Raw genomic sequence first — 57369 nt, 5'->3', positions numbered from 1 at the left:
CTGAATTATTCGATGTTCATCTATTAGATACACAAATTATTGCGGCTTCTGTTAGACACCCAGATCATGTCACTCGTGTAGCGATGGCAGGTGCTCACATTGCAACAATTCCTTATAAAGTAATTGAACAACTTGCTATGCACCCATTAACAGATCAAGGTATAGAAAAGTTCGCTGCGGATTGGGCGAAAGCGCCTAAGTTATAAGGAAGTAAAGCTTTCACAAATTGCTTTTTTACGAGAGGACTAATCTTTATGTAACTTCATCCTGTAAAATAAATCCCGAGTTTGGTACCTTATTACGTGAAAGCAGCAATATGAAAAGACACCATGCAGTTTCAAAACAGCACAATGGTTATAAAAAGGCCCCATTATGAGAGTGAAGTTTATGAAAACGTAGCTCTCATAATGAAGTGTCTTTTTTGTTATCGGAATAATTTGAAAGGGGTTACATAGTGAGTTCGAAATATATGATTGGTGTAGATATTGGAACAACTAGTACAAAAGCAGTTTTGTTTTCGGTTGATGGATCTGTTATTGCAAGTCATGGGATTGAATATCCTTTATATTCTCCCGCACCAGAAACAGCGGAACAAGATCCAGAAGAGATTTTTCAAGCGGTCATACATACGATTAAGGAAACTATACAATCAAGTAATGTGCAGCCAGTTGATATTCTTTGTGTTTCTTTTAGTTCGGCCATGCATAGTGTCATTGCTGTAGACGAAGTAGGGAAGCCGTTAACGAGATGTATTACTTGGGCAGATAATAGAAGCGCAAGCTGGGCAGAAAAAATAAAGAATGATATGAATGGTCATGAAATTTACCTTCGTACCGGAACACCAATCCACACTATGTCACCACTTTCAAAATTAGTTTGGCTTAAAAATGAACATGCTGAGTTATTTGCAAAAAGCTATAAATTCATCTCTATTAAAGAGTATGTTTTCTATAAGTTATTTAAGGAATATGTAATTGATCATTCTATTGCATCAGCGACAGGAATGTTCAATTTGAAATCTTTAAAATGGGATGAAGAAGCCTTGCGTATTGCAGGAATTACAGAGGAAAAGCTATCTACCGTTGTTCCAACGACGCACAGTTTAATCGGGATAAATGAAGAACTTGCAAGAGAGATGAATGTACGTGTTACTACTCCTTTTATAGTCGGTGCGAGTGATGGGGTACTATCGAATTTAGGTGTAAATGCAATAGAACCTGGAGTAGTTGCTATTACAATTGGTACGAGCGGTGCAGTGCGAGTTGTGACGAATCAGCCAGTAACGGATCCGAAGGGTAGGACTTTTTGTTATGCGTTAACTGAGGACCTATGGGTAATTGGTGGACCAGTTAATAATGGTGGTATGATTTTTAGGTGGGTTCGCGACCAATTATGTACGTTAGAAGTTGAGCATGGTAAACGTTTAGGGAAAGATCCATATGAAGTGCTTACGGAAATAGCAGCGAAAGTGAATCCTGGATCGGATGGTTTATTGTTTCATCCATATTTAGCAGGCGAAAGAGCTCCTTTATGGCATGCGAATGCGCGGGGATCTTTCTTTGGGCTTGGACTACACCATAAGAAGGAGCATCTTATCCGTGCTGTTTTAGAAGGAATCATTTATAACTTGTATACAGTTCTTCTTTCGTTAAAAGAATTAATTGGCGAACCGAAAAAAATTCAAGCGACAGGTGGTTTTGCAAGGTCAGAACTTTGGAGACAGATGATGGCAGATATTTTTCATCAAGACGTATACGTTCCGGAAAGTTTCGAAAGCTCTTGCCTAGGAGCGGCAATCCTCGGTTTATATAGTTTAGGTGAAGTAGGCTCATTACACGTAGTTTCTGAAATGGTAGGTGCCAACTTTTATCATGAGCCAAACATGGAAAGTGTGGAGAAATATAAAGAATTAACACCGATCTATATTCGTTTGGCCCGTCATCTGGAAGAAGAATATGAGAGTATAGCTGCTTTTCAGAAAAAGTGGATTTAGAGGCTATTTGGCAGGAAAATATGGTAACTTATAAATAGATACTCAAGTTTTTTTAGATGTTCTTTCAAAAAATAGTTTAAGGTTTTTCTGTAAAAAATATGATGAACAGAAACTATAGGGAGAGGGTTATGAAAATGGCGGATAACAAAGAGTTTATTGGATATGTTGGAACGTACACGAAAGAAAAAAGTGAAGGAATATATAAATTTATTTTAGACACGAAAGCAAATAAAATTAGTAATGTAACGCTTGCGGCTAAGGTGGATAACCCTACATATGTAACGATTAGCAAAAATAATAAATATCTCTATTCTGTTGTTAAAGACGGAGAAGCTGGTGGTGTAGCTGCTTATTCAATTAATGGTCATACTGGAGAGTTAACGGAACAAAACAGACAAGTAGTAGAAGGCGCTTCTCCTTGTCATATTAGTGTGGATAGTGAAAACGGTACGGTAGTTACAGCGAATTACCATAAAGGAACGATTGAGTCTTTTGTAGTAAATGAGGAAAATGGAACTGTACATGCTGCTTCATCTATTATGACGCATAAAGGTTCAGGTCCGAACAAAGAAAGACAAGAGAAACCACATGCACATTACGCGGGATATACGCCAGATGAAAAATATGTGGTGGGTGTTGATTTAGGAATTGATAAAATACTTACGTATGAAATAAAAGATAGTAAGTTAAAAGAAGTAAATAGCTTGTCTGTGAACCCAGGAAGTGGTCCTAGACATATTGCTTTTCATCCGAACGGAAAGCACGCTTATGTCATGACTGAACTTAGTTCGGAAGTTATTGTGTTAACGTATCATCCGGAAGAAGGGTCCTTTACAGAGTTGCAGTATATTTCTACTGTTCCGAAAGAATTTGATGACAATAGTCAAGGAAGTGCGATTCATATTTCTTCTGACGGCCGTTTTGTATATGCAGCGAACCGCGGCCATAATAGTATTGCTGTTTTCAGTGTGGATCAAAATTCAGGTGAGCTTACATTTGTTGCACATACATCTACAGAAGGAAATTGGCCGAGGGACTTTGTATTAGACCCGACTGAAAAGTTTCTTATTGCTACAAATGAAAAGTCACATAATCTTGTGCTATTTTCAAGAAATGAAACGACAGGGGAGTTAACTCTGTTAGAATCTGATGTTATTGTACCAGAGCCTGTTTGTGTGAAGTTTTTGAACATTTGATTTGAGTTGAAATTCTGTTCGATATATTTGAAAAATCGTTGATATAATTTCAAATCCCAAAAAACAGTAAAAAAAGCAAAGCGATATCGCTTTGCTTTTTTTACTGTTTTTTCTTAGGTCTACGAACTAATTCGCCGCCGCAGTTTGGGCAAACGTTTTGTCTCTCTTCTGTACATGGTGCACAAAATGTACATTCATATACGCAAATGTAAGCTTCTGAAGTTGGTTCGAGAGATTGATCGCAAATTTGACAGTTTGTTTTCATTTCGAGTGCCATAGTAAGTCTCCTTTTAATTTGAATATTTGTAATTTAATTATAATTCATTTGATAGAAACTGTCTTTTTCAATTGAAAGGAAATTAGATGATAAAGTTATGATTTGAAATGAAAGAGGCTCTTTTATTTTAAAATTGATTATTTCATGCAGTTGGAATATTATGAAATAGTCAAAAGACAACAGGGGGTATATATTTTGACTAATCATAATGATCATTTAAAAGCAAACTGCGAAAAATGTTTCGGTTTATGTTGTGTAGCATTACCATTCGCAGCATCGATAGATTTTGCGGTGAATAAAGATGGCGGGAAACCATGTTCTAATTTGCAGTCAGATTATAAATGTAGCATACATAAAAATCTTAGAGAAGAAGGTTATAAAGGTTGTACAGTATTTGAGTGTTTCGGTGCTGGGCAGAAGATTTCGCAAGTCACATTTAACGGGATTGATTGGCAGAAAGATGCTAAGCATGCGAGAAAAATGTATGATGCTTTCCCGATTATGCATCAGCTTCATGAAATGCTTTGGTATTTGAATGAGGCTATTTTTTTACAGGCGACACAACCGATTCATAAAGAACTAAGTAAAGCAATTGAAGAGACGGAGCGTCTTTCAAATTTAAATGCGGACGAGTTAATGAAAGTAAATATTCCGTTACACCGTGCAGAAGTAAATGTGTTACTTTTAGAAACGAGTGAGCTCGTTTGGAAGGAAATGAATGCAATGAATAAGAAACGAATGAGTCACCGCGGGGCAGACCTTATGGGGGCAAATTTAAAGAAGAAAGATTTGCAAGGAGCGAATTTAAGAGGAGCATACTTAATTGCGGCTAACTTAAATGGAGCAAATTTAAGGGGAGCAGATCTTATTGGAGCAGATTTGCGAGATGCAGATATTCGCGGGGCGGATTTTACAAATAGTATTTTTCTGACGCAAGTTCAAATTAACGCGGCGAAAGGGGATACACATACGAAATTACCGAAAATGTTGTCCCGTCCATCGCATTGGAGTGCGTAAAGAATGTGGAGTGAAATAGCTTAGATATGTTTCAATATTTAGAAGAAATGCAAGAAGATATATTTTCGTTATCAATAGAGAGAATAGAATTGAAGTATTTTGAAATTTGTAGCATGTTATCGTCTACAGAATATGCAGAACGAATTAAAGCAATTAATTTAGAGTCATATAAGGAAAGTATGCGAGTAGGTTTGGATGCAGCTGTAGAAATGGCTACTAATGAAGAAGCAAAAGCGATTTATTTTGAGTATGATCTTGATTACGAGTGGAATAGCCAGTTTTATATTTGTGAGGAGTATGTTCCACTTGAAGAAGAGGATGATGATTGGGCTTCTGAATGGACATATGATGTTGAGGGACCGAAGTCTATACAATTAGCAGATGTGTATGCTAAAAATGGTTTTGATACAAATGAAAAGGCAATTGGGATAACTGTATATTTAATTGCCAGAACGGTATGTAATTTTATAAGTGCATGTAGTAATGTACAAAGTAATATACCAGTTTGTATTGGTTTTCATGATCAAGACCCAATTATACGAACAGGCAGAGATTAAAAATCTCTGCCTGTTTTTTCATTTCTTTTCAAAAGTAGTAATGAAAACACTACATACAATAAGAATACCACCGATAAAAAAGTTACTATTTAATGTCTCATTTAAGAGCAGCCAACCAAGCAATGATCCGACGATAGGTTGGAAGAAGAAAAATAATGATCCGATGCTTGCGTCCATTAATTCTAATCCTTTATTCCAAAGGAAAAAGGCACCTGCTGTTGAGACGACTCCTAAGTAAACTACGCCTAATATTACGTACGTATTTACTGTTTCGATAGAGGTTGATTGTAGTTCCCATATCATAAAAGGTGTAATGAAAAAGAGTGAAAAGAATATGGCGTACGTTGTAATAATTAAAGATGAAAATTGAGCTGAAGCAATTTTCACATAAATGGATAGTAAAGCCCATGTAATTGCGGCCCCGACTAATATGATTGTACCGATAAAATAGGAGCCAATTTCAATATCCCATCCAATGACGATAATGACACCGATTGTCGCTATTATAGTAGATAGCAGTCTGCGAGCGGTTAGTTTTTCTTTTAAAATAATCGCTGCAAATATAACCATAAATGCAGGTGTAGCTGATGTTACTAACGAGCCTGTATGAGCGTCAGATAATTTTGTTCCGATAAATTGACATGTAATCGAAATGAAATATCCGATAAATCCAATCCAAGCGAATAAAAGCCAATCTTTTTTGTGAATGGTTACTTTCTTCTTTTGCGTTTTCTCAGCTATTTTCAAAATTTCATATAAAACAACAAAAGCAATGATAAAGCGTAGCCAAACGAGTGTCAGTGGTGGGATAAAGTCGAGTACGTATTTACTAACAACATACATACCACCCCATATACTAGCTGCTAGTGATAAACATATAGCTCCTAAAATTGTTTGTTTCATGTAAAGTACCTCCGTCTATTTTTAGGGTATTATGAGTTCCCTAAGACGAGGCATAGTGTACGTGTTATTTGAATGCCCGCCTTAGTTTATAGACGGCCTACAGGTTGATCGTTTTCGAATGAAGTGTTGTAGTACATGAGTGCATTCCTCCTTCATAATTTTATAATGATATTATAACTTAATTTTCAGTTTATTGTCGGTGTTTCTTTAGAAAATGGAAATGGTGGTTGTCTAAGAAAGCATAGTATATGGTAGAAAAACATATTTTTAAAATAACAGAAACCAATTACATAACTGATAAGTATAGTAACAGTAGGATGAAAAAGTAGATTAATAGAGAACGAGGAGGAGATTTACATTACTACAACCGTTATTTCTCATTTTTATAACGAAGAGTATTTATTGCCGTGGTGGCTTGCTCATCATACGAAACTGTTTGATCATGGTATTTTAATTAATAAAGGTTCAACTGATCGTTCGGTTGAAATTTGTAAAAAGTTCGCGCCGCACTGGGAGGTACGAGATTCTACAAATCCAGAATTTGATGCGCTAGCGACAGATAATGAAGTAATGAGGGTGGAACAAGAAGTGAAAGGATGGAAAATGATTTTAAATACGACCGAGTTTCTTTGTGTGCAAGATAAAAATCAGTTTTGGAAATCACTGAATGAATTGGGAGGGAGGATGTATTGGCTGGAAGGGCTTATTATGGTCGATGACCTTAACTATAATTATCCGGACCTTAACTTTGGAATACCTTTAATGAAACAGCGATTTCACGGTTATTTACCAGAAGATTGGGCGTTATGGAGAAGAGGTAGATTTATTCATAATCATGAGCATGGAAGTTATACGGTTGGAAGACATTTATCTGCACATGAATCTATGGTTTATCCGCCACTTGCATGTATTGCATGGTTCGGTTTCAGCCCTTGGAACGATGCGATGAGAAAGAGGAAATTACAAATTGGTCCGACTCTTTCCGAAGCTAGTAAACAAGGGGGAATGGGAACGCATCATATTATTACACCTGAAAAATTAGAAGAATGGTATAAGGGTTTAGCAAGAGGGACGAAGGATTTACGTTTTAGTGATGCGTATCGTTATGCTTTTTTATAAATGATTCCCACCATAAAATTGTTTCTTCGATTCCAGTATTTAGATCGTATGTTGGTTTCCAGTTTACTTCATTTTTTAAACGCTCTACATTAACGCCGACAAATAAAGGTTCATCTGTAGAGAAAGGGATTGCCCCTAGTTTCATTAAATGTTCTTTTCCTATCTTTTTAGCAATGATAGAAGCTAATTTTTTAATTTGTACAGATTGACCAGAAGCGATATTGATTGTGCCTGTAACGCCATATTCTAATACTGTTACGAGAGCATCAGCGACGTCGCTCACATGGAGGAAATCTCTTGATTGTTTTCCGTGTGTACATAGTGCTTCCTCATTTTTTAATAAGGAAGTGATAATGTTAGAAACGAGCCGATTACCTTGTTCGTGAGGGCCATACATATGAAAGATGCGGCCCCAACACATGCTGAGGTCGTTTTGCTCAGCGTATGATTGTAGCCAGGAGTGTAGTGCGTTTTTACATAATGAATACGGGGTTTTATAGGAAAGAAGCGGTGAATCTTCAAATAGTACGCCGTTAAACCATTCATATTCTGCGCCAGTACCTGCAACAACAACTCGCTCTCCGCCGCATGTCGTGAAGTGTTGAATTAATGAGATACTGGATGTAAGCCAATAGTAATTATGAATAGATACATAACACGCTGGAGGCACTGCCTCCCAAGCTAAATGAATGAGATGACTAGGCTTCATGTCGTAAATGAGTTTTTTTACTTCTTCATCGCAAAGTAAGTTTACTTTATGCCAATGACAAGAAAGGTGAGAAGGTTTATTTGAATTGTAAGTGGCGTGCACTTCATATCCCTTTTGTATAAGAGAATTTACAACATATTTACCAATCCATCCACTACCGCCTGTTACAAGGACTTTTTTCATGACTCAATTACCTCAACTTCTGGTATCGTTACTAAAAATTTGCCGCCCCATTCACGAATGAAAGAGCATTCTTTCATAATTTCATCTTTTAAATTCCAAGGGAGGATGAGGATATAATCAGGTTTTGTGCGCTTAATTTCTTCTGGAGATTTTATTGGAATGCGGGTGCCTGGTAGAAGGAGATTTTGTTTGTGAGGGTTTTTATCTACTGTATAAGCTAGAAACTCTTTCCCTATCCCGCAATAATTTAAAAGGGTGTTTCCTTTAGCAGGAGCACCGTAGCCGATAATTTGTTTGTTTAAAGCTTTTGCTTCGATAAAAAATTTTAAAATATTTATTTTCAATTGTTCGATGTGTTTAGAGAAAAGGAGATAGCAATCTAATGTATCTAGCCCGTGATCTACTTCTTTTTGGATTAAATTTGTAACATTGGAATGGATAGTGGATGAGTCATGATGATGGTTTATAAAAATACGCAATGAACCACCGTGCGTTGCAAGTTCTTCTACATCGACAATTTGTAAATGATGATGAGCTAAAACTTTTTGAAGACTTATAAGTGAGAAATAGGAGAAATGCTCATGGTAGATCGTATCAAACTGTTTACATGATATGAGATTTAATAAGTGTGGGAATTCAATTGTTATCGTGCCATCTTGTTTTAATAACGTTTTTAAACCGGCGACAAAATCATGTAAGTTCGGAACGTGTGCCAATACGTTATTTGCGACGATTAAATCTGCTTGCGGTAATTTTTTTGCTAAGTCATTGTTGAAAAAATTTACTTCAGTAGGGATTCCTTTTTGGATAGCGATTTCTGCTACATTTTTTGCTGGCTCAATTCCTAACGTCTCGATATTTTCTTTTTGAAAGTATTGTAATAAGTATCCATCGTTACTCGCGATTTCAATTACTTTCGAATGGTTTGTTAAGTTAAAACGCTTAATTGCCATTTCTACGTATTGCTTAGCGTGTAGTAGCCAGCTTGATGAGTAAGAACTGAAGTATAGATAGTCATGAAAAATACTGTGCGGAGATTCAAATTCATCTAATTGTACAAGCAAACAAGAGTGACAAACAAATGTGTGTAGCGGATAAAATGGTTCCATCTTATATGAATTTTCAGGAGCTACAAATGAGTTAGCCAGAGGGGAAACTCCTAAATCTAAAAAAGTATTTGTTAGTAATGAGTGGCAAAAACGGCATTTTTTTTGTTCCATTTTATAGCCTCCTTATAAATTTTTGAATGCATCGATTTGTTGTCGCGTGAAAGATTCCATATTTTCACCAGATGCATATTTTTTGTACCAATCAACAGTCCACGCGATAGAATGGTCTGTTGATAACTTAGGTGTCCAACCGAGTTTATTTACTGCTTTTGTACTGTCGAGTGTTAAGATAGGGGATTCATAAGGAGTGTTTGTATGAGGAGAAAGTATTTTTAGTGGTTGATTCCATAATTGCATTATAGCCTGAATGACATCATGAACGGTTCTGTTAGGTTCATTCATCGGACCGAAATTCCACGCTGCTGCATATTCAGCGTCTTTCCATAGCTTCTCAGCTAAAAGGGTATAGCCATGTAAAGGATCTAATACGTGTTGCCATGGGCGAATAGCGTGTTTGTTTCTAATATTTAATGTACCATCTTGTAAATATGCACGAATGACATCTGGGAATAATCGGTCTTCTGCCCAATCACCACCGCCGATAACGTTACCTGCTCTTACTGAGGCAATTTTCTGAGTATGAGTGCGGAAGAATGATTTTTGATAGGATGTTGCAACTAGTTCAGCACACGCTTTACTAGCGCTATAAGGGTCGAAACCACCTAACCGGTCACTTTCTACGAATGCCTGGTTGCCGCTCCCATCATTTTCATAGCATTTATCACTTGTAACATTAATGATACTACGTATACTTTCTATATGTTTTGCGGCTTCTAATACGTGAACAGTACCTAAAACATTCGTTTTAAATGTTTCGATAGGATTTTTGTATGAAATGGTGACAATCGGCTGGGCTGCTAAATGAAAAAGTATGTCTGGGTTATGTTGCTTTAGGGCCCGGAATAAAGAATCGAAATCTGTAATGTCGCCATTAATGGATGTGCACTCTTTTGCTACGTTACCTTGTTCAAAAAGGTTAGGGATGGATGGAGGATGAGAAGAGTAGCCGATTACTTCTGCACCTAATGAAGTTAAAAAGAGGGTGAACCATGAGCCTTTAAAGCCCGTATGTCCTGTAATAAATACTTTTTTCTTATTCCAAAAAGATGATGAAGCCATATTACCAAACCTTCCATGGAGCGTTATGATTTTCCCATAGCTCGACTAATTTATTTTTATCGCGCAATGTATCCATCGGATGCCAAAAACCAGTATGCTGATATGCGGCTAATTCGTTTTTGTTTACTAACTGAACTAAAGTGTCTGTTTCAAAAACTGACTTATCTCCATTAATGTAATTGAAAACATCAGGATTTAAAACGAAAAATCCACCGTTAACCCATCCACCATCTCCGAGTGGTTTCTCTTGAAAAGATGTGACAGACTGTTTATCTAAGATGAGAGAACCGAATCTACCAGGAGGTTGTACGGCTGTAACAGTAGCTGTTTTTCCTTGTTTTTTATGAAATGCAATGAGTTCTTTTATATTTACATTGCTTAATCCATCACCATAAGTAAGGCAGAAAGGTTCGTTCCCGATGTAATGTTGTATTTTTTTAACCCGTCCACCCGTTTCAGTATTTAGACCGGTATCAATCAGTGTAACTTTCCACGGTTCAATACGATGAGAATGGCTAGTAATTGTATTGTCGCTTAAATGTATTGTGAAATCTGACATGTGTAAGTTGTAATTTAGAAAAAATTCTTTAATTGCATATCCTTTATAGCCTAAGCAAATAATAAACTCAGTAATGCCGTAATGACTATACAAACTCATAATGTGCCATAAAATAGGCTTTGTTCCAATTTCAATCATAGGTTTTGGTTTTAAATGTGTTTCTTCTCCAATCCGAGTCCCGTATCCACCTGCAAGAATAACAGCTTTCATTTTTTCCTCCTACTTATAAAAAAGAATTTGATATCGATGTTGTTATGATATGTACTTAAAATTAGAAAGGAACGGGAAATATCATGGTTACATTCTGTTCGTTTTAGTTTATTGAATTTCGGTATTTTATTATATAGTTAATTTAATAGAATAGATCGTATAAGGTGAGACGATACATTTTGTATAAATTGTGAAAAAGAAACCGTCACGTTTGACTGTACAGTTTATGTATTGTATGATGGTAGTAATATAAACAAGGGGGGAAGATCGTTGGGAAGGTGTATCGAATCGGACAGTTGGCTCTCATGGCTCACGTGTCGAAACGAACGATTGATTATTATACGAATCTAGGAATCTTAAAAGCGGAGCGATCTCAATCTAATTATCGCTATTACGATGAAACAGCATTTGAGACATTACAATTTATTGAGAAGTGCAAAGAAATGCATATGCCGCTTTGTGAGATTAAAGAGAAAATCGAGGAGAAGAAGAAGCTGCTCGGTATCAATGAACACGTTTCGAAACAAGTGAATGAAGTGACAGACCATATTCATCGATTAGAAGCAGAGTTAACGGAGTTAAAGCCGCTTTTAGATGGATTGACTGATTCACAACGTGAAAAAATATCGAAATCTTTATCTGGTCAAACGACAGCTTTAATACAGACACTTGCTCTATTATTATAGAAAAAAGTGAAATCCGACCTCTTTAATTTTTGTATCGGGCTATGTTTTCTAATGAACAAATAAGAAAACATTATAGTATACAGGAGGTGGACACCTTAGTTTTTTAAACTAGGGGGATTCATTGGAAATATTTAATTTAGTCATGGTTGCGATTTTAATCGCATTTACTGGATTTTTCGTAGCAGCAGAGTTTGCGATTGTAAAGGTACGTTCAAGTCGTATCGATCAGCTTGTTGCGGAAGGAAAACGCGGTGCTTTAGCAGCGAAAAAAGTAACAACAAATTTAGATGAATATTTATCTGCTTGTCAATTAGGTATTACAGTTACAGCTATGGGATTAGGTTGGTTAGGTGAACCGACAATTGAAAAGTTACTACACCCGTTATTTGAGAAATGGAACTTAAATCCTTCTGTTTCATCAGTATTAACATTTGGTCTTGCTTTTATGTTAATGACGTATTTACACGTTGTAGTAGGGGAATTAGCTCCGAAAACGATGGCAATTCAAAAGGCTGAAAAAGTAACGTTGTTATTGGCAACACCGTTAATGATGTTCTATAAGATCATGTATCCATTTATTTGGGTATTAAACGGTTCAGCTCGTGTTGTAACTGGCTTGTTCGGTTTAAAACCAGCTTCAGAACATGAAGTAGCTCATACAGAAGAAGAATTACGTCTTATCCTTTCAGAGAGTTATGAAAGTGGCGAAATTAATCAGGCTGAATACAAGTATGTAAATAACATTTTTGAATTTGATAATCGTATTGCAAAAGAGATTATGGTACCGCGAACAGAAATCGTTGGTTTCTACCTGGAAGATTCAGTAGAAGAACACATGAAAGTAATCCAAAATGAGCGATACACACGTTATCCGATTTTTGGAGAAGATAAAGATGATATTATCGGAATGGTCAATGTAAAAGATTTCTTTATTCGATATATGACCGAGGATCAAAAAGATTTATCATCTATTCGCTCGTATATGCGTCCGATTATTGAAGTGATGGAAACGACTCCAATTCACGATTTATTACTTCAAATGCAGAAGAAGCGAATTCCGATGGCTGTTTTATATGATGAGTACGGAGGAACAGCAGGGATTGTAACGCTTGAGGACATCTTGGAGGAAATCGTCGGCGAAATTCGTGACGAATATGATGAAGATGAAGCACCACCAATTCAGCATGTGAATGAGCACCATAAAATCGTTGATGGAAAAGTGCTTATTTCAGAAGTAAAAGATTTGTTTGGATTACACATTGAAGAAGACGATGTGGATACAATTGGTGGCTGGATTATGATGCAAAATCATGAAATTGAAGAAGGACAACATGTTGAGGCGGAAGGTTATGAATTTAAAGTGTTAGAAAAAGACGCTTACCAAATTAAACGTGTTGAAATTCGTAAGATGGAACAAGAGCAAGAAGAAGAGAAAGCAGCAACTGTGTAAGTTGCTGCTTTTCTTCTAAAGTAAAAAATGCGAAATTAGGAGCGGATATTTTGATTCAAGCAGCCTTACGTGTATATCGATTACAATTGTATGCGATCTTTAGTGGTTTACTACTTATGTGGACGATTACTCCGTTTGGAAAACAAGTAACAGGGTTTGGTATCGGATTAGCTGTAAGTGCATATTGTCTTTGGTTATTAGCTCGTAGAGTGGAGAAACTGGGGAAAAGTATCGTAATGAAAGAAAAGGCTCCTGGGTTAGGAGTTTTAAACCGATTTGCAGCAGCCATTTTAGGAGCTATTATCATGTATGAAATTGAGCATGAAATGGAAATGTGGGCATTCGGTACAGGCATTTTAGGTGGTCACTTTTTAATGATTGCAAATTTAGCCTATGCGAATATACAGTTAGTGAAAGAGGAAGAGAAGCAAAGGGAACATGCTTCGAAAAACATAGAGCTATGATAAAAGGGGCCTAATGAGGTTCCTTTTTGTGTTTAAAGCGAGCTAATGAAAGGAATCAAATTTACGACAAATATAATACGCTTCTTTTTTACGTTTTTCAATAGTATGAAAAATATTGTAAAAAAATTTAAAAAGCCATCGATTTCTAAAGGTTATGTATGTTATTATGACAAAAGACTTTTTGAAAGAGGTGGATACCAATGTTACAAGCGTTACTTATTTTTGTGCTTCAAATTATTTACGTTCCAATTTTGACAATCCGTACGATTTTGCTTGTAAAGAATCAAACAAGATCCGCTGCTGGTGTTGGATTGTTAGAAGGGGCTATTTACATTGTCAGTTTAGGTATTGTGTTTCAAGATTTATCAAATTGGATGAACATCGTTGCCTATGTCATTGGCTTTAGTACAGGACTATTATTAGGCGGTTATATAGAGAATAAATTAGCAATTGGTTATATTACGTATCAAGTTAGTTTACTAGACCGTTGTAATGAATTAGTAGATGAATTACGTCACTCTGGATTTGGCGTTACAGTATTTGAAGGTGAAGGTATTAATTCAATCCGCTATCGCTTAGATATCGTTGCAAAGCGTTCTAGAGAAAAAGAACTGTTAGAAATTATTAATGAAATTGCACCGAAAGCGTTTATGTCTTCTTATGAAATTCGCTCATTTAAAGGCGGATATTTAACGAAGGCAATGAAGAAGAGAGCGTTAATGAAGAAGAAAGATGAACATGCATCGTAAAGAAAAGGGAGTAGTGAAGCTTTAAAAGCAAGGCATAATTCCCATATAAAAAGAGAGGAATCTATTTTGAAAAAGATTCCTCTCTTTTTTATAGAAATTACAATTTTTACATATTAAAATAATGATAGGGCATAGAGGAATTTATTCACTTAGGAGGTAGTTATTTGAACATTAACGAGAAGGCAATTGAAACGTTTGAACAAAATAAATGTGAGGAAGCAATGGAACTGTTTCAACGAGCGGTACATGAATCTAGAGATGTACAATCCCTCAATAATCTTGCTTGGATGTACTTTTATGAGGAAGAGAATGATGCTAAAGCTCTTGAATTAATAAGAGAAGTTATTAAGTTGAATCCTTCCTCATACTTTCCTTATAACATTTTAGGGGACATTTACATAAAACAAGAAAGATGGGAAGAAGCGAAAGAAGTATTACAAAAGTCTATTTCGATTCAACCATCGGATGAAGCATTTCACAATGTAGCTGTAGCACATTATAACCTTGGAGAGTTTGAAAAAGCTTCAGAATTTTTCTTGCGAGTTGCAGGGGGTTCGGACTATATCATGTATATCTATGTAAAATGTTTAATTGATTTAGGACGAACGACAGAAGCGAAAGAGAAGTTAGATGCTTTTAACAGGAAATCTGATGATTTTGTAGGAGAAATTAATGTAGCAGATTTATACGTTGAGTTGAAGTGCTATAAAGAAGCCATTCAATGCTTCGAAAAGGGATACAAAGAAGTTTGGAAAAGCCCCGATTGGATTGGTAGATTGGTTTATGCTCTATATAAAGCTAATAATTTCACGCGTATAAATGAAGTGATACGGGAATCTATCGAAGCGAAAACAGCAGAAATAGAAGATGTTAAAAATGAGGAAGTAGAAGAAAACTGGACAGAAGAAGATAAGAAAGAGTTAATTGAGGAATATACAGAAGAGAATCATTGTTATAAAGCAATGATAGCACGTATCAAATCTGGATATGTTCCAGAGTTAGAATTTGAAACTTATCATTTAGGGGGGTGCTATTTATTTGGTTGTAAAAGACATAATCATCTTGAATATGGAGAGTGAAAAGATTCGACTGTCACATATGATGGTCGAATCTTTTTATTATAGGTCGCTTTTTGATTCTGAATAATGATTGCGTGGAAGGAGGAAGAGTGTGCGAGATAATCGCCAAAGTGAAAAATTACCGAGCGAAGAGAAAAGGAAAATCAGGTTATAATGTGTAATTTATAGTAGGGGAAGAAAATGGGATGGGGGAATGTAGAATTATGAAAGGTACACAAATGTTAGCGTTAAACAAAAAGTGCTGGGATACAGTGGCACCTTATTTCTTTCAAGTAGATTGTTTACCGAAATACGGCCCGTATACAGCGTCTGAAGATGAGATTCATTTGTTCGATTCAATTAGAAATAAAAAGGTTCTTGATATTGGGTGTGGAAGTGGGCATTCGTTGCAATATATGGCAGATCATGGGGCAGAGGAATTATGGGGTCTTGATCTTTCAAGTGAACAAATTAAAACAGCAAATGAAACGTTAAAGTGTTGGAATCCAACGTTAATATGCGGAGCAATGGAAGAAGAAGGCGATATTCCGAAAGGGTATTTTGATATTGTATACTCCATTTACGCATTAGGTTGGTCTTCTAATTTAAGAAAAACGTTGGAGCTAATTTATTCATATGTAAAGCCAGGAGGAAGTTTTATTTTTAGTTGGGAGCACCCAGTATATTCAAATTTACAGTATGGTACAGAAGAAATTGCTTTTAAATATTCTTATCATAAGGAAACTCCTATTACGTTTGAAACATTTAAAGGAGAAAATGTACAAGCGACATTATATAAGAGAAAAATAAGTACATACATAAATGAGTTAAATAGAGCGGGGTTTACAATTGAGAGAATAGAAGAACCTGAACCATCGACTTCGTTTGGTGGAGAACGGGCTGAGCCGTCTACGAAATATTATTCATTATATAAAGCGAGGATGGTGCCAACTACTTTTATTATTAAGGCGAGAAAGTAAAGTGTTTTTATAAACAGAAGCCTATCATTTCAAATGGATGAAATGATAGGCTTCTTTATTTTAAAAAAATGAGGTCAGAGGTGTACTTTTCTTATAAAAATGCATTTCATATAAAAGGTGTAATTATTTTTGGGGAAGGGGGATTGTTGTGCGTCGTCATAGAAAGTGCAAAAAATTTGGAGTGGCACTGCCTCTTCCGCTTATAGGAGTAACTGGCCCTACAGGTGATAGTGGCCCAACTGGTCCAACTGGAGGGCATGAAGGTCCGGTCGGGCCTCCGGGAATTACTGGACCTACAGGAGCAACTGGTCCACAAGGCCCTCAAGGTATTGAGGGAATACAAGGTCCACGAGGGACAATAGGAGCTCAAGGAATACAAGGGGCCATTGGTGATACCGGAGAGCAAGGAATTACTGGTTCGGTTGGCTTACAAGGTCCTCAAGGATTAATGGGAGAGCAAGGTCCAGTTGGTGATATAGGATTACAAGGAGTAGAAGGTATACAAGGAATTACAGGCCCTGCTGGTAGCCAAGGTCTACAAGGTCCTCAGGGGATACAAGGGGAAATTGGCGAACAAGGACAAACGGGCGCACAAGGAATGCAGGGAGAAATAGGTGTAAATGGGATATTAGGTGTAACGGGCCCACAAGGTCTCCAAGGAGCGCAAGGAATACAAGGTGAGGACGGAACGACGGGTATACAAGGAGAAGAAGGTCCACAAGGCATACAAGGTCCACAAGGCATACAAGGGATTACTGGAGAGCAAGGACACCAAGGTGATCAAGGAATACAAGGTGTAGTTGGCCCAACTGGTTCTACTGGAATACAAGGACCACAAGGGATAAGCGGAATAAAGGGGATAACAGGTGTAATAGGTCCTCAAGGTCCACAAGGTGTTCAAGGTATACAAGGAATAAACGGATCCATAGGTTTTCAAGGAGCAAAAGGAGCACGTGGTATAACAGGAGCAACTGGAAGTATTGGTATACAAGGACCAGAAGGCCCTCGGGGGGCTCCGACGGGAACAACCGGTCCAATTGGTCCATCTAGTGGAGTGACTGGTCCATCTGGCCCGCCCGGTCCACCTGGGGGGCCAACAGGTCCAACGGGTGTAACTGGTGCGCGGGGTGTAACAGGGGGAACTGGTCTAATAGGAGTGCAAGGAATACAAGGGATAACTGGTCCCACTGGTCCTCAAGGTGTAAGGGGAGCACAAGGTTCTCAAGGTGTAATTGGTGTAGCTGGAATGCAAGGTGCACAAGGAATACAAGGAGTTCAAGGAATAACAGGAGCAACAGGTGCAGAGGGGCCTCAAGGAACTCAAGGTCCACAGGGGGAAATTGGGCCAACAGGTGCAGAAGGTGCTAAAGGTGTGCAAGGAATACAAGGGATAACAGGTCAGGTAGGAGCCCAAGGAATACAAGGGTTACAAGGAATAATCGGTCCCACAGGCACAACAGGAGCGGCAGGAGCACAAGGTCCACAAGGAATACGAGGGGAAACAGGAGCAGCTGGAGCACAAGGGATACAAGGGCCTCAAGGGATACGAGGGGAAACAGGAGCAGCTGGATTGCAAGGGATACAAGGACCTCAAGGAATACAAGGGGGAATTGGATTAACTGGTTCTCAAGGTGTTCAAGGTCTTCAAGGAGTCCAAGGAATAATCGGTCCAACTGGTGCGATTGGTTTGCAAGGTCCTCAAGGAATACAAGGTATAGTAGGTCCAACAGGTGCGCAAGGTTCTCAAGGTATACAAGGAATACAGGGAATAACCGGTCCGACAGGTGCGCAAGGAATTCGAGGTCCTCAAGGGAATATAGGAGAAAACGGGATAACAGGACCACAAGGAGTGCAAGGTGCGCAAGGTAATCAGGGACCTGAAGGAGCACAAGGAAATGTTGGGGTTACGGGGGAAACTGGAGAAACAGGAGCAACCGGAGTACAAGGGATACAAGGCGTTCAAGGGATAATAGGGATACAAGGAAGTACAGGAATGACCGGACCTACTGGTGCAACGGGAGTAACAGGAATACAAGGAGTGCAAGGTCCTCAAGGAATACAAGGCCCAACTGGGGCAAGGGGGATAACAGGGGTTAACGGTAGTGTAGGTCCAGCTGGAGCGCAAGGTAGTCAAGGGCCTATAGGTTTTTTAGGAATTGTAGGTGCAACAGGAGCGACTGGTTTACCTAGCGGTGGCGGTTATTTCTTTTCTACTTCAACGAGTGCAATTGCAGCGAATGCATTAATACCAATTAATTCCGGATCTACAGTTTTTGGTTCTGATGTGAGTTTAACAAATGCAACAACTGTAACGTTAAGTACGCCGGGAATATATTTAGTCAGCTATTATTTTCAAGGTGATCCAAATGGGGGGAATGAAACGATTTCCGTGAGGCTTACTTTAAATGGAACGCAAGTCGCGGGGAGTTTTATTTTTTATGTTACAGGAGGTACTTTTGTATTAGAACCAGCGATTTCTAATACGATGGTCATTAATGTTGCTTCTTCAAATGCTACTTTATCTTTACAAAATGGCCCATTAGCTATTGGGCATGTAACGACATTATCTGGTGTGATAACTGCTAGTTTAAATGTATTAAAAATAGTTTGACACGTTAGTTATAACGGGGGAGATGCTTGTGAGGGATCAAGATAAGTGTAGTAAGTTTCAAGCACCTATTCCTTTTCCGGCGTCAGGTATTACGGGGCCAACTAGTCCAACGGGTCCGACAGGTTCTTTAGGTGGACCGACTGGATCGCAAGGAATACAAGGCGTACAAGGGCCAATTGGTCCAACAGGTCCTACAGGAATTCAAGGAGTGCAAGGGGTGCAGGGAGAAATAGGTCCAACGGGTCCAACTGGTTTAACAGGACCACGGGGTGCTCAAGGTATTCAAGGACCGATGGGGGAACAAGGTCCACAGGGAATTCAAGGTGTTCAAGGTATACAAGGAGAAAGGGGGCCGATTGGCCCAACCGGAATACAAGGGATACAAGGTATACCAGGGCCGATGGGAGAAACAGGTCCAACAGGAATACAAGGTATACAAGGCATACAAGGCGAAATCGGGCAGGCGGGTCCAACAGGAATACAAGGTATACAAGGGGTGCAAGGTGAAATTGGTCCGACTGGTCCAACCGGCTCTCAAGGAATTCAAGGAGTGCAAGGTGTAATAGGGCCAACGGGTGCAACTGGTTTGCAAGGGGATCCAGGTCCAACCGGTTCGACAGGTCAGGCGGGGGTAACAGGTCCAACTGGATCTGCAACGGGTCCAACTGGTCCGCCAGGAGGCCCAACCGGTCCAACTGGTCCAGCAGGATCACCGGGAGGTCCAACAGGAGCAACAGGAGCAACAGGGGCGACCGGAGCAACAGGAGCGACTGGCATTCAAGGGGTGCAAGGAATACAAGGACCTACAGGTGCAACCGGTTTAACAGGTTTGCAAGGCGTACAGGGGCCAATGGGGGTAACAGGTCCAACAGGTGACCAAGGAATTCAAGGTCCACAAGGAGTAATGGGAGTAACAGGTCCAACCGGTTTACAAGGTTTACAAGGAGTGCAGGGACCGATAGGAGCAACGGGGCAGGCAGGTCCTCAAGGGGTGCAAGGGGCACAAGGTCCAATTGGTCCAACAGGCCCGCAAGGAATACAAGGAATACAAGGTGAGCAAGGAGTAATGGGAGCAACGGGCCCAACCGGATTACAAGGTCTTCAAGGAATACAAGGCCCAATCGGTCCAACCGGTCCTCAAGGTTTACAAGGGTTGCAAGGTCCAAGTGGTATAACTGGTCCAACCGGTCCTCAAGGGATACAAGGAATTCAGGGGCCACAAGGAGGTATAGGTCCAACTGGTGCGACTGGAATACAAGGAGTGCAAGGTCCACAGGGTCCAATGGGTCCAACAGGTGCAACAGGCCCGCAAGGAATTCAGGGAATCCAAGGAATCCAGGGTCCAACCGGTCCACAGGGTATTCAAGGTCTGCAAGGAATCCAAGGTCCGATTGGTCCAACAGGCCCAACTGGACCTCAAGGAATACAAGGGATAACCGGATCAACAGGTCCAACCGGTCCAACGGGTGCAACCGGACCGACGGGAGCAACTGGTCCACAAGGCATCCAAGGAATTCAAGGACCACAAGGGGTAACAGGTCAAACGGGTGCAACAGGCGAGACAGGAGTAACCGGTCCACAAGGCGTGCAAGGAATCCAAGGACCACAAGGGATAACTGGTCCGACGGGAGCAACAGGAGCGACGGGAATAACAGGTCCTCAAGGAATCCAAGGAATTCAAGGTCCTCAAGGTGTGACGGGAGCAACCGGATCAACCGGAGCGACGGGAGCGACTGGTGCAACAGGCCCAACAGGAATCCAAGGAATCCAAGGAATAACAGGAGCAACAGGGGGAACGGGAGTAACAGGCCCAACCGGTGCCACGGGCCCAACCGGCTTAACAGGATCAACCGGATCATCTGCTATATCAACAGGTGGCGGCTATTTCTTTTCTACATCAACGAGTGCCATTGCAGCAAATGCCAATATTCCAATTAATAGTGGATCTACAGTATATGGAACAGGTGTATCTTTAACTAGTGCCACAACGGTTACCGTATCTACGCCAGGCATATATTTAGTAAGTTATTATTTTCAAGGAGATGCAAGTGCGGGGAATGAGACAGTATCTGTAAGATTATTATTAAATGGAGCCCAACTAACAGGGAGTTTTATACAAAACGTAACGACATCAACTGTAGTAATTGAACCAGCCATTTCAAATACACTTCTTGTGAATGTAACGAGTGCAAATTCAACATTAATATTACAAAATGGTCCGTTAGGTGTAGGGCATGTGACCACTATAGCAGGTGCGATTACGGCAAGTTTAAATGTAGTGAGAATTTTATAAGAAATATAAAAAACACAAGGAATGTCTATACAGACACACCTTGTGTTTTTCTCTTTATCTTTTCGGTTGAAAAATATGCTGAAAGAAGTATTTGTGATGTAAGTTATCTACAACTTTATTTGCTTGATATGTGCGGTGTTGTTCGAGTCGAAGTCTTTGCTCCATCATTTTTATTGCGTGATCAGATAAACGTAACATTATACATGTCTCCTTTTCTATAAATATAGGTGTCTATTGGTATCGATTCCATATTTATAATTAAGGAGGTACACTGTGTAACATAGGCAAAAAGCACCTTCCTCTCCCATTACGCTTACGAGGTTAGCTGTCGGACTCGGGAAGTGAGAGTTTCCCTACTAAAAAAAGATTCGCCCCAAGTAGCATGGCTACAAAAATGGTTCCCCCGCTCCAAATTTCGGACTCAGCAAAAGGTTTTATAAAGTAAAAGATAACATGAATAAATTAATGAGTCAAACTATTTATTGTTTTCTGATTTTTTCAAGGAGGTTAAAACCACACCATCGGGTAATATGATATCCTTTATTTCAATAAAACCATGTTTTTTATATAAAGACAGAGCAGGGGTATTTTCTTTCCCTGTTTGTACAATATATGTTTGGGAAGGGGAGAACATGTCAAATACATATAGTAGTAGTTTTGTTGCAATTCCTTTATGAAAATGATTAGGGGATACTACTAAACGATGAATATCAACTTCCTCTTCATCCATTTTAAAAGAAATAAACCCGGCAAGTGTATCTTCATAAAAATAGCCGTAAAAAATTTCATCACATAATTGAATATCGGCTACAGTATCATAAAGACGAAGGATAGCCGTACTATTTATATATTTTGCTTCAATTTCATAAGCGGGTATTTGAATGTTTAAAATAGAAGTAGCAGTGTTGTGAGAAGTTGTTACTAATTTTTGAATCATAGGGTAAAACCTCCTTGTAGGCTTTATTTTCATAGATTTGACAAGATTTTTCTTTATTGGATATAATAATTATAATAGTTACATAACAATTTAGTATTAAAAAGAAATACACCATAATAGAAATGGAGGGCTAAAAATGGGATGGATTATCACATTAATAGTTGGTGCTATTATAGGTGCAATTGCAGGTTCTATAACGGGTAAAAATTTTCCAGGTGGTATGTTCGGAAATATTATCGCAGGTTTATTAGGTGCTTCGTTAGGTGGTAGATTATTTGGATCTTTTGGGCCATCATTTGGTGGGATTCATGTCGTGCCAGCATTATTAGGGGCAATCGTGTTAATTCTTATTGTATCATTTGTAGTGAAAGCTGCAAGGAAATAAAGATATAGATCATGATGAAAAGCCCTGAATAAGGGCTTTTCATCATTCGAAGAGGTGGTTTCGTTGGAGAAATTAAATATTAGAAAAAGAGATAAGTTGAAAAAGTTTTTTAGAGAGCAAAATTATTTAGCGGTGTTACTCGGCTTTGCGTTATTGTTTATTAACATATTACTGCTAACGAAGATTTCTTTTGTGTTTACTCCGTTTATCGTCTTTTTAAAAACAATTTTCTTCCCAGTACTATTAGCGGGTGTGCTATTTTATATTTTGCATCCATTCGTTTCGCTTTTAGAAAAGAAAGGTGTTTCAAGAATCGTATCAATCGCTTCTATATATATAATAGTGCTAGGATTATTTGTGTTTTTAGTTGTAACAGTAATCCCGATTATTAAAGATCAAATTGATGCATTAATAGATAACTTACCGTATTTCGGTCATGAAATTGAGCGAGCGGCACGTAGATTCGGGGAAAGTAATTTACTAGGAAAAATTCAGGAGAATTTAAATATTGATGTAGCGAGTATGGTAAAAGACTACACAGTTGATTTTACGAAGTCGTTATCATCAGTAACTGGAAATGTAACTGGATTTTTAAGTACTGTTACAGAGGTCGTTTTAACGTTTGTAATGGTTCCGTTTATATTGTTCTATCTTTTAAAAGATGGTGAGCAATTACCGAATCATTTCTTAAAGTTTATTTCAGAACAAAGACAACCAGCAGCGATGAGAATACTAGATGATATGCATTATGCGATTAGCTCGTATATTAGAGGGCAAATTATCGTTAGCTTGTTTATTGGTATTATGTTATTAATCGGCTACCTGATTATTGGTATTAAATATGCGGTACTACTTGCAATTTTAGCGATGATTGTAAATATCGTTCCGTACGTAGGACCAATCATCGCAATTACACCAGCTTTAATTATCGCATTTATTGACTCGCCAGCAATGGTGTTAAAAGTAATTATCGTTATGATGGTTGTACAATTAGCGGAAGGTAAATTTATTTCTCCGCAAGTTATGGGAAAAAAGCTAGACATTCACCCAATTACTATCATTTTTATTATTTTAACTGCCGGAAATTTATTTGGTATTATGGGGATTATTTTAGCAATTCCAGGATATGCGATATTAAAAGTGTTAGTAACGCATAGTTATAGATTTGTTAAGTTGAATACGTGAAAAAAGCTAGAACAGATATTACTGTTCTAGCTTTTTTACTCTTTCTATAGTAGACAAATTGACCTCATGCGTAGGCTTTTAATTCAACAATAGGTAGATTGCTTTCCTTTAGTTTGTAATCAAATATTAAATCGTCCATGCGAAAAGTAGCATCTACTTCAAGAGAAATGAAAGTACCTCCGATTTCTACTTGATTTCCGTTCTCATTTTCAAAAGTGAGCGCACCGTCAAATGTTTCTATGTACTCATCGCAAGTGTATACATATATAGCGATAGGTGTGAAATGTATAATTACCCCTAAAGTATCATCTTGACTTTTATCATCGTTATTAAACGTATCAATCTTTTCATCATTCTTTTTAGTAAACCAACCCATAACATCACCTCGTTTTTGTATTGCAAATCGATTCTGTATATATTGATTATATATTATTTGGAATAAATCGGTAATAATTATTGCTAAAACTTAACAAAAAAAGAAAATTCAGTTTTAGGTAAACGGGAAATGTGATAAACTGTAAAAAATAACGAAAAGCAATGAAAGAGAAGAGTACATATTCAAAACTTTTTAGAGAGCTGATGCGTGGTGGAAATCAGTAAGGGATGAATATGGAATGGGCTCTGGAGCTTCTAGCTGAAATGAGTAGGCAAAGACGGTTACTTCACGTTAAGAAGTTGAAGCGAGCTATGATGATAGCTAATGAAGGTGGTACCGCGGGAGTCTCTCGTCCTTTTTTAAGGATGAGAGACTCTTTTTATTTTGAGAAAGGAGGGGTTAGGTTGAGCGAAAAAATAATGTTAACTGGAATTAAGCCGACAGGTTATCCGCATTTAGGAAATTATATTGGTGCGATTAAACCTGCACTGCAAATGTCAAAGAGTAATGAAGGAAAAGCATTGTATTTTATAGCGGATTATCATGCGTTAAATGCTGTACATGATCCAAGTCAGTTTAGTAATTATACGAAAGAGGTAGCAGCTACTTGGTTATCACTCGGACTAGGAGAAGATGTTATTTTTTACAGACAAACAGAAGTGCCGGAGATTCTAGAATTAGCTTGGATATTAGCTTGCCTAACTCCGAAAGGGCTTATGAACCGTGCCCATGCATATAAGGCGAAGGTGGAGCAAAATAAAGAAGCGGGGTTAGAGGTCGATGCAGGAGTGAATATGGGGTTATATACGTACCCGATTTTAATGGCAGCTGACATATTACTATTTCAAGCTACTCAAGTACCAGTCGGGAAAGACCAAATTCAACATATTGAAATTGCGCGTGATATTGCGACGTATTTTAATCATACATTCGGTATGACATTTACGCTTCCGGAGTATGTCATACAAGAAGAAGGTGCCATATTACCTGGCCTTGATGGAAGAAAGATGAGTAAAAGTTACGGAAATGTGATCCCGTTATTTGCAGAGCAAAAAAAACTACGAAAGTTAATATTTAAAATCAAAACAGATTCTTCACTTCCAAATGAACCGAAAGAACTAGAAACGTTATTTACGATATATAAAGAATTTGCGACAGAAGCTGAAATGCAGTCGATGCGTGAAAAGTATGAAACTGGCATTGGATGGGGCGATGTGAAAAAAGAGTTGTTTCGCGTTGTAGACCGCGAATTAGCTGGCCCCCGTGAGAAATATGAGATGTATATGAATGAGCCGAATTTATTATACGAAGCGTTAGAAAAAGGTGCTGAGCGTGCAAGAGAAATCGCAAAGGTAAATTTAGCGGAAATTAAAAAACGGATTGGATTTGAGAGGGGACGCTGAGCGTTCCCTTATTTTTTTTATAAAAAAATCGAACGAAATTTGAATTTGTTACCAATATAGAGTGAGGAGGGATAGAAATGGTTACAATTCTCGAGTTAAAAGTGTTGTTATTCCAAATAGGAACAGAAATTGTACCACCTAGTAATTTAAAAGAAAAAGTTTTAATTCAAGTTAATCTGATGGAGGAAATAACATTTAATCATGTTGAGGTGAATAAAGATGAGTGAAACTGTGTTAGCAGTTCAAGGTTTAAGTAAGACGTATGAGAGTGTAGATACAAATGTTAGAGCTTTACAAAATGTATCTTTGGAGCTGAATAAAGGAGAACTCCTTGCCGTAATGGGGATGAGTGGGTCTGGGAAGAGTACATTACTAAACATACTTGGTGCTTTAGACAAGCCTGATGAGGGAGTTGTATATGTAAATGGTGAAGTGCCTAAAAATATGTTTGTTGAACCATATGCCACGGAGTACAGGCGGGATAACATAGGATTTATCTTTCAGTCATTCCACTTATTAAAGGATTTATCTGTAGAAGAAAATATTGCATTACCCCTCATATTATCAGCTGATTCAGAAGAGGAGATACGAGAAAAAACAAATAAAATATTAGATGTTCTTGGTTTAATAAATTGGAGAAATCACCGACCAGTTCAGCTTTCTGGGGGACAACAACAACGTGTTGCAATTGGTAGGGCGTTAATAACATCTCCTCCAATTGTTCTTGCAGATGAACCTACTGGAAATTTGGATTTCAATACGTCTAATGATATTTTACGAGTACTAGTCGATATGAAACAAAGATTTAATCAAAGTATGATTCTTGTTACTCATGATCCCCATATCGCTACGTATGCAGATCGGGTTCTCTTCTTTCATAATGGAGAAGTTGTTGATAATTATACGTGTTCTCATGGAGTAAATGATATGAATATTATTTTAGATAAATTTAAAAAATTAATGGAGATATCAAAATGATAAAATCAGTACGAGGATTAGGTTTACGCTTTTTTAAGAAGAATAAATTTACTGCTATTTCCTCTATAGTTAGTGTTATGTTGGCCGTTTCTCTAATTGTTACGATGATTGTGTTTTCGAGTCATGCGAAACAGTCTGTTATAAATGAAGTGAAAAATGTATATGGAGATATGGATTTATCTGTTGGATATAACCCTGATCAAAATAAATTGATGGATAAATCTTTACTACAAAATATTAAGAAACAAGAAAATATTGAATACATGTCAAAAGTATTAGTAAATCATTTACAAGTGAATAAATTGAATGTAGCTATTTATACAGTAGGTGTTCAAAATGATTCGTTATCTAAAAGTCGATATCACTTCTCTGAAAATTTATCAAATGAGGAAGTAACATTAAATGATGGATTAGCAGAAACTTTACAAGTAAAAGTTGGGGAAAAGATTGAAATAGAAAATAAATCCTATGTAGTAAAAGAAGTGTTACCTGATATAGAAGCTGGAGGTTCAGCTCCAGATATACTCATTTTATCGGAAGATGCGGTGAAACAGCACGTATATGAAAAAACGGGTAAACACAATGAGGCTACTTATGTGTTAATAAAAGCAAAAGAGAATGCGGATGTACTAGCATTGTCTAGTCAAATTCATAAAATAGACGAAGAATTAAGAATCGATATTGCAGAGGAAGACGAGTTTTTTAAAAGTAATTTAGCATCATTACATATTTTTATAATCGTTTTATCTGCATTAATACTTATTATTACATCGTTATTATTAATGTCTAACTTTGAAGTATTTTTATATAAATATAAAAGTCAATTTGCTATTATGCGATCAATGGGAGCAACAACGAAACAAATGTTTAAAGTTATATTTATTCAATGTAGTGTAATTAATTTTTTTGGTGGAATATTCGGTTTGTTACTAGCTGTAATAAGTGACCGTTTTTTACAAAGTTGGCTAGAACAGTTATTTGCTTTTCAAATGAATTCAATGGGTTTCGACTATGAAGTAGCAATTGTAACAATGATTTGTAGTATCTTTTTTATTGAACTGTTTATGTTATATCCTTCGTACAGAAGTTCGAAAATATTGCCAGTAAAGCTTATGCGCGAAAATGAAGAATCAGACTTTTCTAATAAAAAAACACGCAGTATTATGGGGAAATTCCTTTTAATTAGTAGTATATTTTTAACTGTTTTAGGTGGCTTTGTAGCAAATACGGGAGATACGCAGGCGATAGTGATATTAATAGGGTCTATATTTCTTGTTTTAGGGGTGTATATATTATTTCCTATTTATCTTTCTTCGATATTAATAGCATGTCTACCTATAATGAAAAAAATATTTGGAAGGAATACATTTGTTGCTATTAAAAATGTAATTCCGCAAGTAAGGAAAAATACATTTGTTATCTTAATGATAAGTACAATGATGGTAATAGTTGTCTTCGGCTCCACTATATTTAAAACGATGCAAAAAAATAATGAAAGATATTTAAACCGAGAATTTCCAACACATATTGTTGTGGAAAATCGTTTGACTAATGATTCAACCATTACCTTACCTCATATACAAAATATATTTAAAGAAATAAGTAGTGTAAAAGGAGCTAGTACAATTAGTACGAACTCACTGGCAGAATTAAAACAAGGTGAAAATTATATTACTTTTGACTATAATTTAGGTGATTTAAAGGAAATGGAAAAGCAAGGATTACTGCCAGAAGTACCTGCAAATTTGGAGAATAGTATAATTGTTACAAAAGAGTTAGCGGAGCGGTATAAACTTCATGCAGGTGATATCGTTCAATTGGGTCTATTTTCAGAACAGGAACAAAAAGTTAGACCGACTAGTAAGGTAGAAATCGGATTAATTGTTAATGAGCTACCGAATTCTCCTGCGGTACTTATGGATTGGAGTAATGTAACATATAAACAAAATTATACAGTTTTTGAGCGAGCATTTATTAGTTCAAATAATGAGAGAGAGACGTTGGAGCAATTAAAGAAATTGAAAGGTCAATATCCACAATTAAAAATAAGTAGTTATACTCAATCGTTAAAGCGATCTAATTTAATGTTTCAGCAAAGGTGGTCCATCTTCATCGTTGTTATTGTAGTAATTTTATTTAGTGTAACATTAGGGGTATGTAATACACTTATAAATAATATTCAATCTAAAAGAAAAGAGTTTGCTATTTTAAGAGCAATAACAGTTAAGAAAAAGGGGATTGTACAAGTTATTTTGACGCAAGTTAATTTATATGTACTTATTGGAATCGTACTAGGGGCTGTTATAGGAATATTATTAACCTATATGGTAAGTATAATAGATCGTACACCTTTATTTTTTGATTTCCAACTTATCGTAACGGTAATAGCGGGGATGTTCGGAATAGTCCATATTATTTTTATTCCTTTTGCTAATAGAATAGGGAAAAGGGACATTGTTCAAGAGTTAAATAGGGATAATAAATAAAAATATAGTCAAGATGAATTCCATCTTGACTATATTAATAGTTCAATTCGAATTCTGAAAGTCAGTAACAATCCTCTCAATAACAGAAGGAAGATTACTAGGTAACTCATCAAGCGGAAAGAAGCGTAGTTCTTTCGATTCCGTTTGGTCGCATACAAGTTCACCATTGAATTCGCGGCAAATATAAACAACGAGTACACCGTGTACTTGATCGCCGTTTGGGTAGATTTGAAAGAAATCAGGTCCTGAGTATGTACGGAATAGTTCTGGATTTTTAATGATAAGTCCCGTTTCTTCATATACTTCTCGCTTTAAAGTCTCTTCTAACGTTTCGTTATATTCTAAGGCACCACCAATAATACCCCAGCGGTTAAAATCTGTACGGAGCTGCAGTAATATTTCATTTTTCTCATTTAATATAATGGCGTGTGAACCGATTAAAATAAGTGGTTGATTACCTACTAGATTTCTCATGTCTTCAATATATCCCATAGTTGTTCTCCTTATATTTTAATAATAGTTAGGAAGTTCTTTTAACATTCTTTCTGTTTTACGTGCTGTAAATGCTAAGTTATGATCATCTTTCGTTCTGAAAAATAATGTGCGTAAAAAGGTTTTAATGTTGGCACATAAAATACAATACTCATTAAGCGAAAGGCGTTTTCTAATTTGAGGAAGCCTTTTTATTTTTTTATGAATAATAGAGACTAACTCGTCTTGTGGAAAGTCATGATACAGCATTGCTAGTAACGGTGTAATAATGCGTTCGTCTTCGTTATTGTGAAAAAGATCAGATGGGATAAAAATTTTATTTAATAAGCAATGAATTAATTCTTCATACCATTCAAAGGTCGTATAGGAATTGTGAACAATTTCAGTAAAGGCATCTGATACGTGAGCAAGACAATGAGCCCATCCTTTATTTTCAATATAGCCTCGAAAATCCGTTTCTAAGTTTGTATATGAAATGAGTTTGTTTTTTATTTCTTCAATATCTTCCTCTGTGAAAAAGTAGTGCGAGTTAGCGAATTGGAGTATTAGCGCAATTAACGAAACAGTGTAAGAACGTGTGAAAACCCCATCTGTATGTGGGGAGTGAATATCACAATATAAATACTCATCGCTTAAACAAGTTTGCAGAAGTAATTTCAGCTGATCATCCATAAGGAATTCATGATGAATGAAATAGGAAAAGCATTTATATATAAGTTGGTAACGAACGTAACTATCAGTCGTTCCGACATACTGAAGCATATTGAGCGTTAACTCATTTATATCTATATGTTGCAGTTGCGTATAGTCATTTTGTTGTATAAGCTCTAACTGTTGTTGTAACGTTGTAATATCCAATGGAGAACCTCCTCCGCACTTTAAAGATGCGATGTTTTCTAGTATTCTATATATTCAAGGACAATCCTGCTCATGCAAGGAGAACAAGTAGAAATTCGAGTATGACATAGATGAGGGAAGTATATGATGACTATAGAACAGTTAGAAAAACATTTTAAAATAAGAAGAAATGCTTCTTCTATTATGATAAAAGAAAATAATGCAGAGCCTTTTACAGAAGAGCTATTAAAGGAAATGATGCAGTATTGCGTTACTGAGGCTGAAAAAGAGGGAATAGAAGATTTACATTTTGAGATTTCTTCAAAAAGCCCAAATTATGATGTGTATAAAAAATGCTTCGGAACGTATTTATTTGAATATATTACTGAAAATATGATTGTGTTTAAGGATATATATGAAGTAGAAGATATAGAAAGTGAGATTGATTTTAAGCTTATTGAAGAGATTGGCGAAGACGTTTTTTACTCACTGTGGAATGAAGTGACGGGAGAACAAATCGATTATGATCAATTTGTAAATATGATGTTGCAAGAAATTGGTGAGCAATGGAAAGAACATTGTTTAACAGCAAGTATCAATGAAGAGCCAATAGGAATTGTAATCCCGCATATTGAGAGAGATACGTTAGAAGAGGGGAAACTCATGTATTTCGCAGTCGCTCCAAATATGCGAAATAAAGGGTATGAAGCAGCATTCTTTACAGGAGCAATGTTTGTTTTAAAAGAAATAGGTGCATCTTATTATATTGGCGAGACAAATGTACAAAATGAGTGGATGAAGGATGTTTTTGAAAAGAACGGATGTCAGTTGCTGAGTTGTACTGAGCGATATGTGAGGAAGTTTTAGGAGGGGGAATGGTGTATACTCTCGAACTCGTATAGCGGGAGGGGACTATATATGTTAAAGCAATCCATGCATTCATTCGTTTTACTGTATCCACATGTATTGTTAGAGAATTGGAAAGTTGAAAAGGTTTCAGAACGTTATGAAGGTGAAAAGTGGGAAACTTTTTGGTTTCAGGTTGTTACTCCAACTGGAATGTTTCGGGTAAAAGAGTTTTTTCTAGATATAATGGAGCCGGTATTTCCGGATAGTTGTATTTCTCAAGCAAAAGGAGATTGTTTTCAATATAAATGGCTTGTGTATTGGAAAGGTGTAAATTATAAAGGAAAAGAAAGTTACGTTACATCTAGATGGAAAACACAAATTGAAGTTTCTGTTGATCACGGATATATAAATCAAGATGAAATGGAACGATTTCTAATTGAATTACAACCGGTAAATATGGAACTTGCGAAAAGAATATTACATACACCATTTCACTTATTAAGCTTTCAAGCGAAGAAAGGTGAAATGGGTGAGATAGGAAGATGTCGTGAGTGGAATGCTCCCGAAGACGTATCCTATGTTAAATTATCAATTCATGAAAAGTTAAGTTGGAAACTTGAATCAGTTGGTTTCGGAAATGATGAAATACAGTATGTATACTGGGACGAAGATAGTAAACTATACGCACTTTGGGTTTGTCGGCATAAAAACAAAGCGTACTATCCTGTTTCTTCTTGGACAATGAATTATGGCCCAAAACAAATTATAAATGGATTAGAGTTTTATTCGCACCCTGATCGCGGGACAGTTGTATATGAAGATTTGGGTGATGAACAAATTACATACGTATTTCGAGGGAATCCGTGTACAACTTATGAACAAGTAAAAGAACTTCTTGCCTATTTGTAAGATAAAAAGAAAAATGAGAACGACAAAATAGATATTTCTATAATACAATAAAGAAAGATTCGATTATATAAGAAAGCGTTGGTGAAAGAATGGAGCAGCAAAGAAAGTGGTTACAAGCAACTGTAGAAAGAAATGAAGACAATACGCTATATATAAAGTGGGAAAATAATATAGAAGAAGTTCGTATTTATTGGAGTACTTCACCAGAGCATATTGAAGAAAATGGAGAATTACTTGCAACGGTAAATGGAGAGTCATCATGTACAATTGAAAACCCTAGTGAAAATGAGCGTCCATATTTTAGACTAGTTGGAAGTAATGGACAAGCAGTGACAGTAGCTGAGCGTAGATTGCCATTACAAGGCGCGTTTAACTTCCGTGATATGGGAGGATATGAAACGACTGAAGGCCGTAAAGTAAAATGGGGTAAGTTGTACCGTTCTGAAGAATTAGCAGGACTAACAGAGTGGGATATCGACTATTTACAAAAGTCTGGCTTAAAGTTAATTTGTGACTACCGTACAGACTTTGAAGTGAAGCATAAGCCGAATCCAGAGATTACAGGTGCTCGTCAAGTGTGCTTACCAGTTATGCAAGACTTAGCGAAAGATTTAAATATAAACGAGTTTTTCCAAGTTGGTGACCTTTCTATGTTAGGGAAGCCAGGTGAGTATCTTGTGAAAATGAATCAAGATTTCGTAAGTGGTAATGAAGCATTCGTGAGCTTCTTAAACTTAGCGCAAAACCCGGAAAACTTACCGTTAGTAAACCACTGTACAGCTGGAAAAGACCGTACTGGATTTGGATCAGCATTATTATTGCTTTTACTAGGTGTACCAGAAAAAACAGTAATGGAAGATTACTTACTAAGTAACGGCTTCCGTGAAAAGTTAAATGAAAAAATGATGGCCTTTTTAGGTGCAAAACTTCAAAACGATGAAAGTAGAGCGATATTAGGTGCGATGTTTGAAGCTCGTGCTGAGTATTTACAAGCTGCGATTGATGAAGTGAAAAAGCAATTCGGTTCAGTTGAAGCGTATGCTGAAAAAGCACTTGGCTTTACGAAAGAGTCGTTAGAAGAAATGAAAGTTTTATTGCTAGAGGATAAATAAGAAAGAGGGAGGCTAATTGGATTAGCCTCCTGTTTTTATTATGAAATTTTTCGTTGTCTTATTATTCCTATGACAATTGGAATAACTGTCCCAATTAACAATATCGGTAAAAATAATTTTCCGAAACCGCCGCTCCAATCTAGAGCGATTGAAATTGTTTCAAATTGGATGAAAGCGAAAATAAGTAAACAGACATTTTTTAATTGATTTAGCATTTTTCTGCTGTTTAAATAAAACTGTTTAGCATTTGATTCATTCAGTCTTTGTGGATAGTTATGTACTTCTGGAAACTTTTCTAAAGTTTGCATTAAAAGGAGTATGAATAGCCCTATTCCTGGCAGAAGTAAAAGTTCCCACTTTGATCCCCAGCGATCTACAGCTCCATATGCATTATAATGTGCGGGCACTTCCTCGGGTAATCTTCCCCAAATGATGATCAAAAAAATGATTGATCCAAAGAACAATGAATATCCAATGATATCTCCAACCCATTCACTTTTTGTTTTTGGGATTTGTACTTTAGGTCTTTCCCATGAATTTACTATGTTTTTCCGCCCCTTTCTATTCCTGTATTTCCTTTTTGAAATTTGGATTCATTATCCAAATTATCTCAAATGTATAGTATTTTCACAATTAATTATTTTTGAATAACATGACTCGTGTGCCATAAACAACTGTAAGATTTCTATACAGTTACTATTCATAAAGGGAAAAAGTTCGACTTAAGAGACAATTAATGAGAAAATACAAGTTGTAAATAACGTACTAGTTGAGGAGAGCATAATGAAATATAAAGTTATATTATTCGACGTAGATGATACATTATTAGATTTTCCTGAAACGGAAAGAAACGCTTTGCATAACGCGTTTGTACAGTTCGGGATGCCTACAGGGTATAACGATTATCTTGCAAGTTATAAAGAGATTAGTAATGGATTATGGAGAGATTTAGAAAATAAAATGATTACATTAAGTGAATTAGCGGTAGATCGATTTAGACAATTATTTGCCCTTCATAATATAGAAGTAGATGCACAGCAATTTAGTGATATATACCTTGAAAACTTAGGGGAAGAAGTACACCTTATAGAAGGTGCAGTGCAATTATGTGAGAATCTACAAGATTGTAAGTTAGGTATTATTACGAATGGATATACGAAGGTGCAACAATCTAGAATTGGGAATTCGCCTTTATGTCATTTCTTTGATCATATTATTATTTCAGAAGAGGTTGGTCATCAAAAACCAGCGCGTGAGATTTTTGATTATGCATTTGAGAAGTTTGGGATTACTGATAAATCAAGTGTATTAATGGTTGGAGATTCGCTAACTTCTGATATGAAAGGCGGAGAAGATTACGGCATTGATACGTGTTGGTATAATCCAAGTTTGAAAGAAAATAAGACAGATGTTAAGCCGACTTATGAAGTGGAGAGCCTGCTACAAATTTTAGAAATTGTGGAAGTGGCGGAAGAAAAGGTAGCTTCATTTTAATTGTTTTGATATTTTTCGATAAGTCGATATTCTTTATCGAATTGTCGATATATCGAAAAAATCGTTGATATAATTTGAGTTGCGGCCAATATATAGGTAGGATAGGTGTAACAATTAGAGGTGAGTAAAGAATGTTAACGTTTTTATTTGAGTTAGACAAGGCTATTCCGCAGAAGGATGAGCCAAAGTATGATGCATATACAAAGGGTTTTATTGAAGGGGATTTAACGATCCGCGTTAGTGACAGCGTACTTTTTCAGAAGTCATGTATGAAGGTCGCAGAGCTCGGCATTTATTTAGGACAGTGGATGGAACAAGTGCAACACGGTCAAAACGTACATATGAATTATGAAACGAGTGACCGTGAGGAAGTTATTCTCGGATTCGTATATGAAGAGGAAGATCAGTGGAGAGTTACTTCTAGTTGGCAACAATTTGACCTTCAGGAATGCATATCCACGACAGCATTAGTAGAGAGCGTCGGGCGTTATTTATATGAGCTAAATAAGGAACTGCGTGCGATAGAATATCCTGTGACATTTGATCAGTATTTAAGAGGCGAGCGAATGATGAAGCTTTCTTACAAACGACTGTGTGATAGTAAAGCGGATACGACGTCGATAGAGGTTTACAATGAAAGCGAAAGAGTAGGCGCAGTACGGGGCTATTATAAAAATACGTTGATGAAAGTGCTAGACTTTATTCCGAAAGTCGGTAGTAATATCATTTACGAAATAAAGGATAGTAAAGACAACATTCGCGTCATTGCAAAGGATGTAAGTAGGCAGCGTCAAAGAAGGATTTTAGTAACGTACATCGATCATAATGATGTAGAGCATGAAATACTTGTATGTGATGGAAAGTTATTAGATGCAAATTTCTTATTTACCTTTACATATAAGAGAGAAGAATATGTTGTTCACAAAACTACAATTGGGCTTGGCAAGTTATTACGAAACGGCTATGTAATTGCAGATTGGAATATTCGTCTTGAGGAAGATATGTATGATATCGAGATGGATGTATATGATGAAGATTATATAGAGGATCAATATTTATTATTAGGTGTATTTCATGCTGTTTTGTATGGGTGATAAATGAGAAATACCGGCATTCCTCATGGGAAGGATGCCGGTATTTTTTATTAATCCTCAAAAATAAAAATCTCATCAATTGTACTATGAAGTGCCTTGGCTATATCGTGAGCGAGCTGTAAGGAAGGATTATATTTTCCTTTTTCGAGATGGCTAATTGTTTCACGGCGTACACCAACTGTTTTCGCTAAATCTTCTTGTGTCATATGTAATTTGGCACGGTATTCTTTTATTCTCGTTACGAACGCCATGGCGCATCTTCCATTTCATCAACAGGTTTATCGTAAAAGAACATAGAGAAGCCGAACGTAAGAATGAGTGTGCTGAAAATAAGAGCGATATCAATCTCTTGTAGTGCCGGGTTTGGAAATAACATTTCAATAAACATAATGATAGCGGTAGTTAGTAATGTAACGATAAATGCGTTGCGGCACGATTTATTGACGATTTGTTCAAATAATTCATCGTGTTGAACCGTTCTATAAGTCGTGAAAAAGGAGAAGAAACAGAACATAGTAAACAATCCTTTTTCATAAAAAAAGCCGAGGAAACCGAAGAAACCGAGAAATCCTAAATATTTAATCCAAGTTGTTTTCACGATAGATTCTCCTTTCAATGTTAGAAATAAATCACGTTATGTTATAAATATATCACATATGGAAATGTGTGATAATAATAGTTTTCCAATTCTTTTCATAATAATAGTAAAAAGAGGAAATATACTGCGAAATAAAGAGGATAATATTGTAAAATGGTTGTAAGGAGGGGGAGGAAGGAATGCTAACTTGGATCATGATCGTTGTATTACTTGTAGTGATTACTGTAGTGGCAACGGTGTTAATTGGGAGGAATGGTGATGCGAATTATAGTAAAGCGACAAAAGGTAATATTAAACGGCTGACGATAATCTATATTTTACTAGCTGTCGTTTTAATCGTTGGATTAGGCGTGTATATTTATTTTAAAGGTTAAAAAAACTGAAAAAATATAAAAATCTAAAAATAGAAGTATGCTATAATATCAATATAGTTATTTGGTAATTAAGGAAAGGATTGGATGGAATGATTGAAATTACGAATGTGTCGAAAAGTTATAATGGGTCTACCTATGCAGTAAAAGATTTAAGTTTATCTGTGCCTAGCGGAGAAATCTTTGGATTTTTAGGACCGAATGGTGCGGGTAAATCAACGACAATTAAGATGATTACTGGTATTCATGGGGTGGACAAAGGAACGATTACGATTAACGGTAAAGATATTATGAAAAATCCGATGGAAGCGAAAAAGACGTTTGGTTATGTTCCAGATAGCCCAGATATGTTTTTACGATTAAAGGGAATTGAATATTTAAACTTTATGGCAGATATGTATGAAGTGCCGAAAGAAGTAAGACAAGAGCGAATTGAGTCTTTAGCGAAGAAATTTGATCTTTACAATGCGTTATCGGATCAAATTCAAAGTTACTCGCACGGTATGAGACAAAAAATCGTTATTATTGGTGTGCTCGTGCATGAGCCAGATGTATGGATTTTAGATGAACCGTTAACAGGGCTTGATCCGAAATCCGCGTATATTTTAAAAGAAATGATGAGAGAACATGCGGATAAAGGGAAAATCGTATTTTTCTCGACGCACGTATTAGAAGTGGCAGAAAAAATATGTGACCGCGTTGCAATTATTAATAAGGGAAATCTTCAGTTTAAAGGAAATTTAGATGAAATGAGAGATCATTTTAAATCCAATGAATCACTTGAAAAAATGTTCTTGGAGATGACAGGCAATGAGTAAAATTTGGACGTTAACGAAAGTATTATTGAAATTAAATTATGCAGATTTTATAACAGATAAGAAGAAGCGATGGGCGTATGTATTTTCATTTGCAGCCATTTTATTTGTCGGCTTTTTAATATTTGGTTCTATCACGCACGGAATGTATGAAGGAATGAAACATTTAGGGCAAGACCCAGGAATGATTATCGCAATGGGGCTTGCGATTGCGAGTATATGGGTATTTTTAATGAGTATAACGAACATTTTAACTGTATTTTACTATAGTAATGACATTGAAATGTTATTGCCATTACCATTGAAACCAGCACAAATTATTTCGGCAAAATTTTTAACGGTATTAATTACACAATACGTAATGAGTTCATTTATTTTATTACCAATCTTTATTACGTACGGTTTAAAAAGTGGCGCATTTATTACATATTACATATACATGATTTTTATTTACTTACTCTTCCCGATTGTGCCATTAGTATTAGCTTCGTTACTGATGACAGTTATTATGAGGTATACGAATATAGCGAAAAATAAAGACCGAGGCAATATATTTATTGGAATCGTAAGTATACTATTTATTGTAGGAATTAATGTATTTTTACAGTGGAAAAATAAAAGCTCGTTTTCTGAAGATGCACTTACGAATTATCTTGCGAACAACCAATCTTCACTTTTAGTACAAATGACAAATTATTTTCCAACTACATATTTTGGAGCAGTAGCATTAGTAGAAAATGCAAATTGGAAGGGTCCATTATACGTAATTATCTTTGCACTTATTTCATTTGTATTCTTTGTGTTGTTTTATTACATTGCAGAGCGTACATATTTAAAAGGGGTTATTGGACTTTCAACGAGTACAGCAAAAAAAGAGGTCATTTCAGCAGAAGGTTTACAGAAATCAACGGTACAAAGTTCACATTTAAAAGCATATGTGAAAAAAGAATTTAAAACGTTATTCCGTACACCACAATTTTTCTTAAATTGTATCGTACAAACTTTCGTTATGCCGATTATGTTATTCTTTGTTTTATTCATGCAAGATGGAAATTTAAAGTGGATCACAGGGTATATTGATAATCCAAAATCAGCAGGGCTTGCAATTGGCGTTGGCCTTTGTGCATCGTTATTTTTAATGGGAAGTAACGTCATCGCAACAACATCATTTTCACGAGATGGAAGTTCATGGTTTGTGAATCGTTATTTACCTGTAAAAGCTTCGGATATCTTTTTTGCGAAAGCGATAACGGCTTGGTTAATTAATGTAATTATTTTAGCAGTATTCGGTATTACGATGGCAGTTGTAGCGGGAGTTTCTCCTATCTTCATGATCCTTTGGTTTTTACTAAGTGCGAACGGGTTATTGTTAATTAATTTAATCGGTACACGCTGGGATGCACAAACTGCAGATATACATTGGGATACAGAGCAGAAATTATTTAAGAGCCGATATACAACATTGTGGAACTTTTTAGCTAATATCTTTATAGCTTTAGTTATTGTAGCGGGAGTAAGTTTATTATACTTTTTCCTTCAAGTAGGACTGTGGGTTATGTTTATTGTTTTATTTGTATTGTTTACCATTACCAACTATATTTTAATTAAAATGTTAAAATTAGGTGCAGAACGCATATTGGCAAATATTGAATAAAAAGATAGATCCTCTGTATTCGTGCAGGGGATTTATCCATAGATGGAGGAGAAAAGGTGAAGAAAATAGCAATTGTAACAGGGGCAACTCGTCTGAATGGAATTGGTGCAGCTGTATGCAAGGTGCTTGCTCAAGAAGGGATAGACATTTTTTTCACGTACTGGTCTCAGTATGATAAAGCGATGCCGTGGGGAATGCATGACAAAGAGCCCTTTTTGTTGAAAGAGGAGATTGAAAGTTTAGGTGATCCATCTATTTTAATTAATAATGCAGCGTATGCTACTCATACGAGAATTGAAGAATTAAATGTAGAGCAGTTAGATAAACATTATACAGTGAATGTACGCGCTACGATGTTATTAAGTTCATTATTTATAAAACATTATGCACTGAAAACGAGTGGCAGTATTATTAATCTTACTTCAGGGCAGTCGTTAGGTCCGATGCCAGATGAACTAGCATACGTAGCGACGAAAGGAGCAATTGAAGCATTTACAAAATCAGTAGCACCAGTTGCGATGGAGAAGGGGATTACAGTAAATGCAGTTGATCCAGGACCGACGAATACAGGATGGATTACGGAGGAGCTGAAGCATCATTTAGTGTGGAAGTTTCCGCAAGGTAAAGTAGGGGAACCGTCAGATGCAGCACGCTTAATTTCTTTTTTAGTAAGTGAAGAAGCAAAGTGGATTACGGGTCAAGTTATTCATTCAAATGGTGGTTACTCATAAATATATTATGTTAACAATGGTTGAGAAACAAAAAAAGGAAAGAAAATTTTATTTTTTTGTTTAAATAAAATGTCAAGAAAGATAAAAATTTGATAGGAGAGTATATCGTCATATGAAGATAGCATTTCTTCATGTGACAATATACTCTTTTTCTTTTGCTAGAGCGGAGAAAAATGTAGTAGAAGAAACTCGAATGTTCGAATAGGTTTATCGTTTTTTGTACGTATTATTATGAAGATTACTGTCGGAAAGATGGTTATTCGTATGAAAAGGGATTTTTTAAGGGGAAATCGAATCGTAAAGGGGAGGATAAATTATATAAACATAGGGGGATTTATATGAAAATGAAAAAGGTCGCTATCGCATCGATAACAATTGGTACAATGCTTACTATGGCAGCTTGTAGCCCTTCAGCAGATAAAGAGAAAGAAAAGAAAGAACAAGTAACAGCGCAAAATGAAGGAGAAGTAAAAACGACAAATGCAGATGAGACGTCAAAAACAACGAAAGATAATGAAAAAGAAACAAATACTTCTTCGAATGAAAAAGGAGATAAAGATGCAAAAAATACGAAAGAATCATCAGGGACGGAAAGTAACGGTAAAACATCATCTCAAAATGAGAATGTGAAAACAAAAGAAAAAGAGACGACAGGAAAAATGAATGACCAAACGACTAGCGGAAAAACAACAGATCAAAGTACAAGTACAAATTCAAACGGAAAAACAACGAAAGATCCGAAGAAAAGCGTAGCTGTGAAAACAAATGTTAAAGAAGTTGCTGCGTTAATTGAAAGTTTAGACAAGCAATTAGCTGCAAATCCTAAATTAGAAACAGTAAATAAACTTGGAAAACAAATTAATGAAAAGTGGGATGTAATCGAGAAAGAGTTAGAAGCATCACATCCAGCTGAATCTAAAACAATCGGACAAAGTATGTATCCGTTAATTGTAGGAGCGGAGAAAGAAAAGATAGATATTAATAAAATGAAGTCATTAACGGCGAAAACGAAAAAAGATTTAAATCAGTTATTGACGAAACTTTCGTAGTTTCAAAAGCCTACTGTGGAAGTAGGCTTTTTTTATTGTTGTAAAAGCCTATTTATTTTCAATTACGATACGAAATGAACCGAATGCTTGTTGACTGACATAATCTTCTTCACTAGTTTTATAAGGAAATGGAAAAGCGACGAGCTGAAAATTACTTTCTTGATCCACTGAAGGCAATGTGAAATTGAAGATTTGTCTTGTTTCAGGTGCAACCGCAGTATAAACGACTTTATTATTATTAAATATTTCAACTTGTTCCCAATCTTTAAATGCCACGATTGCGTAAGTCATTTCATCTTTTGTTTCATTACCATTTGATAAGGTTAATTGTTTGCCTTCTTTTTCAGAGAGGACAGTTTGTAAGTTCTGTTCATTGTTCGTAACAAATAATGGTTCATAAAGATCATCTTTTAAAATGGCATTTGGATCTATAAAGGTGAGCTTTGTTTTTTCGCTTCCCTCCTGAGTAGAATTTATTGAGTATCGCATACTTAAAATCTCTTCTAATATAATCGCTTTATTTAAGTCATTATCTTTTAACTTATATTCAGGTTTTTTAATGATTAAAAAGGTTAATTCACTTGCATGAGGAGAAGTGTGTAAAGAGATTTTCGTAGTAATTGAACTATTTGGTTTCATATCAAAAGAATAGTGTGATACTTCATTAGCAGCTTCTTCTATTTTAAAAGGTTTTTGTTCGTAATCTTCTAGGACAATTAATCCATATTTTCGGTCTTCATCAACATTATGTATGAATGATAACGATACATTTATTTTATTATTCGCCATAGTAATTTCACTACCATTGTTAATATGCTGACCTTTAGTATTCTTCAACCCGTAAGAAATAGTATTGGTTTGTTGCTCTCGCTTATTTTCTTTAGGAGATGTATGTGGTTGTATGATTGAAGTAGGGAACAAAACATAAATTATAATTAACGAAATAAGTATAACACTGATAATAATATACATTTGTTTCATAAATAGCACCTCAATATATTTAAAATTTAAGAGAAAAAAGATATGCAAGATGCATATCTTTTTTCTCTTTCTTACCAGGAAGCTTTTGTTTCGTGATTCACATCATTATAACCATTTAATTTATAGGTATGATTACCAATAGCGTAATCATCTCCATAATAAACACTTGTATTGGTTGCTGTAGCACTTACATAAGTTGATTTTTTGGCACTATTACTTTTCGTATTCACTAATGAGCCATCGCCATTGAAAGTTCTTGCTTTTGCATAAATATAGTCTTCGATCGTAGTTGATTTCGATTTAGCAACTGCATATGGGTTACCGAAAAAGGGAGTATACACGCTAATGTTAGAGTCATTCTTAGGTGCAGCTGCAACAGTCAAACTAGGAACATTAGATGTTTTTGCTGATTGAACAGTATCAGAGTCAACTAAAACAGGCTGCTTGTCTGCAGTGCCCACCTCTGAAGCACTTGCGTTATTAGTAAAACCAAAACCTAAAACCGCTAACCCTAAAGTTGCCACCGCTAAAGATTTTTTCATATTCACTAATTTTCCCACCTTTTTTAAATTTTTGAGTTCGAACTCATTTCATACAATATATGAAAAATTTGAAACTCTCAATAACTTGTCCCATACTTAACTTACCTTTTACTTTTGATTCAACATTTCTTCATTTGTAAAAAATCGAATATCTCTTCTAATGCTTAGCCAGCAAGGGAAATAGGTTTAACTTTATGAAATTCGTGTAAATTTAAATCTGTTCATTTCATGATCTCTGTTATTTTTAAGGTTATGTGGGAAACTTATCTAAAAAAGGATGGTGATAAAAATGACAATCGATCGAGTTTGTACAATTGGGCCAGCAAGTAATAATAAAGAAACGTTAGCGCAGTTAATAAACAATGGTATGAAAATAGTGCGGTTGAATTTATCACATGGCACGCATGAAAGTCATAAAGATATTATTCGTTTAGTCAAATCGCTAGACGATTCTATTAAAATTTTAGGGGATGTACAAGGTCCTAAAATAAGATTAGATGAAATAAACGGAGAACAAATTGCACTTCAGGCGGGAGATTCTTTTACTTTACATACGCAAGCAGTTACAGGGAGCAATAAAGAAGCGAGCGTTGATTATGAAGGAATCGTGAATGATGTGAAAGTTGGCAGTAGAATTTTAATTAATGATGGCGAAGTTGAGTTAATCGTTGAAAAGATAAGTACGGATAAAATAGAAACAAAGGTGAAAACAGGTGGTAATATTTCATCTCATAAAGGGGTGAACTTACCAGGGGCAATCGTTCGTTTACCAGCTATAACAGAGAAAGATAAAAAAGATATTCAGTTTCTTTTAGAAGAGGATGTTGATTTTATCGCATGTTCTTTCGTAAGAAAACCTAGTCATATAAAAGAAATACGAGATTTTATACAACAGTATAAAGAAACATCACCTAATGTAATTGCAAAAATAGAAACGATGGAAGCGATCGAGAATTTTCAAGATATATGTAAAGAAGCAGACGGAATTATGATTGCAAGGGGCGATTTAGGGGTAGAGTTGCCGTATCAATTTATTCCGCTCTTGCAGAAACTGATGATTCAGGAATGTAATCGAACGAGTACATATGTTATTACAGCGACACAAATGCTTCAATCAATGGTAGATCATTCTATTCCAACAAGGGCTGAGGTAACGGATGTGTTTCAAGCTGTACTGGACGGAACGAATGCTGTTATGCTTTCTGCTGAAAGTGCGTCAGGAGGGCATCCGATTGAAAGTGTAAAAACATTACGTCTCGTTTCTGAATTCGCTGAGCATGTGAAAAAAGACGGTCCTTTTGTGATGAAAGATGTACTGGACTTGTTGCATAAGTCTTTGGATGAGTGATAAAGTGAAACTTTAATCAGTGGGGGTTTTGTCCATCCCCACTGATTATCAGCCCTCACCAATCGGGCTTTTACGGGCAGTTGATCTCCTACCTAACTCCTCCGCATTTACTGAATTTTGAGGTGGGAGTCTTACTGCCCGGCGAATAGGGGGATAAATAAAAAGAGGGCGGATATGTATCCGCCCTCGTGTTTTTCATTCATATTATTCTTGCTCTTGCTCGTCCAAAATTTTATCAAAAGCAGCAGATACTTTATCAAACTCTTCATCATTTTCAATGTATGAAAACTCATTATCTTCTTCTACTTTTAAAAAGAAAATATCAATGTCTTCCTCAGAATCTGTTTGAATGTCTTCTACGAAAGCAACTGCAATATATTCTGCACCTTCGACATCCATCGCTCCAAGTACTTCTACTTCCTGATCCTCATTATTCTCATCACTGAGAGTAAACACTTCGCCAACTTCAATATCAGACATATCCATTCTCCTCCTGTTCGACTCTAAAAAATAGAGCGCTCAAACTGTATACATACTAACATATCTTTCCATGAAAAATCAATTTCATACATTAGAAAAACAACTGATTCTTCAATAGAATAAGTATTTAGCTAGAAGGAGTTTTATTTGTGAGTGCTATATTACTTAATCCATTCAACAATTGTATCCATATTTTGTCTTGTTTTATCACGTTTTGGATCTTCTTTACGGTAACCAAAGGCAACCATAACAGACACTTCAAGATTATCATCTTTTATAATGCCTTCTTGACGAAGTAAAGAATCTACTTTCTCTTTATCAAATCCTTCTATTGGACAAGAGTCAATGCCAATTTGAGCTGCACTCGTCATCATATTACCTAAAGCAATATAAGATTGCTTAGATGCCCAATCAAATACAGCACGATCGGATTGTAATAAGTTAAAATCTGTTTCCTGGAACTTTTTGAAGAATTCATATCTAATTTTTTGAGTGTCTTCAGGCAATCCAATAATATCGTTCATCATATATTTAATATACTCTGCATCATAATGCATATCTTTAATGTTTCTTGAAAGAACAATGACAAAGTGACTAGCTGTTGCAAGTTGCCCACCAGCGCCCCATGAATATGGTTGTAGTTTTTCTCTTACTTCTTTATTTTGTACGACAATAAATTTCCAAGGTTCATATCCAAAAGAAGAAGGAGATAATCTGCCTGTTTCTAAAATGAATTTAAAGTCCTCTTCTGAAATTTTGTGCATAGGATCGAACTCTTTACATGCATGTCTGAAATGAAAAGCCTCCATAATTTTTTCTTTTGTAAATTGGTTTGTATGTGTCATAAAAGTTCCTCTTTTCATTAAATTATTTTTGTAAGTAAATTATATTTTTAAAGTAACATGGATACAAGTACGCACATTTATGTGTTATAGTATCAAAAAAGATACTATTGGTAAGGGAAGGGATTTATTATGGATTGTTCAAACGAAAATAATATAAATTACCCATTTTTAAATAAATATTCTTGTCCAGTGGAAGCTATGGTTGAGGTTATTGGTGGAAAATGGAAAGGAGTTATTTTGTATCATTTATTAGATGGTACAAAGAGGTTTAATGAATTAAAAAGATTAAAACCTAATATCACACAAAGAATGTTAACACTGCAGCTGAGAGAACTTGAAGCAGATGGCATCATACATCGTGAAGTATACCGTGAAGTGCCGCCAAAAGTAGAATATTCATTAACTGAGCTTGGTGAATCACTACGTCCAATGATTTTATTAATGATGGAATGGGCAACTCATAATATGGAGAAAGTTTTGGAGAGTAGGAATACGAAAAATAATAGTTAAGAGTTGGAGAAATAAAAGGTGTTTTCCATAGGTGAAGACACCTTTTATTTTTTATTTTCTAAAATTTTGGTTGTCATTAAAACGCATGTGAATCTATTCTAGGGATGTGCTATTGATTTTGCTATAAATCAAAAACTTTCTTTTTAGTAGTGGAAATTGCATCTAATAAAAGGAAAACGGCTGCTATAAAATGTAGAACCAGTTCTATATAAGGAAAGAAGGCAAATAGGGTAACGATAATACCGATAGAATGAGGATACGTATTCATGCCTGCTTTTTTAGCTAATAAAATAGTAGTGATATGTAAAGCAATCAATAGTAGTAAAGGTATCCCATATAAGTTAACAAGACTTGGAAATAAATAATAACAAGGAAGTAAGAAAAGATGATAGATACCTGTGGTCCACTTTAGTGCTTGTATGTAAGTTTTCAAAGTAAATCCTCCTAAAATTATTAATATCTATATATTACCAAAAATAACAGGGGATTAGATGTTAAATATTTGTGGTTTTTAGTAGAATATAATTATTTTATGTTAACTGAATGTTGAGTTGTCTATAAAATAGAAAAACCACCCAAACGAGGGTGGTTCGTATTATAAATAACTATTTAAAGAAGAAAGGGGAACCTTCACTTCACTACCTTCCTTCATATTCCGCAGCATAACGGTTTCTGTATTAAGTTCTTCTTCTCCAATAATAAGCACATAAGGGATATTCTCTTTATTGGCATAATTAAGGGCACGTTTTAATTTGCGGCCTGCTAGTTCGAGTTCGACTTTTAAGGAAGTAGTAGCACGTAATTGCTGGGCAATTTGTAAGCATTGTAATTCTGTCCCGAGTGGGATGATAAATACATCCGCTGTAGATGATATCGTTTCTTTCTGTGATAGTGCTGTATAAATAACGTCTAAACCGAATGAAATACCGACTGTTGGATAGCTCATATCATCACCACGGAATGCTCCAATAATATTATCATATCGACCGCCACTACCGATGCTGGATGTAATCGACCCATCTTTTAAAAAGATTTCATACACGGTACCTGTATACATTGTAAGTCCTCGTGCTAAAAATGGATTGAATATAGCATTTTCATTTATTCCGAGAGCGATTAAATATTGCTGTAATTGTTGTAATTCGTTTACTCCTTCGGCAACGAGTGGAGTATTGAAAGCTTCTGTAAAGTCAGCAATTGAAAGCTTTAGATAAGATAAAACGGTATTACATATCGTATCAGCCATTTCTTCAGTAATTCCGCGCTCTAATACATCTTTTCGTACACCATCAATCCCAATTTTTTCGATTTTGTCTAATGATAAAATGACGTCACTCGTTCGTTCACTAGGAATGTTAATGGACTCGAGAATACCGTTTAACAATTTTCGATTATTATATTGGATTGTTACTTCTAAGTTTAACGTTCGGAACAGTTCAAACGCCATGCTCATAAGTTCGGCTTCTGCCATGACTGATTCTACACCAACGATATCAACGTCACATTGTATGAACTCACGAAATCTTCCTTGTTTAATTGGCCCATCTCGAAAGACTTTTCCAATTTCATACCGTTTAAAAGGGAGACGGATGTTCGGATTCATTGCCACGACTTTTGCGAATGGAATGGTTAAATCGTAGCGTAAGGAAAGGTCACGATTTCCTTGATCCCTAAGTGTATATATTTCTTTTAATATTTCATCGCCACCACCGTACTTGTAAGACATAAGCTCATACATATTTAACGTTGGTGTTTCTAACGGTTTACATCCGTATCGTTCAAACGTGTCTTCACAAGCTCTTTTAATTGTATTTCGCAACACTTGTTCCTCTGGTAAATAGTCTTTCGTTCCTTTTACATTTTTCATTTCCATTGTAATCACTCCTTTTTAAATTAAAAAAAGCTATGCGGGTATAAAAACACCCACATAGCTTTATGAACGCTTCGTGGGTCAACAGGAAAAGCCCTGTACCCACGAAGAAAATTTTTTCTTCGGATACACGGCGTTACGTATGATGATGAAGTTGGAAAGAAGTATTAACATTTCGCATTACGAATCTCTCCTTAACATAAGTTTTTCCAAATTATATCAGATGATTTTTGAATTATCAATATTTTTAGTCTTGAAATATACGTGAAGTTATGTAGGAGAAATGGAAAAGGGTGTATAATAAAACTTAATAATATGAAATAACTTTTTAAGGAGAAACCCATGAAAAAAGATAAAACAAATGCGATGCGAATATTAGATAAAGAAAAGATCGAATATTCGATGATGTCATATGATCCGGAAGATGGAAAAATTGATGGTGTATCAGTAGCCGAGAAAATTGGACGAGAAGTGAGAGAAGTATATAAAACGTTAATCGCTCAAGGAAATAGTAAAAATTATCATGTGTTTATCATCCCGGTAGATGAAGAACTAAATTTAAAAGCTGCTGCAAAAGCAGTTAGTGAAAAGAAAATTGAAATGATTCCTGTAAAAGATATTACAAAAGTGTCAGGATATATTCGCGGTGGTTGTTCACCAGTCGGAATGAAGAAGTTATTTTCAACGTGCATTGATGAGAGTGCGCAATCGCTTGAAACGATCATAGTAAGCGGTGGGAAAATTGGTATACAAATTGAGCTGAATGTGGATGACTTGGCGAAAGTGACGAGAGCGCAGTTTGGTGAGATAACGAAATAATGATACATAGGATGAGAAGTTTTAGTTTTATTAAGTTTAGATAAGAAGTTATAGGATAGTTAGTCCATTATGGGGCTGATTATCCTTTTTTATTTACAAACTGAATAAAGATTGACTGTTTAGTTTGATATAGGCATGTGATCTGAATTGTTTGTTTGGCTTTGGGAGGAGGGCGATGCCTCGTTGCAATTAAATAAACAAGCCGAGTTACTCTTAAAGATAGACAAAGGGATGGGAGGGGGAATGAGGGTTCAAGAAATACCCATAAGAAAGCACGTATTGGGGGGCGAGTATTTTGGAAATACCCCACGCTAAGAGTATGCAAGATTTTATACAGTTTTTTTGGCTAATCCAGTAACAAACAATAACATTAAAACCACGTTAGGATAGGAATGTATAAAAAAAGTATAGATTCATAGAACTAAAAAAGATTTCCTTGTGAGAGCAGGGTTCTCCTTTTTCCTCGCTACGGATGATGAGACGTTATGTTAACCTCATATGTACATGTTATACATTGTTCCTTATTTAATTAACGGTCTGTTTAGTTGAATAAGAAATCGTTATAATTAAGGAAAAGTTTAGTAGGAGGGCACTATGACTATATATTTTTTTCAGTTAGAGGCTATCCCACACCCAGATAATCCAGAAAAAGAAGAATGTGTAGGTGCATATATAAATTGTTGGGTTAAATCAATAAATGAAAAAAACGCATTGAATAGAGCGAAAAAGTACGTCAATAATGAAGGGTGGGAGGTAATAGATATTTTAGACCGTTTTATTGCTAATCGAAATTTATATGAAAGTGATAGTGAAGCTGAGGAATCACTTAAATGTTTTGACGAAGCAATAAGAAATAAGATTTCCACAATCTTTTATATTTTTTCTAGTGAAGACGATGACAATTAAGATGCTGGAGTTAAAAAATAAAAAATAGATCATTAAACAACTTTCGCTAATGAAAATTTTGCAAATAAGCTGTTCACTGGATTCTCATAGAAAACTGTGGTGAGATAAAATATTTGATTTTGCAGCACTTCAAAATTTTAGCTAGATGGCCATATATCGGATCCCACAATAAAAAGGGAGGAACATATCAAATATGTTCCTCCCTTTCATTTCAGAGAGACGTTATGTCAATTAGATGTGTATAGAATATACAAGAGGAATTCTTTACTACTTACACGAATCTATTATAATTGAGACCGTCTTGATAATAAGGGGGGAATCACATGTTTAAACAATTTGGGGCATTGATAAAGGGAGAAATAATAGATTGAAATTTATAAATTGATTGAGCATCTAAAAGGAGTATAAAGTATTTTGAAAAAAACTAAAATGAGAAACTATGTGAAATTATATATTCTTTACTTAATCATTGTTTTAATATATTTCCTATTGTTTGATTACAGTAAAGTATATATTAAGGGAAAAATAAATAACGAATTTTTATTTCAATTATATTTATTAATAGGGCGTATTAGTATGGGTTTGGGAATATATTTTATTCCAGAGAAGCTAGGTATTAAGATTAAATTTAGATTTAAATTTCTTATAGCAGTTATCGCAATAATAACTACTATAATTTTTCTTGATATAGTTGGTTTAATTGAATAGATTTGATAACTTCCTATATCGAAAATTATGCAATTAAGCTGTTCACTGGGTTTTCATAAAAAACTGTATTGAGATGAATTTTTTGATTTTGCAGCACTTCAAAATCTTAGCTAGATGACCACGTATCGGTAGCCCGCAATAAAAAGGCAGGAACATTTCAAAAATGTTCCTGCCTTTCATTTTAGGGAGATGTTTCCTAACAGTTGATTTTGTTAACGAAAGTCGACTTTAAATCCATATTTTGTATAGAATATAGTACATATAATAAAAGTATGAGGTGATACAGTGAGAGAAATTCAGATTCATAAAATTATTGCGGATAAGAGAAAAGAAAAGGGAATTACACAGGAAGAGTTAGCGGCGTATATCGGTATTACGAAGGCATCTGTTTCCAAATGGGAGACAGGGCAGAGTTATCCGGATATTACATTTTTACCACTGTTAGCATCGTACTTTAACATAAGTGTTGATGAACTAATTAGTTATACACCACAAATGGAGCAGGAAGATATTAAAAATTTATATCATAGACTAGCGGAAGCATTTAGTGAAGAACCATTTGATGAAGTAATGTTGGAATGCAGAGAAATGATTAAAAAATATTATTCTTGTTTTCCGTTATTACTTCAAATGGGACTACTTTTTATAAACCACCACATGTTAACAGAGGATACGGATAAAAGAACTGAAATTTTAGAAGAGGCAATGTCTCTCTTTATCAGGGTGCAGGAAGAGAGTGATGATGTTTCTCTTGTGAAAGAGGCGGCATCGTTTCAAGCAACTTGCTATCTTATACTCAATAAACCAAATGAGGTGCTTCAATTATTTGGCGAAATGATACGTCCTAATTTTCCAGAAGAGGATTTAATCGCACAAGCGTATCAAATGCTTGGAAATGCTGAAAAGGCGAATGAAGTGATGCAAATTAGTATGTACCAACATTTAATACACCTCGTTGCGACAATACCGAATTATGTAGTAATACATGCCTCAAGCGCTGAAAAGGTAGAGGTAATTTTAAATAGAGCTTTCATGTTAATAGATATATATGAAATAGAAACATTACATCCCAATATGACTTTAAAAGTATACTATGCTGCTGCACAAGTATATTGTATGCAAGGAAATTTTGAAAGAGCATTAGAAATGTTGCAGAAATACGCAACAGTTTGTGCAGCTAGTTTCACAGTAAATAGTCTGCATTTACACGGCGATTCATATTTTGATGCGATTGATGGATGGTTTGCAGAATTTCCGCTCGGTGCTAAAACGGTTAGAAATGAAGAAATTATAAAGCGAAGCATGCTACAAGGTATTGCAGAGAACCCCATTTTCGCATCTATGAAAGATGTAAGAGAGTACAAAAATATAATAGCGAGTTTGAAATTCAAATTGGATATAACAGATTAGAGGGAGGATAAATATAATGACCTTTGATGAATATGAAGTAGCGATAAATAGTAAATTTACTTTGCGCGGTACGATTACGAAACCGAAAGCTGACGGGAAGTATGCTGCTGTTGTCATTATCGCTGGATCTGGAGAAGTTGATCGTGATGGAATGATTGTACCGTTAAAGCTTGCGTCGAATATTTACAAAGATTTATCACATGTAATAGCGAGACTTGGAGTAGTAACGCTTCGCTTTGATAAGCGCGGGGTAGGAAAGAGTGAAGGGGAATTTCAGAAGACAGGAATGTGGGATTTAGTTAGTGATATAGAGGCTACGATTACGTATTTGAAAGAACAACCATTTGTTGATCCGGAAAATATCATTTTAGTTGGTCATAGTGAAGGGTGTATGTTAGCAACTGTAGTAAACGCAAGAACACCAGTTAATGGACTCATACTTCTTACAGGAGCTGCGGAATCGTTAGAAGAGGCTACGAAAAGACAAAGAGAGATTATTTATAAGGAGTTAAAAGAGCAAAAAGGAATAAAAGGAAAGTTAATGCGTCTTCTCAATATTGAGAAACGAGGAGAAAAGCAGGCGCAAAAAGCAACAGAGAAAATGATAAACTCAAAAAAAGATATTGTAAAAATTGGTTTTAAGCCAATGAACGCAAAATGGTTTAGAGAGCATTTTCAGCATGATATTTATAAAGATTTAATGAAAGTAACGTGCCCGGTGTTAGCGATTGCTGGTGATAAAGACTTTCAGGCAAATCCTGAAAAAGCGAAGAGAATTGTTGATTATGTGCAAGGTGACTCTGAAGTGTATGTAATAAAAAATATGGATCATACCTTAAAATATTTTGAAGGTGATTTTAAAGCGTTACAATTTAAAAAGATTTATGTGGAAAGTGCGGATAAGCCACTTCATCTAGAGTTGGAAGAAATAATTGTGAATTGGATGGATGCGCGTTTTATCTCGCAATACGAGGGGGAGAAGACTTCCAGCTCAATATAAGGCGGATGTGAGAAAGCTTAATTGCTTGTAAAAGCTCGGTTGTTGTAGGTGGATTTAGTTTGGTATTCGGATTATAAGTTTTTTATGGTGTTTTTCATTTTGGAATGGTTAATTAGATTGATTAACCTTTAAAAAAACGAACATTAAAAATAATTTCGTTAAAAATGTTCACTTTTAGATTGCGTACACACTAAAAGTTTGATATATTACCAATATAATAATTTTACACATCATCACTCGTATATACTCGGTAATATGGTCCGAGCGTTTCTACCTAGTTCCCAATGAAAGAACTGGACTACGGGTTAAAGTATTCGGCCGTGCTGTTCAATGAGCGCTACCGATCTATAATTTGGCAATTGTTTTATCTTTTGCTCAATTAACTTTGACTACCGTAGTTCTAGAAAGTAGAGATTCTTCTACAATTTCTAGAACTTTTTTGTTTGGACCAAAAGCATCGAGTATAGAAAACAACAAGAGAAAGAGGAGATTATTTATGAAGAACAATATGCTGAAAAAGTGTGCGGCGCTAGTAACTACTACGGTATTGTCATTCTCAATACTTGCGGGGTGTAATGCGAGTCCAAAACAAGTAGTAGAGGCGAAAAGTAATCAACAACCTATTTTAATTCAAGGGCCAATGCCGATTGAGGCTGAGAAGTTTGCAAAAAGGTTAAAAAATGTGAAAGAAGAAAAGTCTGGAACTTTCGTATTTTATAAAGGCACTGTCGACAATTATCCTGTAATCGTAGCGAAAACAGGTAAAGGAATGGAAAATACAGCAGCCGCTACAGCAGTGGCTATTGAAAAATATAAGCCTATAGCGATTATTAACCAAGGAACATCGGGTGGACATGATCCTAATTTAAACGTATTTGATATTGTTTTAGGAAAACAAGTAGCAAACATAGGTTCATTAAAAACATCAAATATGGATGAGAATCAAGGGATTGAACCAACAAAATGGATTTCAATGGACTTAATGGCTTCTGAAGGTAGTGCAGGAGAAGATCCAAATGCAGAGAAAATCCGATACTACGAGGGAGATAAGGATTTACTTGCAGCAGCTAATGCGGTAAAAGATAAATATACAAAAGGTAAAGTGGTTGAAGGGACTATAGGTTCAGCAGACCTTTGGAATAATGAAGTGGATAGAATTAAGTGGTTCCATACAAAATACGGAACATCTGTAGAAGAAATGGAAGGTGCTGCAGCGGCGCAAATTGCAAAAGCTTATGATGTACCATTTTTAGGGATTCGAGTATTATCTAACAATAAAACAAACGGCGGAAAATACAATCCAAATACAGCGGCGGCAAATCAAGAATATGTATATGAAGTAGTTAAAAAGTATATTGATACGTTGCCAAATAAATAGTAGTAGTTTTGTCCCAACATAAACGTCAAGTAACTTTAAAAGTTTTCGAGACTGATAAAAGTATATTAGGAATAGTAGTTGAAAAAGAAAAGTTTGTTTCTTATTAAAAAATATAAGAAACAAGCTTTTTTATTTAAAATAAATTGGTTAATTAAACTAAAACATTAATGTTTATCATTGAATATCATAATAATATAATGGAGGTGATGTTATATGGCTCTTACTACAGGACCAATTGAAAACGTAGGAAATCAACCTGCTAATGCAAATAGAGTTAGGGTGAAGATCCTTAACCGTACTGCGGGCCCACTTACTGGAGTAGCTAGAGTTTTTAGACTTGACGGTTCATTAGCATTAATTGAACAGGTAAACTTCAATGTGAATTCTAATGCTTCTACTTTTGCAACTCTAAGTTTAGTTCATCCTGCTTTTGGACAAGCATTTGAATATGAAGTTCAAATTGTTCCTAATCAACCTGGTGGACTATATAGTGTTTATGGACTAACAGCTGAAGGTGTTATCATTACTGCACAACGTGTTGTGAACTCAGAATTGACACAGTTTCTTTAATTAAAATAGATTGGTGCCTTACATGGTATCCAATCTATTTTTGTACTTATTCTTCAGAGGAAGAAGGGTTTTACACAAAAAATAAAGACAGTTATAGAAAAAGGAAAAGTCGATTTATCAAATATGCATAATTGCATAAAAAAAATTGAAATTTATAAGTTAACATTAAACTACTTTTTAATTGTAAAGAATATTTTAATAATCTTTACTAGAGAAGGATATTCCTTGTGAAAAGTAGATAAACCAAAAGTGTGGAAATGATACAGACTCAATAGAGTTTTTGTATTAAATAAAAAGAAAAGGGTGGGTATGGCTTTCTAAAAGTTGTTGGGGTTTAGAGAGCACTTTTTAGTTAATAGCTTCAAATTATATGTTAAAGGGGAAATGGGTATATGAAGTTTCGAAATACAAAGCTTGCTATGGTTACACTATCTTCATTTTTTATTTTAGGTACTGCATCTCTATCATTCACAGATATCATACACGGTGAAGTAGCTTCTGCATCACCACAAGAGATTACTGTAAAAAGCTATGATGATACATATTATAATAATGCAATAGGAAAAACGGGTTTAGAATTAAAGAAGGAACTTCATAACATTATTGATGATCATACAAAGTTATCATACAGTGCGGTTTGGGAAGCACTAAGAGATACGGATGAAGATCCAAATAATAAAAACAATGTGATACTCTTATATACTGGGCGTTCGCAAGGGAAACTTACGAATGGTTCAGGAGTTGATAATTGGAATCGAGAGCATGTTTGGGCAAAGTCTCACGGTGATTTTGGAACGACTGCAGGAGCTGGAACAGATTTACATCATTTAAGAGCGACGGATGTATCTGTAAATAGTTCACGTGGAAATCTGGATTTTGATAATGGTGGTGTGAGTCATTCGGAAGCGACAGAATGTAAATACGATAGTGATTCTTGGGAACCTCGTGATAGTGTAAAAGGAGATATCGCTAGAATGCTATTTTACATGGCTGTTCGTTATGAAGGAGACAACGGCGAAATAGACTTAGAATTAAATGAAAAGGTGAATAACAATAAAGATCCATACATGGGCAAACTATCCGTTTTACTAAAATGGAATGAACAAGACCCGGTAGATGATTTAGAGCGAAAGCGTAATGAAGTGATTTTTACGAAATATCAACATAATCGTAATCCTTTTATTGATCATCCGGAATGGGTAAATAAAATTTGGAAGTAAAATACTTAAAGGTATTTTACTTTGAGAGAAGGGATTGATCATAGTGATCAATCCCTGTTTATATCTATACTAGAATAAGTGATTTTTATAGGATTGGAGAATAGATATTGTATCAAGTTAAGTATAATATGGGTCTTTTAATAAGGTCCCCACTCAATATTCACACCAACAATAAGAAAAATAAGTCCGATGATAAACCAAATGAATGCAAGTGGAGCCATAAATCGAATCCATTTTCCGTAAGAAATGCCGCTAGCTGCGAGGACGCCCATTAAAACACCGGAAGTTGGATTGAGACAGTTCACTACACCTTCTCCAAGCATAACGGCTTGTACTGTAACTTGGCGTGTAATGTGCATGAAATCAGCTAATGGAGCTAATATCGGAATGAAAATAACAGATTCTCCTGTCCCGGATGAAATGAGGAAATGTAATGCTGCACTACTTACATACATACCGAGAACGCCAAATACAGGGCTATGTCCTTCGAGAGACTGTGCGAGCTGATTCACAATTGTATCAAGTAATTTGCCTTGTTCTAGAATGACTGAAATACAACGAGCCATTCCGACGATCAAAGCACCGTAAATGAGATTTTGGCAGCCTGCTAGAAAAGTAGAAGCAATATCGTTCGCTTTCATGCCACCTATTATTCCCGCTGTAATTGCGATGAAAATAAAAGTAGCGGTCATTTCGGCGTCTGTCCAATGTAGATGGAAAGCACCTATTAAAAATACAATTAATGATAAAGCCGAAACGAGTAAAATTAATTTGTGACGTATTGTCCAAGGAACTTCAGTTTTCTCTATTTCTTTCTCACTTGAAAGAGCATTACTTGGAAACCAGTTATCTCCGAGTATGCTTCCTTTATTCGATTTTTTTAAACGTTTTACATACCAATTAATATATAAAATGGTGGCAATTAAAAAAGAGATATAGATTGCTGTGCGTAAACCAATTCCCGAAAACATCGGAAGTTCTGCGATTTTTTGTGAAATACCTAAAGGTGAGGGAGATAAAATAGTAGCATTAAAACCAGCATAAGTGCCTAAATAAATAATTGCTACGCCGACGATAGCGTCCCATTTTAATGTGCGCGCAACGATGATGCCGATGGGGATAAATCCAATAACTGAGTTTACGATAATACCAGTCGTTCCGAGAATAGAAAAGAGTGCAGCGACAATGCAAATGAAAAGTAATTGCTGATTACGAAATTTGTTAATCACATGATAGATTAAACCGTCAAGAGCACCTGTTTTTTCAAGAATGGCAATGGCTCCACCTGTAAATAAAATTAAGAAGATGATCGGAGCAGCAAGCGTCATTCCTTTTTCAATAGCGGTAAAAAAAGAAACAAATCCTACTGGCGATTGTGGAACAGAATGATAACTTCCTGGTATTGTCGTTGTAACAGTACCATTTGTAACTCTTTTAAACTCTCCAGCAGGAACGAAATATGTAGCTATTGCACAAAGTAAGGCAATAAAAAATAGTAGTACGTACGCGTCAGGCATGTTAAATTTTCGTTTGCTCGGCTGCTTTTTTACCTCGGTCTGTAGTTGCATAAAATCCCTCCTTTTTCACTTGGTTAATTTTTAATATTCTGAAATTTATCTGTGAAATAGATTATAATAAAGGTGGTTTCTTAAGAACCTGTTTAAAATCTTTTCAATAAAATTGCCACACCTGCCAATAAGCAACTCTGTCTACTATTTTCAAGCG

Annotated in this window: 61 protein-coding genes, 1 pseudogene, 2 riboswitches and 1 other annotated feature (1 of these 65 only partly in view); of the genes and pseudogenes, 41 read left to right on the top strand and 21 right to left on the bottom strand. The window is 35.9% G+C overall.

All coding sequences use genetic code 11. The annotated features are described in order from the left end of the window. The 3 genes from fsa to PDL00_RS29235 all read left to right on the top strand — a co-directional run. A protein-coding gene (gene fsa / locus PDL00_RS29245; protein WP_000667684.1) for a fructose-6-phosphate aldolase crosses the window boundary here: on the top strand, nt 1–206 show its end. 463 nt of this gene lie to the left of the window's left edge; only the last 206 of its 669 coding nucleotides appear in the window; its start codon lies beyond the left edge, outside the window; its stop codon occupies nt 204–206. A 245-nt stretch (nt 207–451) separates the two neighbouring features. Continuing rightward, nucleotides 452–1993, top strand: coding sequence for a gluconokinase (gene gntK, locus PDL00_RS29240; protein ID WP_270733089.1), 1542 nt, complete (start codon nt 452–454; stop codon nt 1991–1993). A gap of 128 nt (nt 1994–2121) precedes the next feature. Continuing rightward, nucleotides 2122–3189 carry a lactonase family protein gene (locus PDL00_RS29235; RefSeq protein WP_242256014.1) on the top strand — a complete coding sequence of 356 codons (1068 nt, stop codon included), beginning with the start codon at nt 2122–2124 and terminating at the stop codon, nt 3187–3189. A 100-nt stretch (nt 3190–3289) separates the two neighbouring features. On the opposite strand, the gene PDL00_RS29230 is transcribed toward PDL00_RS29235, so the two are convergent. Next, nucleotides 3290–3466 carry a DUF1272 domain-containing protein gene (locus PDL00_RS29230; protein WP_242256016.1) on the bottom strand — a complete coding sequence of 59 codons (177 nt, stop codon included), beginning with the start codon at nt 3464–3466 and terminating at the stop codon, nt 3290–3292. 195 nt (nt 3467–3661) lie between these two features. On the opposite strand from PDL00_RS29230, the gene PDL00_RS29225 reads away from it, so the two are divergent. Next, complete coding sequence (locus PDL00_RS29225; protein ID WP_242256019.1) at nt 3662–4483, top strand: pentapeptide repeat-containing protein; 822 nt, start codon at nt 3662–3664, stop codon at nt 4481–4483. Between the two features lie 26 nt (nt 4484–4509). After that, on the top strand, nt 4510–5040 hold the full coding sequence (locus tag PDL00_RS29220; protein ID WP_270733056.1) for a hypothetical protein: 531 nt from the start codon (nt 4510–4512) through the stop codon (nt 5038–5040). A gap of 18 nt (nt 5041–5058) precedes the next feature. On the opposite strand, the gene PDL00_RS29215 is transcribed toward PDL00_RS29220, so the two are convergent. Then, complete coding sequence (locus PDL00_RS29215) at nt 5059–5943, bottom strand: DMT family transporter (RefSeq protein ID WP_270733053.1); 885 nt, start codon at nt 5941–5943, stop codon at nt 5059–5061. 333 nt (nt 5944–6276) lie between these two features. On the opposite strand from PDL00_RS29215, the gene PDL00_RS29210 reads away from it, so the two are divergent. Beyond that, on the top strand, nt 6277–7062 hold the full coding sequence (locus PDL00_RS29210) for a glycosyltransferase family 2 protein (RefSeq protein ID WP_270733087.1): 786 nt from the start codon (nt 6277–6279) through the stop codon (nt 7060–7062). Here the strand turns inward: PDL00_RS29210 and PDL00_RS29205 are convergent. The 4 genes from PDL00_RS29205 to rfbF are packed head-to-tail and all read right to left on the bottom strand — an operon-like array spanning nt 7031 to nt 11011. Continuing rightward, nucleotides 7031–7954 carry an NAD-dependent epimerase/dehydratase family protein gene (locus tag PDL00_RS29205; protein ID WP_242256025.1) on the bottom strand — a complete coding sequence of 308 codons (924 nt, stop codon included), beginning with the start codon at nt 7952–7954 and terminating at the stop codon, nt 7031–7033. The two genes, PDL00_RS29210 and PDL00_RS29205, sit on opposite strands and share 32 nt — an antisense overlap. Then, nucleotides 7951–9174 carry a class I SAM-dependent methyltransferase gene (locus PDL00_RS29200; protein ID WP_270733050.1) on the bottom strand — a complete coding sequence of 408 codons (1224 nt, stop codon included), beginning with the start codon at nt 9172–9174 and terminating at the stop codon, nt 7951–7953. Before PDL00_RS29200 ends, PDL00_RS29205 begins: the two co-directional genes overlap by 4 nt. Before the next feature lie 12 nt (nt 9175–9186). After that, complete coding sequence (gene rfbG, locus PDL00_RS29195; protein WP_270733047.1) at nt 9187–10242, bottom strand: CDP-glucose 4,6-dehydratase; 1056 nt, start codon at nt 10240–10242, stop codon at nt 9187–9189. 1 nt (nt 10243) lies between these two features. After that, entirely contained in the window at nt 10244–11011 is a 768-nt protein-coding gene (gene rfbF / locus PDL00_RS29190) for a glucose-1-phosphate cytidylyltransferase (protein ID WP_242256031.1), read from the bottom strand. Between the two features lie 278 nt (nt 11012–11289). Here rfbF and PDL00_RS29185 point away from each other — a divergent pair, with 278 nt between their 5' ends. The 9 genes and pseudogenes from PDL00_RS29185 to PDL00_RS29145 all read left to right on the top strand — a co-directional run bounded on the left by PDL00_RS29185 (nt 11290) and on the right by PDL00_RS29145 (nt 21302). Continuing rightward, the gene (locus tag PDL00_RS29185; protein WP_000285637.1) at nt 11290–11697 is read left to right on the top strand and encodes a MerR family transcriptional regulator; all 408 of its coding nucleotides are present in this window, start codon (nt 11290–11292) and stop codon (nt 11695–11697) included. 121 nt (nt 11698–11818) lie between these two features. Next, nucleotides 11819–13147 carry a hemolysin family protein gene (locus PDL00_RS29180; protein ID WP_088029478.1) on the top strand — a complete coding sequence of 443 codons (1329 nt, stop codon included), beginning with the start codon at nt 11819–11821 and terminating at the stop codon, nt 13145–13147. Between the two features lie 50 nt (nt 13148–13197). After that, on the top strand, nt 13198–13611 hold the full coding sequence (locus PDL00_RS29175) for an ATP synthase subunit I (protein ID WP_061678950.1): 414 nt from the start codon (nt 13198–13200) through the stop codon (nt 13609–13611). Nucleotides 13612–13811: 200 nt separating this feature from the next. Next, nucleotides 13812–14360 carry a DUF2179 domain-containing protein gene (locus tag PDL00_RS29170; RefSeq protein WP_000938441.1) on the top strand — a complete coding sequence of 183 codons (549 nt, stop codon included), beginning with the start codon at nt 13812–13814 and terminating at the stop codon, nt 14358–14360. Between the two features lie 164 nt (nt 14361–14524). Continuing rightward, nucleotides 14525–15439 carry a tetratricopeptide repeat protein gene (locus PDL00_RS29165; protein WP_270733041.1) on the top strand — a complete coding sequence of 305 codons (915 nt, stop codon included), beginning with the start codon at nt 14525–14527 and terminating at the stop codon, nt 15437–15439. A 77-nt stretch (nt 15440–15516) separates the two neighbouring features. Next, nucleotides 15517–15600 (top strand): annotated as a pseudogene (locus PDL00_RS29160) (CGNR zinc finger domain-containing protein); the annotation flags it as partial. A 42-nt stretch (nt 15601–15642) separates the two neighbouring features. Beyond that, nucleotides 15643–16398 (top strand): class I SAM-dependent methyltransferase, encoded by a 756-nt coding sequence (locus tag PDL00_RS29155; protein ID WP_270733039.1) that lies wholly within the window; start codon nt 15643–15645, stop codon nt 16396–16398. Between the two features lie 148 nt (nt 16399–16546). Beyond that, nucleotides 16547–19009 carry a collagen-like protein gene (locus PDL00_RS29150; protein ID WP_270733036.1) on the top strand — a complete coding sequence of 821 codons (2463 nt, stop codon included), beginning with the start codon at nt 16547–16549 and terminating at the stop codon, nt 19007–19009. A 22-nt stretch (nt 19010–19031) separates the two neighbouring features. Then, a complete protein-coding gene (locus PDL00_RS29145) occupies nt 19032–21302 on the top strand; it encodes a collagen-like protein (RefSeq protein WP_270733033.1) in 2271 nt (756 codons plus the stop codon). A gap of 54 nt (nt 21303–21356) precedes the next feature. Here PDL00_RS29145 and PDL00_RS29140 read toward each other — a convergent pair whose 3' ends face one another. Together PDL00_RS29140 and PDL00_RS29135 are read right to left on the bottom strand one after the other, a co-directional pair. Then, nucleotides 21357–21500, bottom strand: coding sequence for a hypothetical protein (locus PDL00_RS29140; protein WP_000945246.1), 144 nt, complete (start codon nt 21498–21500; stop codon nt 21357–21359). Between the two features lie 96 nt (nt 21501–21596). After that, a riboswitch (cyclic di-AMP (ydaO/yuaA leader) is annotated at nt 21597–21739 on the bottom strand. Nucleotides 21740–21777: 38 nt separating this feature from the next. Beyond that, entirely contained in the window at nt 21778–22239 is a 462-nt protein-coding gene (locus tag PDL00_RS29135; RefSeq protein ID WP_270733030.1) for a GNAT family N-acetyltransferase, read from the bottom strand. Nucleotides 22240–22375: 136 nt separating this feature from the next. On the opposite strand from PDL00_RS29135, the gene PDL00_RS29130 reads away from it, so the two are divergent. Both PDL00_RS29130 and PDL00_RS29125 read left to right on the top strand, forming a co-directional pair. Then, nucleotides 22376–22624: a GlsB/YeaQ/YmgE family stress response membrane protein gene (locus tag PDL00_RS29130; protein WP_000539721.1), complete on the top strand. Its 249-nt coding sequence runs from the start codon at nt 22376–22378 to the stop codon at nt 22622–22624. Nucleotides 22625–22687: 63 nt separating this feature from the next. Then, nucleotides 22688–23809 (top strand): AI-2E family transporter, encoded by a 1122-nt coding sequence (locus tag PDL00_RS29125; RefSeq protein WP_048546503.1) that lies wholly within the window; start codon nt 22688–22690, stop codon nt 23807–23809. A 64-nt stretch (nt 23810–23873) separates the two neighbouring features. On the opposite strand, the gene PDL00_RS29120 is transcribed toward PDL00_RS29125, so the two are convergent. Beyond that, the gene (locus PDL00_RS29120) at nt 23874–24185 is read right to left on the bottom strand and encodes a hypothetical protein (protein WP_242255982.1); all 312 of its coding nucleotides are present in this window, start codon (nt 24183–24185) and stop codon (nt 23874–23876) included. 152 nt (nt 24186–24337) lie between these two features. After that, nucleotides 24338–24545, top strand: a binding site (T-box leader). Nucleotides 24546–24550: 5 nt separating this feature from the next. Between PDL00_RS29120 and PDL00_RS29115 the strand changes: the two genes are divergently transcribed. The 4 genes from PDL00_RS29115 to PDL00_RS29100 all read left to right on the top strand — a co-directional run bounded on the left by PDL00_RS29115 (nt 24551) and on the right by PDL00_RS29100 (nt 29052). Beyond that, on the top strand, nt 24551–25588 hold the full coding sequence (locus PDL00_RS29115; RefSeq protein WP_242255980.1) for a tryptophan--tRNA ligase: 1038 nt from the start codon (nt 24551–24553) through the stop codon (nt 25586–25588). A 77-nt stretch (nt 25589–25665) separates the two neighbouring features. Continuing rightward, a complete protein-coding gene (locus tag PDL00_RS29110) occupies nt 25666–25815 on the top strand; it encodes a hypothetical protein (RefSeq protein ID WP_097843070.1) in 150 nt (49 codons plus the stop codon). After that, a complete protein-coding gene (locus PDL00_RS29105) occupies nt 25808–26566 on the top strand; it encodes an ABC transporter ATP-binding protein (protein WP_270733026.1) in 759 nt (252 codons plus the stop codon). Before PDL00_RS29110 ends, PDL00_RS29105 begins: the two co-directional genes overlap by 8 nt. Then, on the top strand, nt 26563–29052 hold the full coding sequence (locus tag PDL00_RS29100; RefSeq protein ID WP_270733024.1) for an FtsX-like permease family protein: 2490 nt from the start codon (nt 26563–26565) through the stop codon (nt 29050–29052). The genes PDL00_RS29105 and PDL00_RS29100 overlap by 4 nt, the downstream gene beginning before the upstream one ends. A gap of 42 nt (nt 29053–29094) precedes the next feature. Here PDL00_RS29100 and PDL00_RS29095 read toward each other — a convergent pair whose 3' ends face one another. Together PDL00_RS29095 and PDL00_RS29090 are read right to left on the bottom strand one after the other, a co-directional pair. Beyond that, nucleotides 29095–29544: an NUDIX hydrolase gene (locus tag PDL00_RS29095; protein ID WP_097843073.1), complete on the bottom strand. Its 450-nt coding sequence runs from the start codon at nt 29542–29544 to the stop codon at nt 29095–29097. Nucleotides 29545–29562: 18 nt separating this feature from the next. Next, a complete protein-coding gene (locus tag PDL00_RS29090) occupies nt 29563–30402 on the bottom strand; it encodes a DUF2785 domain-containing protein (protein ID WP_000355707.1) in 840 nt (279 codons plus the stop codon). A gap of 123 nt (nt 30403–30525) precedes the next feature. On the opposite strand from PDL00_RS29090, the gene PDL00_RS29085 reads away from it, so the two are divergent. The 3 genes from PDL00_RS29085 to PDL00_RS29075 all read left to right on the top strand — a co-directional run bounded on the left by PDL00_RS29085 (nt 30526) and on the right by PDL00_RS29075 (nt 33251). Continuing rightward, nucleotides 30526–31248, top strand: a complete 723-nt coding sequence (locus PDL00_RS29085; RefSeq protein ID WP_270733020.1) for a GNAT family N-acetyltransferase — start codon at nt 30526–30528, stop codon at nt 31246–31248. A gap of 51 nt (nt 31249–31299) precedes the next feature. Then, on the top strand, nt 31300–32139 hold the full coding sequence (locus tag PDL00_RS29080; RefSeq protein ID WP_270733017.1) for a hypothetical protein: 840 nt from the start codon (nt 31300–31302) through the stop codon (nt 32137–32139). An 89-nt stretch (nt 32140–32228) separates the two neighbouring features. Beyond that, entirely contained in the window at nt 32229–33251 is a 1023-nt protein-coding gene (locus PDL00_RS29075) for a tyrosine-protein phosphatase (RefSeq protein ID WP_270733015.1), read from the top strand. Nucleotides 33252–33289: 38 nt separating this feature from the next. Here the strand turns inward: PDL00_RS29075 and PDL00_RS29070 are convergent, their stop codons facing one another. Next, a complete protein-coding gene (locus tag PDL00_RS29070; RefSeq protein WP_270733012.1) occupies nt 33290–33715 on the bottom strand; it encodes a DUF1648 domain-containing protein in 426 nt (141 codons plus the stop codon). 319 nt (nt 33716–34034) lie between these two features. On the opposite strand from PDL00_RS29070, the gene PDL00_RS29065 reads away from it, so the two are divergent. Both PDL00_RS29065 and PDL00_RS29060 read left to right on the top strand, forming a co-directional pair. Continuing rightward, nucleotides 34035–34745 carry a YjjG family noncanonical pyrimidine nucleotidase gene (locus tag PDL00_RS29065; protein WP_242255964.1) on the top strand — a complete coding sequence of 237 codons (711 nt, stop codon included), beginning with the start codon at nt 34035–34037 and terminating at the stop codon, nt 34743–34745. A 131-nt stretch (nt 34746–34876) separates the two neighbouring features. After that, the gene (locus PDL00_RS29060) at nt 34877–35839 is read left to right on the top strand and encodes a tubby C-terminal domain-like protein (protein ID WP_270733006.1); all 963 of its coding nucleotides are present in this window, start codon (nt 34877–34879) and stop codon (nt 35837–35839) included. A gap of 50 nt (nt 35840–35889) precedes the next feature. Here PDL00_RS29060 and PDL00_RS29055 read toward each other — a convergent pair whose 3' ends face one another. Continuing rightward, nucleotides 35890–36090: a helix-turn-helix transcriptional regulator gene (locus PDL00_RS29055; RefSeq protein WP_097843078.1), complete on the bottom strand. Its 201-nt coding sequence runs from the start codon at nt 36088–36090 to the stop codon at nt 35890–35892. Continuing rightward, nucleotides 36078–36437 carry a DUF3796 domain-containing protein gene (locus PDL00_RS29050; protein WP_033656368.1) on the bottom strand — a complete coding sequence of 120 codons (360 nt, stop codon included), beginning with the start codon at nt 36435–36437 and terminating at the stop codon, nt 36078–36080. Before PDL00_RS29050 ends, PDL00_RS29055 begins: the two co-directional genes overlap by 13 nt. 179 nt (nt 36438–36616) lie before the next feature. Between PDL00_RS29050 and PDL00_RS29045 the strand changes: the two genes are divergently transcribed. The 5 genes from PDL00_RS29045 (at nt 36617) to PDL00_RS29025 (ending at nt 41057) form a co-directional block, all read left to right on the top strand. Next, nucleotides 36617–36811, top strand: coding sequence for a hypothetical protein (locus PDL00_RS29045; protein WP_061680295.1), 195 nt, complete (start codon nt 36617–36619; stop codon nt 36809–36811). Between the two features lie 89 nt (nt 36812–36900). Further along, nucleotides 36901–37626 (top strand): ABC transporter ATP-binding protein, encoded by a 726-nt coding sequence (locus PDL00_RS29040; RefSeq protein ID WP_000570199.1) that lies wholly within the window; start codon nt 36901–36903, stop codon nt 37624–37626. Further along, complete coding sequence (locus tag PDL00_RS29035; protein ID WP_270732998.1) at nt 37619–39277, top strand: putative ABC transporter permease subunit; 1659 nt, start codon at nt 37619–37621, stop codon at nt 39275–39277. Before PDL00_RS29040 ends, PDL00_RS29035 begins: the two co-directional genes overlap by 8 nt. A gap of 56 nt (nt 39278–39333) precedes the next feature. Then, nucleotides 39334–40008, top strand: a complete 675-nt coding sequence (locus tag PDL00_RS29030; RefSeq protein ID WP_270732994.1) for an SDR family oxidoreductase — start codon at nt 39334–39336, stop codon at nt 40006–40008. A gap of 338 nt (nt 40009–40346) precedes the next feature. Further along, nucleotides 40347–41057 (top strand): hypothetical protein, encoded by a 711-nt coding sequence (locus PDL00_RS29025; protein WP_270732991.1) that lies wholly within the window; start codon nt 40347–40349, stop codon nt 41055–41057. 48 nt (nt 41058–41105) lie between these two features. Here the strand turns inward: PDL00_RS29025 and PDL00_RS29020 are convergent, their stop codons facing one another. Both PDL00_RS29020 and PDL00_RS29015 read right to left on the bottom strand, forming a co-directional pair. Continuing rightward, nucleotides 41106–42038 (bottom strand): hypothetical protein, encoded by a 933-nt coding sequence (locus PDL00_RS29020; protein ID WP_270732988.1) that lies wholly within the window; start codon nt 42036–42038, stop codon nt 41106–41108. 71 nt (nt 42039–42109) lie between these two features. Further along, the gene (locus PDL00_RS29015; RefSeq protein ID WP_098586205.1) at nt 42110–42586 is read right to left on the bottom strand and encodes a XoxI protein; all 477 of its coding nucleotides are present in this window, start codon (nt 42584–42586) and stop codon (nt 42110–42112) included. Between the two features lie 271 nt (nt 42587–42857). Between PDL00_RS29015 and PDL00_RS29010 the strand changes: the two genes are divergently transcribed. Continuing rightward, nucleotides 42858–43928, top strand: a complete 1071-nt coding sequence (locus PDL00_RS29010) for a pyruvate kinase (RefSeq protein WP_270732985.1) — start codon at nt 42858–42860, stop codon at nt 43926–43928. A 204-nt stretch (nt 43929–44132) separates the two neighbouring features. On the opposite strand, the gene PDL00_RS29005 is transcribed toward PDL00_RS29010, so the two are convergent. Both PDL00_RS29005 and PDL00_RS29000 read right to left on the bottom strand, forming a co-directional pair. Continuing rightward, nucleotides 44133–44414, bottom strand: a complete 282-nt coding sequence (locus PDL00_RS29005; RefSeq protein WP_097819705.1) for a DUF1292 domain-containing protein — start codon at nt 44412–44414, stop codon at nt 44133–44135. Between the two features lie 155 nt (nt 44415–44569). Further along, nucleotides 44570–45253, bottom strand: a complete 684-nt coding sequence (locus tag PDL00_RS29000) for an NAD(P)H-dependent oxidoreductase (RefSeq protein ID WP_242255944.1) — start codon at nt 45251–45253, stop codon at nt 44570–44572. Nucleotides 45254–45382: 129 nt separating this feature from the next. Here PDL00_RS29000 and PDL00_RS28995 point away from each other — a divergent pair, with 129 nt between their 5' ends. Continuing rightward, nucleotides 45383–45763, top strand: a complete 381-nt coding sequence (locus PDL00_RS28995; protein WP_000340656.1) for a winged helix-turn-helix transcriptional regulator — start codon at nt 45383–45385, stop codon at nt 45761–45763. A 121-nt stretch (nt 45764–45884) separates the two neighbouring features. On the opposite strand, the gene PDL00_RS28990 is transcribed toward PDL00_RS28995, so the two are convergent. Next, nucleotides 45885–46196: a hypothetical protein gene (locus tag PDL00_RS28990; RefSeq protein WP_270732983.1), complete on the bottom strand. Its 312-nt coding sequence runs from the start codon at nt 46194–46196 to the stop codon at nt 45885–45887. A 162-nt stretch (nt 46197–46358) separates the two neighbouring features. After that, a complete protein-coding gene (locus tag PDL00_RS28985; RefSeq protein WP_270732981.1) occupies nt 46359–47636 on the bottom strand; it encodes a histidine--tRNA ligase in 1278 nt (425 codons plus the stop codon). A 339-nt stretch (nt 47637–47975) separates the two neighbouring features. Between PDL00_RS28985 and ybaK the strand changes: the two genes are divergently transcribed. From ybaK to PDL00_RS28945, 8 genes are all read left to right on the top strand, one after another. After that, on the top strand, nt 47976–48452 hold the full coding sequence (ybaK, locus tag PDL00_RS28980) for a Cys-tRNA(Pro) deacylase (protein ID WP_242255937.1): 477 nt from the start codon (nt 47976–47978) through the stop codon (nt 48450–48452). A gap of 594 nt (nt 48453–49046) precedes the next feature. Next, the gene (locus PDL00_RS28975) at nt 49047–49358 is read left to right on the top strand and encodes a hypothetical protein (RefSeq protein WP_242255935.1); all 312 of its coding nucleotides are present in this window, start codon (nt 49047–49049) and stop codon (nt 49356–49358) included. A 414-nt stretch (nt 49359–49772) separates the two neighbouring features. Then, a complete protein-coding gene (locus PDL00_RS28970) occupies nt 49773–50066 on the top strand; it encodes a hypothetical protein (protein WP_242255934.1) in 294 nt (97 codons plus the stop codon). Nucleotides 50067–50351: 285 nt separating this feature from the next. Then, nucleotides 50352–51476, top strand: a complete 1125-nt coding sequence (locus PDL00_RS28965; protein WP_270732978.1) for a helix-turn-helix domain-containing protein — start codon at nt 50352–50354, stop codon at nt 51474–51476. Between the two features lie 16 nt (nt 51477–51492). Continuing rightward, the gene (locus tag PDL00_RS28960; RefSeq protein ID WP_242255930.1) at nt 51493–52476 is read left to right on the top strand and encodes an alpha/beta hydrolase family protein; all 984 of its coding nucleotides are present in this window, start codon (nt 51493–51495) and stop codon (nt 52474–52476) included. Between the two features lie 217 nt (nt 52477–52693). Next, a riboswitch (purine riboswitch) is annotated at nt 52694–52797 on the top strand. 175 nt (nt 52798–52972) lie between these two features. After that, nucleotides 52973–53854, top strand: coding sequence for a 5'-methylthioadenosine/S-adenosylhomocysteine nucleosidase (locus PDL00_RS28955; protein WP_242255928.1), 882 nt, complete (start codon nt 52973–52975; stop codon nt 53852–53854). A 213-nt stretch (nt 53855–54067) separates the two neighbouring features. Continuing rightward, the gene (locus tag PDL00_RS28950) at nt 54068–54424 is read left to right on the top strand and encodes an ATPase (RefSeq protein WP_242255925.1); all 357 of its coding nucleotides are present in this window, start codon (nt 54068–54070) and stop codon (nt 54422–54424) included. A gap of 392 nt (nt 54425–54816) precedes the next feature. Next, nucleotides 54817–55644: an endonuclease I family protein gene (locus PDL00_RS28945; RefSeq protein WP_270732974.1), complete on the top strand. Its 828-nt coding sequence runs from the start codon at nt 54817–54819 to the stop codon at nt 55642–55644. 137 nt (nt 55645–55781) lie between these two features. Here the strand turns inward: PDL00_RS28945 and PDL00_RS28940 are convergent, their stop codons facing one another. Next, a complete protein-coding gene (locus PDL00_RS28940) occupies nt 55782–57212 on the bottom strand; it encodes a YfcC family protein (RefSeq protein ID WP_270732972.1) in 1431 nt (476 codons plus the stop codon). Nucleotides 57213–57369: the final 157 nt, after the last annotated feature.

The organism is Bacillus cereus group sp. TH152-1LC, assembly GCF_027710505.1.
GTDB classification, from domain to species: domain Bacteria; phylum Bacillota; class Bacilli; order Bacillales; family Bacillaceae_G; genus Bacillus_A; species Bacillus_A mobilis.
Note: the sequence above shows the minus strand (reverse complement) of the source record. Positions and strands in the feature narration are given on the sequence as shown.

What these genes read in the sequence shown, in the direction of transcription:
- PDL00_RS29235 (WP_242256014.1), top strand. Translation starts at nt 2,122, where the DNA reads ATGAAAATGGCGGATAACAAAGAGTTTATTGGATATGTTGGAACGTAC.
- PDL00_RS29230 (WP_242256016.1), bottom strand. Translation starts at nt 3,466, where the DNA reads ATGGCACTCGAAATGAAAACAAACTGTCAAATTTGCGATCAATCTCTC.
- PDL00_RS29220 (WP_270733056.1), top strand. Translation starts at nt 4,510, where the DNA reads ATGTTTCAATATTTAGAAGAAATGCAAGAAGATATATTTTCGTTATCA.
- PDL00_RS29215 (WP_270733053.1), bottom strand. Translation starts at nt 5,943, where the DNA reads ATGAAACAAACAATTTTAGGAGCTATATGTTTATCACTAGCAGCTAGT.
- PDL00_RS29205 (WP_242256025.1), bottom strand. Translation starts at nt 7,954, where the DNA reads ATGAAAAAAGTCCTTGTAACAGGCGGTAGTGGATGGATTGGTAAATAT.
- PDL00_RS29200 (WP_270733050.1), bottom strand. Translation starts at nt 9,174, where the DNA reads ATGGAACAAAAAAAATGCCGTTTTTGCCACTCATTACTAACAAATACT.
- rfbG (WP_270733047.1), bottom strand. Translation starts at nt 10,242, where the DNA reads ATGGCTTCATCATCTTTTTGGAATAAGAAAAAAGTATTTATTACAGGA.
- rfbF (WP_242256031.1), bottom strand. Translation starts at nt 11,011, where the DNA reads ATGAAAGCTGTTATTCTTGCAGGTGGATACGGGACTCGGATTGGAGAA.
- PDL00_RS29170 (WP_000938441.1), top strand. Translation starts at nt 13,812, where the DNA reads ATGTTACAAGCGTTACTTATTTTTGTGCTTCAAATTATTTACGTTCCA.
- PDL00_RS29155 (WP_270733039.1), top strand. Translation starts at nt 15,643, where the DNA reads ATGAAAGGTACACAAATGTTAGCGTTAAACAAAAAGTGCTGGGATACA.
- PDL00_RS29145 (WP_270733033.1), top strand. Translation starts at nt 19,032, where the DNA reads ATGCTTGTGAGGGATCAAGATAAGTGTAGTAAGTTTCAAGCACCTATT.
- PDL00_RS29140 (WP_000945246.1), bottom strand. Translation starts at nt 21,500, where the DNA reads ATGTTACGTTTATCTGATCACGCAATAAAAATGATGGAGCAAAGACTT.
- PDL00_RS29135 (WP_270733030.1), bottom strand. Translation starts at nt 22,239, where the DNA reads ATGATTCAAAAATTAGTAACAACTTCTCACAACACTGCTACTTCTATT.
- PDL00_RS29130 (WP_000539721.1), top strand. Translation starts at nt 22,376, where the DNA reads ATGGGATGGATTATCACATTAATAGTTGGTGCTATTATAGGTGCAATT.
- PDL00_RS29120 (WP_242255982.1), bottom strand. Translation starts at nt 24,185, where the DNA reads ATGGGTTGGTTTACTAAAAAGAATGATGAAAAGATTGATACGTTTAAT.
- PDL00_RS29115 (WP_242255980.1), top strand. Translation starts at nt 24,551, where the DNA reads ATGAGAGACTCTTTTTATTTTGAGAAAGGAGGGGTTAGGTTGAGCGAA.
- PDL00_RS29110 (WP_097843070.1), top strand. Translation starts at nt 25,666, where the DNA reads ATGGTTACAATTCTCGAGTTAAAAGTGTTGTTATTCCAAATAGGAACA.
- PDL00_RS29105 (WP_270733026.1), top strand. Translation starts at nt 25,808, where the DNA reads ATGAGTGAAACTGTGTTAGCAGTTCAAGGTTTAAGTAAGACGTATGAG.
- PDL00_RS29100 (WP_270733024.1), top strand. Translation starts at nt 26,563, where the DNA reads ATGATAAAATCAGTACGAGGATTAGGTTTACGCTTTTTTAAGAAGAAT.
- PDL00_RS29095 (WP_097843073.1), bottom strand. Translation starts at nt 29,544, where the DNA reads ATGGGATATATTGAAGACATGAGAAATCTAGTAGGTAATCAACCACTT.
- PDL00_RS29085 (WP_270733020.1), top strand. Translation starts at nt 30,526, where the DNA reads ATGATGACTATAGAACAGTTAGAAAAACATTTTAAAATAAGAAGAAAT.
- PDL00_RS29080 (WP_270733017.1), top strand. Translation starts at nt 31,300, where the DNA reads ATGTTAAAGCAATCCATGCATTCATTCGTTTTACTGTATCCACATGTA.
- PDL00_RS29075 (WP_270733015.1), top strand. Translation starts at nt 32,229, where the DNA reads ATGGAGCAGCAAAGAAAGTGGTTACAAGCAACTGTAGAAAGAAATGAA.
- PDL00_RS29065 (WP_242255964.1), top strand. Translation starts at nt 34,035, where the DNA reads ATGAAATATAAAGTTATATTATTCGACGTAGATGATACATTATTAGAT.
- PDL00_RS29060 (WP_270733006.1), top strand. Translation starts at nt 34,877, where the DNA reads ATGTTAACGTTTTTATTTGAGTTAGACAAGGCTATTCCGCAGAAGGAT.
- PDL00_RS29055 (WP_097843078.1), bottom strand. Translation starts at nt 36,090, where the DNA reads ATGGCGTTCGTAACGAGAATAAAAGAATACCGTGCCAAATTACATATG.
- PDL00_RS29045 (WP_061680295.1), top strand. Translation starts at nt 36,617, where the DNA reads ATGCTAACTTGGATCATGATCGTTGTATTACTTGTAGTGATTACTGTA.
- PDL00_RS29040 (WP_000570199.1), top strand. Translation starts at nt 36,901, where the DNA reads ATGATTGAAATTACGAATGTGTCGAAAAGTTATAATGGGTCTACCTAT.
- PDL00_RS29035 (WP_270732998.1), top strand. Translation starts at nt 37,619, where the DNA reads ATGAGTAAAATTTGGACGTTAACGAAAGTATTATTGAAATTAAATTAT.
- PDL00_RS29025 (WP_270732991.1), top strand. Translation starts at nt 40,347, where the DNA reads ATGAAAATGAAAAAGGTCGCTATCGCATCGATAACAATTGGTACAATG.
- PDL00_RS29020 (WP_270732988.1), bottom strand. Translation starts at nt 42,038, where the DNA reads ATGAAACAAATGTATATTATTATCAGTGTTATACTTATTTCGTTAATT.
- PDL00_RS29010 (WP_270732985.1), top strand. Translation starts at nt 42,858, where the DNA reads ATGGTGATAAAAATGACAATCGATCGAGTTTGTACAATTGGGCCAGCA.
- PDL00_RS29005 (WP_097819705.1), bottom strand. Translation starts at nt 44,414, where the DNA reads ATGGATATGTCTGATATTGAAGTTGGCGAAGTGTTTACTCTCAGTGAT.
- PDL00_RS29000 (WP_242255944.1), bottom strand. Translation starts at nt 45,253, where the DNA reads ATGACACATACAAACCAATTTACAAAAGAAAAAATTATGGAGGCTTTT.
- PDL00_RS28995 (WP_000340656.1), top strand. Translation starts at nt 45,383, where the DNA reads ATGGATTGTTCAAACGAAAATAATATAAATTACCCATTTTTAAATAAA.
- PDL00_RS28985 (WP_270732981.1), bottom strand. Translation starts at nt 47,636, where the DNA reads ATGGAAATGAAAAATGTAAAAGGAACGAAAGACTATTTACCAGAGGAA.
- ybaK (WP_242255937.1), top strand. Translation starts at nt 47,976, where the DNA reads ATGAAAAAAGATAAAACAAATGCGATGCGAATATTAGATAAAGAAAAG.
- PDL00_RS28975 (WP_242255935.1), top strand. Translation starts at nt 49,047, where the DNA reads ATGACTATATATTTTTTTCAGTTAGAGGCTATCCCACACCCAGATAAT.
- PDL00_RS28960 (WP_242255930.1), top strand. Translation starts at nt 51,493, where the DNA reads ATGACCTTTGATGAATATGAAGTAGCGATAAATAGTAAATTTACTTTG.
- PDL00_RS28955 (WP_242255928.1), top strand. Translation starts at nt 52,973, where the DNA reads ATGAAGAACAATATGCTGAAAAAGTGTGCGGCGCTAGTAACTACTACG.
- PDL00_RS28950 (WP_242255925.1), top strand. Translation starts at nt 54,068, where the DNA reads ATGGCTCTTACTACAGGACCAATTGAAAACGTAGGAAATCAACCTGCT.
- PDL00_RS28945 (WP_270732974.1), top strand. Translation starts at nt 54,817, where the DNA reads ATGAAGTTTCGAAATACAAAGCTTGCTATGGTTACACTATCTTCATTT.
- PDL00_RS28940 (WP_270732972.1), bottom strand. Translation starts at nt 57,212, where the DNA reads ATGCAACTACAGACCGAGGTAAAAAAGCAGCCGAGCAAACGAAAATTT.